At 41.6% G+C, this 57,671-nt stretch carries 48 protein-coding genes and 3 pseudogenes; 20 read left to right on the top strand and 31 right to left on the bottom strand.

Annotation, left to right across the window (positions count from 1 at the left end; all coding sequences use genetic code 11):
* Positions 1-117: 117 nt before the first annotated feature.
* Positions 118-207 carry a photosystem I reaction center subunit XII gene (gene psaM, locus V7L12_RS21685; RefSeq protein WP_040630342.1) on the bottom strand — a complete coding sequence of 30 codons (90 nt, stop codon included), beginning with the start codon at positions 205-207 and terminating at the stop codon, positions 118-120.
* Between the two features lie 200 nt (positions 208-407).
* Between psaM and V7L12_RS21680 the strand changes: the two genes are divergently transcribed.
* Positions 408-1,679, top strand: a complete 1,272-nt coding sequence (locus V7L12_RS21680) for an FGGY-family carbohydrate kinase (RefSeq protein ID WP_335087387.1) — start codon at positions 408-410, stop codon at positions 1,677-1,679.
* A gap of 162 nt (positions 1,680-1,841) precedes the next feature.
* Here the strand turns inward: V7L12_RS21680 and V7L12_RS21675 are convergent.
* The 3 genes and pseudogenes from V7L12_RS21675 to V7L12_RS21665 form a co-directional block, all read right to left on the bottom strand.
* A pseudogene (locus V7L12_RS21675) lies at positions 1,842-3,080 on the bottom strand (McrC family protein).
* A complete protein-coding gene (locus V7L12_RS21670; protein ID WP_335087385.1) occupies positions 3,071-4,114 on the bottom strand; it encodes an McrB family protein in 1,044 nt (347 codons plus the stop codon). The pseudogene V7L12_RS21675 and the gene V7L12_RS21670 overlap by 10 nt, the downstream one beginning before the upstream one ends.
* A gap of 78 nt (positions 4,115-4,192) precedes the next feature.
* A complete protein-coding gene (locus V7L12_RS21665; RefSeq protein ID WP_335087383.1) occupies positions 4,193-4,507 on the bottom strand; it encodes a hypothetical protein in 315 nt (104 codons plus the stop codon).
* A 273-nt stretch (positions 4,508-4,780) separates the two neighbouring features.
* Here V7L12_RS21665 and V7L12_RS21660 point away from each other — a divergent pair, with 273 nt between their 5' ends.
* Positions 4,781-5,521, top strand: coding sequence for a dienelactone hydrolase family protein (locus tag V7L12_RS21660; protein ID WP_335087381.1), 741 nt, complete (start codon positions 4,781-4,783; stop codon positions 5,519-5,521).
* 43 nt (positions 5,522-5,564) lie between these two features.
* On the opposite strand, the gene V7L12_RS21655 is transcribed toward V7L12_RS21660, so the two are convergent.
* Genes V7L12_RS21655 through V7L12_RS21640 form a run of 4 tightly spaced genes read right to left on the bottom strand, consistent with a single transcriptional unit; the run spans position 5,565 to position 9,413 of the window.
* Positions 5,565-6,521: an N-acetylglucosamine kinase gene (locus V7L12_RS21655; RefSeq protein ID WP_335087379.1), complete on the bottom strand. Its 957-nt coding sequence runs from the start codon at positions 6,519-6,521 to the stop codon at positions 5,565-5,567.
* A 14-nt stretch (positions 6,522-6,535) separates the two neighbouring features.
* Entirely contained in the window at positions 6,536-7,807 is a 1,272-nt protein-coding gene (locus tag V7L12_RS21650) for an MFS transporter (protein ID WP_335087377.1), read from the bottom strand.
* Positions 7,808-7,837: 30 nt separating this feature from the next.
* On the bottom strand, positions 7,838-9,100 hold the full coding sequence (locus V7L12_RS21645; protein WP_335087375.1) for a glutathionylspermidine synthase family protein: 1,263 nt from the start codon (positions 9,098-9,100) through the stop codon (positions 7,838-7,840).
* A gap of 7 nt (positions 9,101-9,107) precedes the next feature.
* Positions 9,108-9,413 (bottom strand): hypothetical protein, encoded by a 306-nt coding sequence (locus tag V7L12_RS21640; RefSeq protein ID WP_292787209.1) that lies wholly within the window; start codon positions 9,411-9,413, stop codon positions 9,108-9,110.
* Positions 9,414-9,603: 190 nt separating this feature from the next.
* Here V7L12_RS21640 and V7L12_RS21635 point away from each other — a divergent pair, with 190 nt between their 5' ends.
* The gene (locus V7L12_RS21635; RefSeq protein ID WP_335087373.1) at positions 9,604-12,588 is read left to right on the top strand and encodes a valine--tRNA ligase; all 2,985 of its coding nucleotides are present in this window, start codon (positions 9,604-9,606) and stop codon (positions 12,586-12,588) included.
* A 164-nt stretch (positions 12,589-12,752) separates the two neighbouring features.
* Positions 12,753-13,187, top strand: a complete 435-nt coding sequence (locus V7L12_RS21630; RefSeq protein WP_335087371.1) for a hypothetical protein — start codon at positions 12,753-12,755, stop codon at positions 13,185-13,187.
* A gap of 110 nt (positions 13,188-13,297) precedes the next feature.
* On the opposite strand, the gene V7L12_RS21625 is transcribed toward V7L12_RS21630, so the two are convergent.
* Positions 13,298-18,505: a beta strand repeat-containing protein gene (locus V7L12_RS21625; protein WP_335087369.1), complete on the bottom strand. Its 5,208-nt coding sequence runs from the start codon at positions 18,503-18,505 to the stop codon at positions 13,298-13,300.
* A gap of 65 nt (positions 18,506-18,570) precedes the next feature.
* On the bottom strand, positions 18,571-19,674 hold the full coding sequence (locus V7L12_RS21620) for a TIGR03032 family protein (RefSeq protein WP_335087367.1): 1,104 nt from the start codon (positions 19,672-19,674) through the stop codon (positions 18,571-18,573).
* A 904-nt stretch (positions 19,675-20,578) separates the two neighbouring features.
* On the opposite strand from V7L12_RS21620, the gene cysC reads away from it, so the two are divergent.
* A complete protein-coding gene (cysC, locus tag V7L12_RS21615; protein WP_334816561.1) occupies positions 20,579-21,151 on the top strand; it encodes an adenylyl-sulfate kinase in 573 nt (190 codons plus the stop codon).
* A gap of 31 nt (positions 21,152-21,182) precedes the next feature.
* Here cysC and V7L12_RS21610 read toward each other — a convergent pair whose 3' ends face one another.
* Complete coding sequence (locus tag V7L12_RS21610; protein ID WP_335087365.1) at positions 21,183-23,174, bottom strand: ABC1 kinase family protein; 1,992 nt, start codon at positions 23,172-23,174, stop codon at positions 21,183-21,185.
* A gap of 256 nt (positions 23,175-23,430) precedes the next feature.
* On the opposite strand from V7L12_RS21610, the gene recN reads away from it, so the two are divergent.
* The gene (gene recN / locus V7L12_RS21605) at positions 23,431-25,179 is read left to right on the top strand and encodes a DNA repair protein RecN (protein WP_335087407.1); all 1,749 of its coding nucleotides are present in this window, start codon (positions 23,431-23,433) and stop codon (positions 25,177-25,179) included.
* A 16-nt stretch (positions 25,180-25,195) separates the two neighbouring features.
* On the opposite strand, the gene V7L12_RS21600 is transcribed toward recN, so the two are convergent.
* Positions 25,196-25,393 carry a hypothetical protein gene (locus V7L12_RS21600; protein WP_334816565.1) on the bottom strand — a complete coding sequence of 66 codons (198 nt, stop codon included), beginning with the start codon at positions 25,391-25,393 and terminating at the stop codon, positions 25,196-25,198.
* A 430-nt stretch (positions 25,394-25,823) separates the two neighbouring features.
* Here V7L12_RS21600 and V7L12_RS21595 point away from each other — a divergent pair, with 430 nt between their 5' ends.
* The gene (locus V7L12_RS21595) at positions 25,824-26,255 is read left to right on the top strand and encodes a hypothetical protein (RefSeq protein WP_335087364.1); all 432 of its coding nucleotides are present in this window, start codon (positions 25,824-25,826) and stop codon (positions 26,253-26,255) included.
* A gap of 88 nt (positions 26,256-26,343) precedes the next feature.
* On the opposite strand, the gene V7L12_RS21590 is transcribed toward V7L12_RS21595, so the two are convergent.
* From V7L12_RS21590 to V7L12_RS21570, 5 genes are all read right to left on the bottom strand, one after another.
* Entirely contained in the window at positions 26,344-26,469 is a 126-nt protein-coding gene (locus V7L12_RS21590; protein WP_334816569.1) for a hypothetical protein, read from the bottom strand.
* A 67-nt stretch (positions 26,470-26,536) separates the two neighbouring features.
* Positions 26,537-27,805, bottom strand: coding sequence for an MFS transporter (locus V7L12_RS21585; RefSeq protein WP_335087362.1), 1,269 nt, complete (start codon positions 27,803-27,805; stop codon positions 26,537-26,539).
* A complete protein-coding gene (locus V7L12_RS21580) occupies positions 27,771-28,244 on the bottom strand; it encodes a MarR family winged helix-turn-helix transcriptional regulator (protein ID WP_229493734.1) in 474 nt (157 codons plus the stop codon). Before V7L12_RS21580 ends, V7L12_RS21585 begins: the two co-directional genes overlap by 35 nt.
* A 19-nt stretch (positions 28,245-28,263) precedes the next feature.
* A complete protein-coding gene (locus tag V7L12_RS21575; protein ID WP_335087360.1) occupies positions 28,264-29,118 on the bottom strand; it encodes an ABC transporter permease in 855 nt (284 codons plus the stop codon).
* Positions 29,075-29,926, bottom strand: a complete 852-nt coding sequence (locus tag V7L12_RS21570) for an ABC transporter ATP-binding protein (protein WP_335087358.1) — start codon at positions 29,924-29,926, stop codon at positions 29,075-29,077. The genes V7L12_RS21575 and V7L12_RS21570 overlap by 44 nt, the downstream gene beginning before the upstream one ends.
* 406 nt (positions 29,927-30,332) lie before the next feature.
* Between V7L12_RS21570 and V7L12_RS21565 the strand changes: the two genes are divergently transcribed.
* Entirely contained in the window at positions 30,333-30,809 is a 477-nt protein-coding gene (locus V7L12_RS21565) for a hypothetical protein (protein ID WP_335087356.1), read from the top strand.
* A 15-nt stretch (positions 30,810-30,824) separates the two neighbouring features.
* Here V7L12_RS21565 and V7L12_RS21560 read toward each other — a convergent pair whose 3' ends face one another.
* On the bottom strand, positions 30,825-30,953 hold the full coding sequence (locus V7L12_RS21560) for a hypothetical protein (protein WP_335087354.1): 129 nt from the start codon (positions 30,951-30,953) through the stop codon (positions 30,825-30,827).
* 13 nt (positions 30,954-30,966) lie between these two features.
* Here V7L12_RS21560 and V7L12_RS21555 point away from each other — a divergent pair, with 13 nt between their 5' ends.
* From V7L12_RS21555 to V7L12_RS21530, 6 genes are all read left to right on the top strand, one after another.
* Complete coding sequence (locus tag V7L12_RS21555; protein WP_335087352.1) at positions 30,967-31,413, top strand: hypothetical protein; 447 nt, start codon at positions 30,967-30,969, stop codon at positions 31,411-31,413.
* A gap of 14 nt (positions 31,414-31,427) precedes the next feature.
* Positions 31,428-31,787, top strand: a complete 360-nt coding sequence (locus V7L12_RS21550; protein ID WP_335087350.1) for a PIN domain-containing protein — start codon at positions 31,428-31,430, stop codon at positions 31,785-31,787.
* Positions 31,788-32,124: 337 nt separating this feature from the next.
* Positions 32,125-32,373: a DUF4926 domain-containing protein gene (locus tag V7L12_RS21545; protein ID WP_335087406.1), complete on the top strand. Its 249-nt coding sequence runs from the start codon at positions 32,125-32,127 to the stop codon at positions 32,371-32,373.
* Between the two features lie 105 nt (positions 32,374-32,478).
* The gene (locus tag V7L12_RS21540; protein WP_335087348.1) at positions 32,479-32,733 is read left to right on the top strand and encodes a hypothetical protein; all 255 of its coding nucleotides are present in this window, start codon (positions 32,479-32,481) and stop codon (positions 32,731-32,733) included.
* Between the two features lie 159 nt (positions 32,734-32,892).
* Entirely contained in the window at positions 32,893-33,153 is a 261-nt protein-coding gene (locus tag V7L12_RS21535; protein ID WP_335087347.1) for an AbrB/MazE/SpoVT family DNA-binding domain-containing protein, read from the top strand.
* On the top strand, positions 33,147-33,470 hold the full coding sequence (locus tag V7L12_RS21530) for a type II toxin-antitoxin system PemK/MazF family toxin (RefSeq protein ID WP_335087345.1): 324 nt from the start codon (positions 33,147-33,149) through the stop codon (positions 33,468-33,470). Before V7L12_RS21535 ends, V7L12_RS21530 begins: the two co-directional genes overlap by 7 nt.
* 163 nt (positions 33,471-33,633) lie before the next feature.
* Here the strand turns inward: V7L12_RS21530 and V7L12_RS21525 are convergent.
* Positions 33,634-34,175: pseudogene (locus tag V7L12_RS21525) on the bottom strand (protein-tyrosine phosphatase family protein).
* A gap of 525 nt (positions 34,176-34,700) precedes the next feature.
* Between V7L12_RS21525 and V7L12_RS21520 the strand changes: the two are divergent.
* Genes V7L12_RS21520 through V7L12_RS21510 form a run of 3 tightly spaced genes read left to right on the top strand, consistent with a single transcriptional unit; the run spans position 34,701 to position 35,797 of the window.
* Entirely contained in the window at positions 34,701-34,910 is a 210-nt protein-coding gene (locus tag V7L12_RS21520) for a DUF2997 domain-containing protein (RefSeq protein ID WP_012406943.1), read from the top strand.
* Positions 34,911-34,949: 39 nt separating this feature from the next.
* Positions 34,950-35,336: a DUF1257 domain-containing protein gene (locus tag V7L12_RS21515; RefSeq protein WP_012406942.1), complete on the top strand. Its 387-nt coding sequence runs from the start codon at positions 34,950-34,952 to the stop codon at positions 35,334-35,336.
* Positions 35,336-35,797: a ferredoxin gene (locus V7L12_RS21510; RefSeq protein ID WP_334816622.1), complete on the top strand. Its 462-nt coding sequence runs from the start codon at positions 35,336-35,338 to the stop codon at positions 35,795-35,797. The genes V7L12_RS21515 and V7L12_RS21510 overlap by 1 nt, the downstream gene beginning before the upstream one ends.
* Before the next feature lie 119 nt (positions 35,798-35,916).
* Here the strand turns inward: V7L12_RS21510 and V7L12_RS21505 are convergent, their stop codons facing one another.
* From V7L12_RS21505 to V7L12_RS21495, 3 genes are all read right to left on the bottom strand, one after another.
* On the bottom strand, positions 35,917-36,201 hold the full coding sequence (locus tag V7L12_RS21505; protein ID WP_335087343.1) for a YiaA/YiaB family inner membrane protein: 285 nt from the start codon (positions 36,199-36,201) through the stop codon (positions 35,917-35,919).
* Positions 36,202-36,454: 253 nt separating this feature from the next.
* Positions 36,455-38,056, bottom strand: a complete 1,602-nt coding sequence (locus V7L12_RS21500) for a DUF4335 domain-containing protein (RefSeq protein WP_335087404.1) — start codon at positions 38,054-38,056, stop codon at positions 36,455-36,457.
* 249 nt (positions 38,057-38,305) lie between these two features.
* Positions 38,306-38,911, bottom strand: coding sequence for a DUF3038 domain-containing protein (locus V7L12_RS21495; protein ID WP_334816628.1), 606 nt, complete (start codon positions 38,909-38,911; stop codon positions 38,306-38,308).
* 726 nt (positions 38,912-39,637) lie between these two features.
* On the opposite strand from V7L12_RS21495, the gene V7L12_RS21490 reads away from it, so the two are divergent.
* A complete protein-coding gene (locus V7L12_RS21490; RefSeq protein ID WP_335087341.1) occupies positions 39,638-40,615 on the top strand; it encodes a molybdate ABC transporter substrate-binding protein in 978 nt (325 codons plus the stop codon).
* A 19-nt stretch (positions 40,616-40,634) separates the two neighbouring features.
* Here the strand turns inward: V7L12_RS21490 and V7L12_RS21485 are convergent, their stop codons facing one another.
* The 5 genes from V7L12_RS21485 to V7L12_RS21465 form a co-directional block, all read right to left on the bottom strand.
* Positions 40,635-41,285 carry a Uma2 family endonuclease gene (locus V7L12_RS21485; protein ID WP_335087402.1) on the bottom strand — a complete coding sequence of 217 codons (651 nt, stop codon included), beginning with the start codon at positions 41,283-41,285 and terminating at the stop codon, positions 40,635-40,637.
* Positions 41,286-41,758: 473 nt separating this feature from the next.
* Positions 41,759-44,191 carry an endonuclease MutS2 gene (locus V7L12_RS21480; RefSeq protein ID WP_335087339.1) on the bottom strand — a complete coding sequence of 811 codons (2,433 nt, stop codon included), beginning with the start codon at positions 44,189-44,191 and terminating at the stop codon, positions 41,759-41,761.
* A gap of 196 nt (positions 44,192-44,387) precedes the next feature.
* Positions 44,388-44,684, bottom strand: coding sequence for a DUF2288 domain-containing protein (locus V7L12_RS21475; RefSeq protein ID WP_335087337.1), 297 nt, complete (start codon positions 44,682-44,684; stop codon positions 44,388-44,390).
* A gap of 84 nt (positions 44,685-44,768) precedes the next feature.
* Positions 44,769-45,806: an AI-2E family transporter gene (locus V7L12_RS21470; RefSeq protein ID WP_335087335.1), complete on the bottom strand. Its 1,038-nt coding sequence runs from the start codon at positions 45,804-45,806 to the stop codon at positions 44,769-44,771.
* A 224-nt stretch (positions 45,807-46,030) separates the two neighbouring features.
* Positions 46,031-46,669, bottom strand: a complete 639-nt coding sequence (locus V7L12_RS21465) for a lysophospholipid acyltransferase family protein (protein ID WP_335087333.1) — start codon at positions 46,667-46,669, stop codon at positions 46,031-46,033.
* Between the two features lie 134 nt (positions 46,670-46,803).
* Here V7L12_RS21465 and V7L12_RS21460 point away from each other — a divergent pair, with 134 nt between their 5' ends.
* A complete protein-coding gene (locus V7L12_RS21460) occupies positions 46,804-52,212 on the top strand; it encodes an ATP-binding sensor histidine kinase (RefSeq protein ID WP_335087332.1) in 5,409 nt (1,802 codons plus the stop codon).
* Positions 52,213-52,217: 5 nt separating this feature from the next.
* On the opposite strand, the gene fabD is transcribed toward V7L12_RS21460, so the two are convergent.
* The 4 genes from fabD to V7L12_RS21440 all read right to left on the bottom strand — a co-directional run bounded on the left by fabD (position 52,218) and on the right by V7L12_RS21440 (position 57,297).
* Positions 52,218-53,099 (bottom strand): ACP S-malonyltransferase, encoded by an 882-nt coding sequence (gene fabD, locus V7L12_RS21455; protein ID WP_335087330.1) that lies wholly within the window; start codon positions 53,097-53,099, stop codon positions 52,218-52,220.
* Positions 53,100-53,268: 169 nt separating this feature from the next.
* Positions 53,269-54,261 (bottom strand): beta-ketoacyl-ACP synthase 3, encoded by a 993-nt coding sequence (locus V7L12_RS21450; protein WP_335087328.1) that lies wholly within the window; start codon positions 54,259-54,261, stop codon positions 53,269-53,271.
* 258 nt (positions 54,262-54,519) lie between these two features.
* On the bottom strand, positions 54,520-55,542 hold the full coding sequence (plsX, locus tag V7L12_RS21445; RefSeq protein ID WP_334816648.1) for a phosphate acyltransferase PlsX: 1,023 nt from the start codon (positions 55,540-55,542) through the stop codon (positions 54,520-54,522).
* Between the two features lie 273 nt (positions 55,543-55,815).
* Entirely contained in the window at positions 55,816-57,297 is a 1,482-nt protein-coding gene (locus V7L12_RS21440; protein ID WP_335087326.1) for a leucyl aminopeptidase, read from the bottom strand.
* Positions 57,298-57,489: 192 nt separating this feature from the next.
* Between V7L12_RS21440 and V7L12_RS21435 the strand changes: the two are divergent.
* Positions 57,490-57,671, top strand: a pseudogene (locus V7L12_RS21435) (hypothetical protein); the annotation flags it as partial.

The following is a 57,671-nucleotide window of genomic DNA, read 5'->3' as shown; positions in this document are numbered from 1 at the left end:
ACCTGGCTTACGTAAGTGCAAGGTTTCTAGGTACTTATGACATAAAGTCATAAAGTCTGGAAATTGCACCCCGTACTGCCAGGATTATTAGCTTTTTAACTGTGTCACATTGGAGCGTTATTTGTAAAGTTCTGTGGCTAATCGCCAAGCTAGAACTCCTGGGATCAAGGCTACAACTAGAGCGATGTAGACTTGAGTATCTGAGATGGAAGACAACTGAGCGATGTACAGAGTATCTAAAATAGGCATGGCTGAAAACCTCCTAATCTGAATAGATTTTGAACAGTTCGTTTACTACTTTTCCTTGTTTTGCGAGAATTGGGGAATATGTTGTTACAAGATGCAACAAAAGCAGTTATTGGTCAGTAGTCCTTATTTATTCTCCATTAAAAAAATTTATAAAAATTATGAATTTATATCTGGGTATCGACTTCGGCACATCTGGCGGACGCGGTGTGTTGATTGACGAGGAAGCCTCTTGTATTCAGACAGAGGTGCGATATCCCTTCCATGACTCACCAAATGCCGTTACGCCAAAAATTTGGCAGGAGGCTTTGTTTGCGTTGCTGGAACAAATACCTGACCAATTGCGGCGAGAAATTAAAGCGATCGCAATCAATGGGACTTCTTCCACCGTTTTGCTGGTCGATGCTGCTGGCAACCCTATAGATGCACCATTGCTGTATAACGATGCGCGGGGATCATCTGTGCTAGAGCATTTGAGGAGTATAGCACCCCCCAATCATACCGTGTTGAGTGCCACCTCCAGCCTAGCCAAACTTTTGTGGATGAGGCAATTACCGTCTTTTAGTGAAGCTAGATATTTCCTGCATCAAGCAGATTGGCTGGCGTTTCTGCTGCATGGACAGTTGGGTATTAGCGATTACCATAATGCTTTAAAGCTGGGTTATGACGTAGAAGAGTTGAAATACCCAGAATGGCAAGAATTGCTGCAAATACCAATTCAGCTACCCAAAGTTTTACCTCCTGGGACTCCGATTGCCGAATTGCGTCCTGAAATTGCGGGTAAGTTCGGTTTACGCAGTGATTGTTTGGTATGTGCTGGTACAACCGATAGTATTGCCGCTTTTCTCGCCAGTGGCGCAAAATTACCTGGTGAAGCCGTAACTTCCCTTGGTTCAACGTTGGTACTAAAGTTGTTAAGTCGTACCCGTGTAGAAGATGCCAGATATGGAATTTACAGCCATCGATTGGGTGATTTGTGGCTGACTGGTGGTGCTTCTAATACTGGGGGTGCAGTACTAAAGCAATTTTTCACAAACACTGAGTTAGCAAGCCTTAGCCGTGAGATTGATGCATCAAAAGCTAGCGAGTTAGATTATTATCCACTGTTGAAGGTAGGCGATCGCTTTCCGATTAACGATCCCAATCTACCCCCACGATTGAAACCACGCCCAGATAATCCAGTGGAATTTTTGCATGGTTTGTTAGAAAGCATTGCCCGCATAGAAGCACGAGGGTATGAATTATTACAAAAAATGGGATCAGACAAATTGAGCCGTGTTTATACCACTGGCGGTGGTGCGGCGAATGACACTTGGACTGCGATTAGGGCGCGTAATTTGCAGGTTTCTGTAGTAGCGTCAGTGTACACAGAAGCAGCTTACGGAACGGCGCTGTTGGCGATGGGAGGCGGAAGTAAGGGTGAACAAGAGTAATTGTGTAACAATCTTTTCGTAGGTATTTCGTAAATCAGTATCTATCCTAGTGACAATCTACATATCTCGGCCGATACTGTGATTATTAGATACCGGACTATAGATTCCAGGTTCATGATCTGGGCAGCTATTCGGGGATGGATGCTTCGCAGCAAGCGAATGTCATCCATTCCCTTTACTAATTATTGGTGTGAGTTCTGAGCAGATTAGGAGAAAAAGGTTTTTTAAAAAGGTTTGACCTGCGCGATCAAGATTATCATCTAGGGAAAAGGTGAGGCTGCGGACTCGGATTTGATCGCTTTTTATATCTAGTGGCTGTGTTAAATCTTTGGGGTATATCAAAAAAGCTTGCTTGCATTTTGTTGTGTTGGCGTAGCTGATCATTTGATAAATATCTGTATTTCCTCGCTGTTCAGGGGCTTTATACTTTGTATCCAAAACTGCTATTGTTTTACCAGTAGTAGCATCACACAGTAATATATCTATACTGAAGTGCCTATTCTGACTAATTTATATTAGATGTTGCTGTTTGAAAAAATAGCCTTGCGGCGTGTTTTTCTTAAGCCATTCTGCAACAAAAAGTTCATATAAATGTGCCATATCAACGAGAAAGGGTAGGGCTTTATAATTTCCCCTTTCATGACTGGGACTACTATTTTCTAAAAAGAATTGACATAGATTATGTAATAGTTCATAGTCTGGATTGAGGCGATTATACTGTCTGGCGATACAATCTTCTGCGCTACAAGGTTGCAGCGTTACTAATCCTTGTAGAGCGTGATAAGCTTTTCGTACTGTTGGCGATACTCTTTCTGAACATAAAGTGCTACGACCAATGATATAAAGTGTCCATACCAAAATTTGATTTTCTTTAATATCAGCCGTATGTTCTTCGTAATCGCATTTAAGTTTAACATTCCACGGCTTTTGAATTAGCTGTCGCATATCTAGCCTTCCCCGCACATAAGAAAGCTGCTGTGTTTTAGGCAAGTAAGTACGATATAATCCTTTGCGGCATCGCTCTAAAACTTTATGGGATAATATCTGAGCCAGATTATTATAAAAGTCCTCTAGAGATTCACAATCCATCAGCCCTTCGAGAAAGCGAAAACCTTTTAAATTGTAGGCATATTCCAGCATTCCGAAGAGGTTTTGGATAGGCACTTTCGGATTTATTTTTAGATGCAATTCAGGAGTGACAGGAATGTAACCTACCCATCCTTTAGCTTTGAGTTTCCAATGTTCTTTCGTTTTATAGTTAGGAAATTCTATATCTACTTGTATTTTGTATTTTTCACATAACTCGACTCCGGCTGAATCGGATATTTCATCACGCTGAAATGATTTATTTTCGTATTCTATAAGTTCAATAATTTTTGGTTGTGCTGGGTTTATATCCATAGTTTATTTTTTATTTCATCCCAGCGAAACTGATCTACTTTTTCTAGCTGGTTAAAAAAATATTCTTCTAAATATGGTTCAATTTCCATGCGCCATATATCTTCTATATCTTCACGTAGGTTGTCTGTTAAAAAGAATGAAATACCAATTTCGTAATTTTTATCTGCGATCGCCTGATTTAATTGCTCTAAAATGTTAATTAATCCTTCTACTGTAAAACCTCTTTTTTGATGATAACTTCGCAGCACCTCATAGTTTGTGCGAAGTTCAATAAATGCAAAGCGGCGGCGTAACGCATGATCTATATTGGCGATAGACCTATCTGCTGTGTTCATTGTACCAATAATGCGGATATTTTTTGGGATACGAAAGTTGTTACCGCCAGCTAGTGGAATTTCTCTATCTCTGTACTCAAGTAAGTACATTAATTCACCAAAAACTTGTGCGAGATTAGCACGGTTTATTTCATCGATAATTAGAACACAAGTATCTTCACGAGACTCAGCTTTTTTACAAAATTCTAAAAATCTTCCTGGAAGCAGTGGATATGCTAATATTCCATTTTGGCTTTGAGGACGAATGCCTTGAATGAAATCTTCATAAGAATATGCTGGATGAAATTGCACCAGTTCTGAGAAACCGTCACCACAACCGATTAAGTATTGAGCAAGTTTTTCAGCAATATAAGTTTTTCCTGTTCCCGGTGAACCATATAAAATTGCTTGACATTTACGATTAATTGTGCGTATCCAACATTCTAAGTCTGCTTGTATATAGCCAATATCTTGAGCAAAGTTATTTAAGCTATAATTAGGATTATTGGGATTTATATATTTACTAATAGATGGTATTAGTTCATTAGATACTGCTAGCCATAAAAAAGGGAGATAATCTTGAAACCATTGATTAAAATCATCAATTAAATCTTTCCAAGAAGCGTTTAATATTTCATCTTTTTTCCAAAACAAGCTATTATCATCTACAAAGCACCAAACATGAAATACACGTATATTTTTCGCAACTATTTTGGACATTATTAGAGGGTTAATACCTTCAATAGCTTGGGCTAAAATTTCACCTATTTCATATATAAATTCTATTCTTATACCTAGCTATGTCATTTCTATATATAAAGTTGAAAATATATCTAAATACCTGTATAAGCGAGGCGTATTATAATAACTGAACGGTTCTTTTTTTACTTTTATTACTCCATGAAACTTATTACAAGCAATTTTGTTTGGTATTTGCTGATGTATTAAATTACAAAAATCATTAAATGGTTGTTCTACTTTTTCCCTAAAATCTTTGTGTTCTTGAGAGTTGTAAATATTATTACAGCTATTAAAATATGTTTCTTGGTAGTTTTTCATCAGTTCAAAAGAATTGAAATCAAAGAATTTATTTGATTTTTGGCTAATATCCATTATTTTGCATTTAAAAGATAATGTTTTCTCTTAACTCGCTACTATATCACTTGATGCTGCTGCCAAATTTACAACTGCTGCTAAAGCAGCTATATAGCCTGCTGTCGCTAAGGTAACAGGTGTATTGAGGCGATCACAACAAACTTTCACTGGGCATATTAAGCGATCGCAGTGATGGTAAAAGAACGCCAAATTGGGGGTTGAAAGTAACCGGATGCTGCGGCGCTACAGTGTAGAAGCTAATGACAGCAAGCGTAACACGGAGACAAAAAAGTGCAAATCACCAAGCGTAATATTGAATTAAGAGTAGATGGCAGCTTAATGCGTGTTTATGTTGCAGCTCCCAAAGCAGCAGGAAAATACCCTGGTATTGTCTTCTACAGTGATATTTATCAGTTAGGTGATCCAATGATTCGTCTAGCTAACTACTTAGCAGGATACGGCTATGTAGTAGCAGCCCCAGAAATTTTTCACCGAATTGAGCCAGTTGGTTTAGTAATTGAGCCAGACGATATTGGAAGGATGCGCGGTAATGACGATGCGCGTCGAACCTCCGTAGCTGATTATGATGCCGATTGCCTTGCTGTGATTGAATTTCTGAAAGGAGAGAGTGCGGTTTCTCCAAATCAAATAGGCACTCTAGGATTTTGTATTGGTGGACATTTAGCTTTCCGCGCCGCATTTCAAAGCGAAATTCGGGCTTGTGTCTGCTGTTACCCTACTGGTATTCCCAGTGGTAAACTGGGTAAAGAGGTAGCTGATACAATCCAGAGGGTAAGTGAAATCAAAGGCGAGATGCTAATGGTATTTGGTACTCTTGACCCTCATATACCAGAGAGCGATCGCCAAACCATAATAAAAGCAATTGAGAATGCTAACATACCTCACCAAGTTTTCTTGTATGAAGCAGAACATACATTCATGCGCGACGGTGGTTATCGTTATGATTCTAGTGCTACCACCGCAGCTTGGTCTGAAATAGTAACTTTCTTAGGGCGCATATTTGCAGACTGAAAACTCCTATTATTGCTTTCTTTATTTGAAAGTTAGTAGTCCGTTAATTTTGAGTTGTCTGCAATGCCAACAAACCAGCACCATAAGCAGGTTCATACCTTGGAAATATCACGTTTACTTCAGGAAACTTCTTAACAATTGATGCTGTAAATCTTTCATGGATCTTGCATCTACCGTGCCACACACTTCCTGTTGTGACTACTTCTAAAACTGAGTCAGCACTAAAAATTGCACCAATTACTGTAGATGTAGCTTTCACCAATTCTTTTACAACATCATCAATGATGATATTCGCTACTATATCACCTGATGCTGCTGCAAAATCTACAACTGGTGCTAAAGCAGCTATCTGTTTAACTTCCAATCCTCGCCGATATATTACTCCTATTAAATCTTCTATATTTTCCAAACCAAGATGCTGTTTAAAAGCTTCTAACAAACTTGTTGACATCTCACGTCCATCATAAGATTTTAATGCTGCATTCATACCTGCGATCGCAATTTTATAGGCACTACCTTCATCTCCTAAAATATACCCCCAGCCGCCGACTCGCTTGGTATGTCCCTGATGATTTCGCCCAAAAATTATCGAACCCGTACCTGCTGCAACCACAATTCCTACAGGCTGACCAATTCCACCAACTAAAGCAATTAAAGCATCGTTACAAATTACAATATTCGCTGGCTGTAATGCCCAAGTAATAGGCAATTTGTTATTCTGTAACTCTTTAACTAAACCTTTTACTACTTCGATATCTGCTGTACGACCTACACCCGCTAAACCCAGACATATTGCATCAATATTCACAGTATTTGTAATTATTGCTGCCTCAATCGCATTGTGAATTGCAGATTGAATAGATTGTAGAGTGGCTTCAATACCTATACTCTGATAATTAGATGGCCCTGCTTCACCACGACCTAGTAGTTGATGCAAATCATTCATTAGTATACAAACAGTCTTGCTACCGCCGCCATCTATTCCCAAAATATAACTCATGAGCGGTAATAATATTAATTATTCTGACGCTTTGTTTCTTCTTTTAAAGGTATAAAAAATAGAGCAATCATCCCAGGAATAGTTAGGAAACAAACCAAGATAAAAAATAATGGATAGCCAAATACTTTTTGCAGATAACCGCTAATTAAGCCTGGTAACATCATGCCTAAAGCCATAATCCCAGTAGATATGGCAAAATGAGAAGTTTTATATTCGCCTTGGCAAATATACATTAAATAAACACTAAAAGCTGTAAATCCAAAACCATATCCGAATTGCTCTAAGGAAACCAAAGGATACACTAATGTCAACGAAGGTTTCGTGTAAGCCATATACACATAAAATACATCAGGTAAATTCAAAGCTAAAGCCATAGGAAACAGGCACTTTTTTAATCCATATTTAGAAATTAGCAAGCCTCCTAAAATTCCTCCAAAAATCAGGGATATTACCCCAAATGTCCCGTAGACTAACCCGACATCTGATGTTGATAGCCCTAAGCCCCCTACTTCTAGTTTGTCCAATAAAAATAAAGAGGCTATCTTCACAAGCATTGCTTCACCAAGTCTGTATAGTAATATAAATGCTAAAATATTTATAATTTTATCCTGAGTAAAATATGAGCTAATGATTGGCCAAAAAGGTATATTTTCCTTAGCTTGTATTTGTCGTTGATTGTCTGATTCAGGTAAAGGTAAAATTAGGCGATGCGAAATAAACAAAATTGCTAAAATTAAAGATGAAAAGCCAATAGCTATAGTCCAGCTTAAAGGAATATTATTGAGAGATACTTCAAGCTGACCTGCTAAGACTACTAATATTCCAGAGCCAAAAATGACAGCCATTCTATAAAATAGTGAGCGAATGCCAACAAAAAAGGCTTGTTGTTCTGGAGATAAAGCCAGTAGATAAAAGCCATCTGTAGCAATGTCATAAGTTGCAGAAATAAATGCTCCTATTGTTAATGTTGCAAGTGAGATAAAAAAGAAATTTGGCAGTTGTAAGGATAAGGCTATCAAACCCAAACAAGCGAACATGGCAAATTGGGTATAAAGTATCCATTTACGTTTGGTAGAGTAAATATCAACGATTGGGGCCCAAAACATTTTGATGACCCAAGGTAGATAGAGAAAACTTGTCCATAAAGCGATTTGAGTATTATCTATTCCCAGCTTTTTGTAAAAGATTACGGAAACTGTGTTGATGATGACGTAAGGAATGCCGCAGGCAAAATATAGCGTGGGTATGTATGTCCAGGGGGAACGGCTGGTGGTTTGAGGTTTCATATTTGCCTCTAATTCTCAATGCTATTAAAATTAGCATCCAATAGGACACCAATAGGATAAATTATCTGTAATTTCCCCTTCAGAAAGGCGGATTCCTACACCTCCAGGTATAAACTTATCGCTACCATCGTTATATAGCCATGCTCCCCAAACCTGAGTCATTGACTTGCCATCAATTTCTAGTTTAGGAAACTCTAATAACTCTTGATACACATAATTCTGTTGTGTATACCAAGGGTCATTATTACTACTACGCACAGAGATATTTCCTAAACTAACTGCAAATCCTCCTTCACCTTCTCTTCCTAAAATAGGTTTGGCAAAGTATGAATTACCTATTGCTGTTGCACTCAGTGATGTTTTAGGGAAATATTCCCAGACTGTCCCAGCATCTTTGTCAGAAAAAAAGTCATATCCCAAATCTGTAATTAGGGCAAATACACTCTTTGGTTGCAGTGCAAAAGCAGAACCAAAGTTCACAATCACAATTTTATTCTCAAAAATTAGTTGCTCTAGAGCCGGCCATAATCTTTCACCTTTTTCATCAGTATCATGGATTAGCCATTCCACCGGATACCACATAAAGAGTATATCTATTGGTTTTTGTGTTCTCCGGTCAAATAGATACTCACCATCTTTGATGCCAAGGTATTCTAAGGGTAAAATGGCACTTTTAGATTCCAAATAATTGCTTAACCATCGCATAGTACCTAAATCTTCGGCATTGTTCAAAGCTGTAAATGCTACGCGACAATCTGTAACTGGTTTACCCAAAATTAATGCGGCTCTATTGACATGTTGATTGAGTGTTATTTTTAAAATTTTTTGAGCATCTAAATCTGGTTCTTGCAATCCAAAATGTTTGGCGACTTTTTTATTGCCGTCTGTACACTCAAACCAAAAGCTAGGAGTTTGGGGATTAGTTTCTACTACTTTTTTTATCCCCGTTTCTTGATTCCAGCACCAATCAAGACGCATACAAAATGGTGCGATAAAGTCATATTTAACTAACTTAATTGTAGCTTCAGGAAATCCATAATAAAGTAGTGTATCTTCATCAAGAGTACGAATAATTTTCCACGTTTGGGTTAAAATACTACCGACTAATTCCGATGCTTGCTGGATTTCTTGTATGGTCTGCGGTAAAACTTGATGGCAATAATAAAGAGCGTAAGGTGTTTCTTGGTCAGTTAAAGGTATACCTGTTCCTTCTTCAATCGGAGCAAAGTTGTACCAACCCATTTTCATCGACTGAAATAGACGCTTTCGTTGAGGACTGTTGAAAATATTCATAACTCTCTTATCCACCCGCATGACCACCGCGACCAAAACTACCAAAACCACTACGACCGTTGGAAGAACCGCTGGAAGTCCCGACCTCCGATGAATTACCATAACCGGATCTTCTAATGCTACTACCACCAGAGTAACCACTTGATCTGCCGCTACTATTAGATGAGGGAGAACAGTTATTGGCTTGTTGGTTTGGCGACGTTGTGGAGCTGCAATCTGACTGTCTTGCTTCTGGGGTTGTCGCACAAGAAGCAAGTAGCGATACAGTCATAACTAACACGATGAGTTGAAATAAACCTGGTTTCAATTTCATGAGTCTTTCTGAGCGAATATACAGATGTCAGCTACGGAGTTTATTCAAGATAACTACAAGGGTCAAAAATAGATTTCGCATTTTCAGATTTTTTAAGGGATATATCCACGATTTCGAGAATTGCTAAACAAACCCTCTCCAACCCTGTGGCAAAATTTATTAGAGTCCTTCCATAGTTAGTTTGCCCCGCATGACCGCAACTATTCCCAATCTCCCCAGTCTCTACGACCCTTTTTCCACTGAAGCCAAGTGGCAAAAATTCTGGGAAGACAACCAAGTTTACAAAGCTGACCCCAACAAAGGCGGCGAACCTTACTGCATCGTCATTCCGCCGCCGAATGTCACCGGTAGCTTACACATGGGTCACGCTTTTGAAAGTGCTTTAATTGATACCCTCGTGCGCTACCACCGGATGCAGGGGCGCAATACCCTGTGGCTACCCGGAACTGACCACGCCAGCATTGCTGTCCATAGTATGCTGGAAAAGCAACTCAAGACAGAGGGTAAGACTCGCTACGAATTGGGGCGCGAGAAGTTCCTAGAACGCGCTTGGGAATGGAAGGCGGAGTCTGAGGGAACTATTCTGAATCAGCTACGACGCTTGGGTGTCTCGGTGGACTGGTCACGGGAAAGGTTTACCCTGGATGAGGGTTTATCTAAAGCTGTTGTCGAGGCATTTACTCGCCTCTACGAGGAAGACTTAATTTATCGTGGTGAATATTTAGTTAACTGGTGTCCTGCTTCTCAGTCGGCTGTGTCTGATGTGGAAGTAGAAAATCAAGAGGTGAATGGAAATCTCTGGCACTTGCGCTATCCCCTCACGGATGGTTCCGGTTTTGTAGAGGTGGCGACAACTCGACCAGAAACGATGCTAGGCGATACGGCTGTAGCAGTTAATCCCAATGACGATCGCTACAAACATCTCATCGGCAAAACTGTAACTCTGCCAATTCTACAACGAGAAATTCCGATCATTGGCGATGAATTCGTTGATCCCACTTTCGGCACGGGTTGCGTGAAAATAACTCCCGCCCATGACCCGAACGATTTTGACATGGGTAAGCGTCATAATCTGCCGTTGATCAACATTATGAATAAAGACGGCACTCTCAACGCCAACGCTGGGGAGTTTCAAGGACAAGACCGCTTTGTTGCTAGAAAAAATGTGGTTTCTCGCCTAGAAGCAGATGGCTTTCTGGTGAAGATAGAAGATTATAAGCATACCGTTCCCTACAGCGATCGCGGTAAAGTACCCATTGAACCTCTCCTCTCGACTCAGTGGTTTGTCAAAATTCGCCCCCTAGCTGACAAAACTCTCGAATTCCTCGACCAGCAAAATTCTCCAGAGTTTGTCCCCCAACGCTGGACAAAGGTCTATCGTGATTGGCTAGTAAAACTCAATGATTGGTGTATCTCTCGCCAATTGTGGTGGGGACACCAAATTCCGGCTTGGTACGCTGTCAGTGAAACGAATGGGCAAATTACCGATAACACGCCGTTTGTGGTGGCGAAATCGGAAACTGAAGCTTGGGAGAAAGCTAAGGCGCAATTTGGCGAAAATGTCAAGCTCGAACAAGACCCAGATGTGCTAGATACTTGGTTTTCTTCTGGACTCTGGCCATTTTCGACTTTGGGCTGGCCAGAACAAACTCAGGATTTAGCAACTTACTACCCGACTACCACTTTGGTGACAGGCTTTGACATCATCTTTTTCTGGGTTGCCAGAATGACCATGATGGCTGGGCATTTTACGCAGCAAATGCCTTTCCAAACAGTTTACATCCACGGCTTGGTGCTGGATGAAAAAGGTCAGAAGATGTCAAAGACCAAAGGTAATGGCATTGACCCGCTGTTATTAATTGACAAATATGGTACTGATGCCCTGCGCTATACCCTAATTAGGGAAGTGGCTGGTGCAGGTCAAGATATCCGGTTGGAGTACGATCGCAAAAAGGATGAATCAGCATCGGTGGAGGCATCCCGCAACTTTACTAACAAGTTGTGGAATGCTGCCCGGTTTGTGATGATGAATTTGGATGGACAAACGCCGCAACAATTGGGGAACCCAGTAGCTATAGAATTGAGCGATCGCTGGATTATCTCGCGGTATCATCAAGTTGTCAAACAAACCACCAATTACATCGATAATTACGGTTTAGGCGAAGCAGCTAAGGGATTGTATGAATTCATTTGGGGTGATTTTTGCGACCAGTATATTGAACTGGTGAAATCTAGGCTGCAAACAGGTGCAGATCCCGCATCAAGGCGGGTAGCAGAGCAAACCCTCGCCTACGTGCTGGAAGGAATTTTGAAACTGCTTCATCCCTTTATGCCACATATTACCGAGGAAATTTGGCAAACTCTTACCCAACAATCAGCAGATTTACCACAAACTTTAGCATTACAAATCTATCCTCAGATAGATGCAAATCTAGTTGATAGAGCTTTAAAAGAACAGTTTGAATTGCTGATTGGTGCTATCCGCACAATTCGGAATTTGCGAGCTGAAGCGGATATTAAACCAGGCGTAAAAGTGACGGCGAATTTACAAACTGAAAGTCAGAAAGAGCGGGAAATTCTTACTGCTGGACAGTCTTATATTAAAGATTTGGCAAAGGTTGAGACTTTAACCATTACTGACAAACAACAAAACCAAACTGTTGCTATTAAAAGACCTCAAAGGGGTTTGAAGACAATTGGCTTAATTATTGTAGCGATTGTATTTGGTAGATTGGGTTTAGCTGTGGGGTATGCCATTGATGACACTCCCCTCGTCGGAACTTTCTTTGAACTAGTTGGTTTTGGTTACACAGCGTGGTTTGTTAGCCAAAATTTACTAACTGCTCAAGCGAGACTTAGGTTATGGAGACGCTTTTTCCCGCAGAGAGAATTAGAACAACCACAAAAACCAGAAAATGCGATCGCAGGTGTAATTGGTACAATACAAGTGCTAATTCCTCTAAGCGGTGTAGTAGATATTGAAGCTGTGCGTGCCAAGCTAGAGAAAAGCTTGAGTAAAGCTGAAGCAGAAGTTCAGTCCTTGAGTACCAGATTAAACAATCCTAGCTTTGTGGATAAAGCTAGAGCCGATGTAGTACAAGGGGCGCGGGAAGCCTTAGCAGAAGCAGAGAAACAAGCTGAAATTTTGCGCGATCGCCTTAAGGGGTTAATGTAGGCATCGCCTGCGTGGCTTAGGATAACTGTAATGGGTAATGGGAGTGTTAATAATTCACAATTACCCATTACCAATTAACAAGATCCAAATATCCATTCTGGCACTTATTTTTTTATTAAATTTTTTTTGAATTTTGAATTTTGAATTGGAGCGAAGCGACCCTCATGCTATATCTAGCCCAGGTGCGTAAAAACGATTTTTTAGACCAGCACCAGTTACGCTTATTGGCGCGTCAAGAAGCTGATAACTTGTGGGCGATAATTCCCGAAGAAGCTTTCATTCTGCTGGGAAAGGGAAAGATCATGAGTGAGAACTTGCTTGTTCTAGTTGAACTTTCTCCTACAGGCGATATTCAAAGAATAGAAGACGCCACTAACTGGGTACTGCATCTGGTAGAAAACTACCTCACCATCGGCATTACCCCAGAATTTTTGCAGCATGAGGCCGAGCGAGCAGAACATTGGCGACAATCCCTGACGTTGCAAAACCAAGACTTAGCAAGGCGTTCTTTAGAGTTGGAAGCCAGACGCGAACAAATTCAAGCCTTAGAAGAAAGCCTCAAACGCGAGAAAAACGGTTATTCCCAAGAGGAAAGTTAAAAGTTTGTAGTTGTGTTGCACTCAAATGTGTATTTTTGAGAGATTACCCAGCAAGAGTTGATCTGTCTCTTACTGGGTAATCTCTCGATGCTTGCGATAGTTAACTTTCGTTAGGCAATGACAGTAATATTTGCACTACTAAGCACTACGTGATTGGAGAACTGGGCAATTTGAACTTGTGCAGCCTTACCAATCCCATCTGCATCAAAGAAAAGATTACCCGTAGTTTGATCATAGATAAAGCGATCGCTTCCTGCGATCGCACTGGTACCAAGTCGAAACAAGCCCGAATCGAGCGTAGTATTTTGAGATTGAACCAGTCCAAATTCAGCCTTGGAAATCAAGATAGTATCCTCTCCAAGAGTAAAATCAGCGATCGTATCATACCCTCCAGTACGGCTACCAGTTAGGTTGAAGCTATCTTGTCCAGTTCCACCAGTCAATACATCTCGACCAACTCCACCAGCGATTAAATCGTCACCTGCACCACCGAACAAGGTGTCATTGCCTGAGTTACCAAAGAGGCTATCATTGCCATCTCCTCCTGTTAACGTGTTAGCAGCATTATTTCCCATCAGGATGTTATTGAGGATGTTACCAGTACCATTGATTGTCCCGGTTCCAGTCAGAGTCAAATTCTCCAGGTTATTTCCCAACACCCAATTCACCGAAGAATTGACAAAATCTATGCCTGCATCTAAGTCTTCAATAATACTATCGTTCAGGTTGTCTACAGTGTAAATATCATTGCCGACTCCACCATCAAGACTGTCAGTCCCTGCACCTCCATTCAAGGTGTCATCGCCTGCACCGCCTAACAAGGTGTCATTACCTGAGTTACCAAAGAGGCTATCATTGCCATCTCCTCCGCTCAAAATGTTAGCGCCAGTATTTCCAATCAGGATGTTATTAAGACTATTACCAGTACCATTGATTGCTTTGCTTCCAGTCAGGGTCAAGTTCTCCAGGTTATCTGCCAACACACAACTCACCGAAGACTTAACTAAATCTGTGCCTGCATTTAAGCCTTCGCTAATAACATCGTTCACGTTATCTACAATGTAAATGTCATTGCCGGCTCCACCAACAAGGCTATCAGATCCTAAACCTCCATCCAAGGTGTCATCACCTGCACCGCCAAACAAGGTGTCATTGCCTGCACCACCAATTAGGCTATCATTGCCATCTTCTCCGTTCAAGATGTTAGCGCCAGTATTTCCAATCAAGATGTTCTTAAGGCTGTTACCAGTACCATTAATTGCCCCACTTCCAGTCAGGGTCAAGTTCTCCAGGTTATTTCCCAACACCCAATTCACTGAAGACTTAACTAAATCTGTACCTGCATTTAAGCCTTCGATAATACTATCGTTCAGGTTGTCTACGATGTAAGTGTCATTACCCATTCCACCATTGAGACTATCAGCTCCCAAACCTCCATCTAAGGTATCATTGCCTGCACCACCCAACAAGGTGTCATTGCCTGAATCACCAAAGAGGTTATCGTTGCCATTTTCTCCACTCAAAATGTTAGCGCCAGTATTGCCAATCAAGATGTTCTTAAGGCTGTTACCAGTACCATTGATTGCCCCACTTCCAGTCAGGGTCAAGTTCTCCAGGTTATTTCCCAACACCCAACTCACCGAAGACTTAACTAAATCTGTGCCTGCATTTAAGCCTTCAGTAATCGAATCGCTCAGGTTGTCTACGATGTAAGTATCATTGCTTTTACCACCGATGAGACTGTCAGCTCCTGCACCACCATCTAAGGAATCATTTCCATCACCGCCATCAAGAGTGTCGTTATCACCTAGTCCTTGGAGCGTGTCATTGCCCTGTAATCCTGAGATGATATCCATATTCATCGTACCAGTCAGGGTGTCTGCACCTGAAGTGCCATTAATCGGAGGAGTGATTTGATTAATAGTCAAGTTGACAGTAGCAGTACTACTGCCTCCATGCCCATCACTTATGGTGTAAGTAAAGCCGTCAGAGCCATAATAGTTTTGGCCAGGCGTATAAGTGTAAGTACCGTTGTTGTTGTTAACTAAGCTTCCTTGGCTAGGTTGGGTGAAGCCAGTAATGCTCAATACGTCACTAACATCGACATCTATATCATTGCTTAACAGAGTAGTAGCGCTAATAATAACAGGTGTGTTTTTGTTTGTGGTGAAGCTGTCGTTAACGGCAACAGGAGCATCATTCACTACCGTAATATTAATATTCCGAGTAACAGCAGTACTATTAGCTGTACCATCATTAACTAGAAAGCTGACGGTACGAGGTGTAGTACTGGGGTTATCACTGCTGTTGGTATAAGTAATGGAACGCAGTGCAGTTTGATAATTAGCAACGGTGGCACTGCCAGTTAAGGTTAGAACGCCTGTACTGCTGTTGTAGCTGCCGGTAATCCCATTTTGGTTGATGAAGGCGAGAGTATCTTGAGCAGAGACAAAACCACTGGTAATGCTGACGGTGGCACTAGCCAGGTTGGCGGAGTCTACGTCGCTAATGGTGATACCTGAGTCGATAGCTGTAGTGGCGTTCTCAGTGTATGTCAGGGCAGAGTTGGTGACAGTAGCAACAGGTGCATCATTTACTGCCGTAATATTAATATTGCGGGTAACGGCACTACTATTAGCAGTCCCATCATTAACTAGAAAGCTGACGGTACGAGGTGTAGTGCTGGGGTTATCACTGCTGTTGGTATAAATAATGGAACGCAGTGCAGTTTGATAATTTGCAACAGTGGAACTGCCGGTTAAGGTTAAGACTCCTGTACTGCTGTTGTAGCTACCGATAATCCCATTTTGGTTGGTGAAGGCGAGGATGTCTTCAGCAGAGGTGAAACCACTGGTAATGCTGACAGTGGCACTAGCTAGGTTGGGGGAGTCTAAGTCGCTAACGGTGATACCTGAGTCTATTGCTGTAGTGGTGTTTTCAGTATATGCCAGGGCAGAACTGGTGGCAGTAGCAACAGGTGCATCATTTATTGCCGTAATATTAATATTGCGGGTAACGGCACTACTATTAGCAGTCCCATCATTAACTAGAAAGCTGACGGTACGAGGTGTAGTGCTGGGGTTATCACTGCTGTTGGTATAAATAATGGAACGCAGTGCAGTTTGATAATTTGCAACAGTGGAACTGCCGGTTAAGGTTAAGACTCCTGTACTGCTGTTGTAGCTACCGATAATCCCATTTTGGTTGGTGAAGGCGAGGATGTCTTCAGCAGAGGTGAAACCACTGGTAATGCTGACAGTGGCACTAGCTAGGTTGGGGGAGTCTAAGTCGCTAACGGTGATACCTGAGTCTATTGCTGTAGTGGTGTTTTCAGTATATGCCAAGGCAGAACTGGTGGCAGTAGCAACAGGGGCATCATTTATTGCCGTAATATTAATATCGCGGGTAATGGCAGTACTATTAGCAGCCCCATCATTAACTATAAAGCTGATGGTACGAGGTGTGAGACTAGGGTTATCACTGCTGTTGGTATAAGTAATGGAACGTAGTGCGGTTTGATAATTTGCAACGGTGGAACTGCCAGTTAAGGTTAAGACACCTGTGCTGCTGTTGTAGCTGCCAGTAATCCCATTTTGGTTGATGAAAGCAAGGCTATCTTGACCAAAAACGAAACCACTGCTAATGCTGATGGTTGCACTAGAGAGGTTGGCGGAGTCTGTATCACTGACGATGATGGCTGAGTCGATGGCTGTAGTCGCGTTCTCGGTGTATGCTATAGCAGAGTTGGTGGCAGTAGCAACGGGCGCATCATTCACCGCCGTAATATTGATATCGCGGGTAGTGGGAGTACTATCGGCAGTCCCATCATTAACTAGAAAGCTGGCGGTACGAGGTGTAGTAGTGGGGTTGTCGCTGCTGTTGGTATAAGTAATGGAACGCAGTGCAGTTTGATAGTCAGCAATGGTAGCACTACCGATTAAGGTTAAAACACCTGTGCTGCTGTTGTAGCTGCCGGTAATCCCATTTTGGTTGGTGAAGTTGAGGGTATCTTGACCAGAGACGAAACCACTAGTAATGCTGATGGTGGCACTAACTAGGTTGGTGGAGTCTGTATCGCTGACGGTGATGGCTGAGTCGATGGCTGTAGTGGCGTTCTCGGTATATCCCAAGGCAGAGGCAGAACCAGAGGTAATTGTCGGAGGAACCCCAATGTTGTTGTTATAGCGTTGGGCGTATATCCCATTGGCAAAGCCGTCTTGACTATAGCTTTGCCAGGAAATGACAAAGTTCCCATCTGTATCTATCGCTACTGTGGGGTTAACTTGATCGTAGTCCGTGTTGGTATTGACCTGAAATTCGCTCCCAATAGCTACTCCGGCACTGTTATAGCGTTGGGCATATATTTCTTTAGAAGACCTGTCCTGACCGTAGCTTTGCCAGGAAATGACAAAGTCCCCATCTGCATCTATCGCTACTGTGGGGTTAACTTGATCGTTGTCCTTGTTGGTATTAACTTTAAAGTTACTACCTTGTGCCACTCCGAGACTGTTGTAGCGTTGGGCATATATCTCAAAGCCATAGCCATCGATATAGTTATAGCTTTGCCAGGAAATGACAAAGTCCCCATCTGCATCTATCGCTACTGTGGAGTTAGTTTGATCGTAGTCGGTGTCGCTATTGACCTGAAATTCACCCCCTTGTGCCTGCCCAGCACGGTTGTAGCGTCGGGCATATATCCCATTGTCAGACCCGTCTTGATTAAAGCTAGTCCAGGAAATGACAAAGTCCCCATCTGCATCCATCGCTACTGTGGGGTTGTATTGAAAGCTGTCCGTGTAAGTATTGACCTGAAATTCGCCGCCTTGAGCTACCCCGGTATTGTTGTAGCATTGGGCATATATCCCATCCCCAGATCCGTCCTGACCACTGCTTTGCCAGGAAATGACAAAATTCCCAGTGGCATCCATCGCTATTGTGGGGTTAACTTGATCGTTGTTGGTGGAGGTATTGACCTGAAATTCGCCCCCAATAGCCACTCCAGAACTGTTGTAGCGTTGGGCATATATCCCAAAGCCAGACCCGTCTTGACCACTGGTTTGCCAGGAAATAACAAAGTCCCCTGTGGCATCGATCGCTACTGTGGAGTTAACTTGATTGCCGTTGGTGTTGGTATTGACTTGGAATTCTCCCCCAACAGCCACGCCAGCACTATTGTAGCGTTGAGCATACACCCCATAGCCAGACCCATCCTGACCATTGCTAGTCCAGGAAATGATGAAGTCCCCATCAGCATCCATTGCTACTGCGGGGTTAATTTGATTATTGTTGGTGTAAGTATTGACTTGGAATTCAGCCATAAAAAAACCTCTGAAAAAAACTAAAAATTTGATTTCAACAATTACGGTCTGATTAAACAGACTCCTTAGTCATTAGGAATCACCGCACTCGGTCGCAGCCAGTAGTTCAACTCTGGTGCTGTAAATGCTTGGCGGATTTCTTTTCGTTCCGAATTCAAAACCATCGGACGCTGCACACCAGCAAGAAACTGCACATCATAAAGTTCTTGACAGCCTGTCGTGAACTTCAGCATTCCCACGTGCTGCCCATTTCGCAAATCCACGACTGCGACGCCACAAAGCAACTTCTCAAACCGTTGGGTAATGGGCAACCCTCCGAAAATATGCCGTTCCCGAATCTGGCATAGTCCGACTAGGGCGTAATACCCCACGCAGCACAACCCCCGCAGAAATCCAGGGAGTACACAGACTACTTGTTTGTCTCCTGATTCTGGATGAATGCGCCATACTTCCCCAGCACCAGAGTTGAGTAACCACAAAAACCCGTCATGCCAAATTGGGGAATGGGGCATTGATAATCCATCTACAATAATTTCATTGCTCTCTACTTCCACCACGACTCCACCGTTGGCTTTACCTGGTCGCCATCCTCCAACGGTATCTGTCGCACCGAGGGCAGTTACATACTTGGGTTTGCCATCCACCATCGCTAAGCCATTCAGGTGACATCGGTCTTCTGGCACTACTTCAGAAATAAATTTGGGATGCCAGCGCGGTACAAAGCTAAAGTCTGGACTCAGGGCAGAAAGACACGAAAAGCGGGTGTTGACAACCCACAGCCCTTCTCTGCCAAATTCCAGGTCGTGAATATTAAGGTCGCCTGTGAAGTATGTCATCCGTGGCAAGTAAAGGGCATCGTAGCGTCCGGGCTGGTCTTCTAAAAACTCATAAGCTAATGTAGGGGCATTGGCTAATAAACAGACTTCGTGATGGGTAGCCAGTGCCAGTCGTGAACCATTCACTGCCAATCCCATTGGTTTGGAAAATTGGCGTAACAGCATGGTTATCTGTTGCCCATTCCAGCCTACTAGTGCTAGTTTTCCGGCTTGGTAGGTGGTGATGGCAACTGAACCTCCGGCTTGACTCAGCCAGGAGATAAATCCGTGATCGGCATCACATTGAATTAAGTTATTCTCTTCTGGGGCAGTAGTGGGAAAGGTAGCTAACATAAATTAGTTGAATTAAATTTCAAATTTTGTTGAGGAACTTTAGACTTAGTTAAATACAAAATATACTCAGTCGCTCTAGCTCTTAAAATTGAGCGGTAAATCACCAACTACGAACCCCGAAAATTATTGGCACAAACTACTAGTACAGCCCGGCGTAAATCCAGCTATCACCTCAATTAAGCAGACAAGTTGCTCTGAGCAACTGGTTAAAAGTGAACAAATTTATGCGAAAGTGTACTAGTGATTGATGTCATTAGTTTTGATGAGTTGTGAAAGTTTATAGTCAGGACTAAAACCCTTGAAATTGACTGATAAATCGCTGACTACGAACCTCTCAGAATTAATGACACAGACTACTAGGCGTGCCATCATTGTCAATAAACAAGCCTGTACCAGAAACAGCACGCACCTAAAGGAATCGCCCCCAGATAATGGGTCGTGCCGCCATAAAGCTGCACTGCATATAACTTTGCAGATATTTTGAACTTAGTTTTTTAGAATGTCCTAGTGGTAAATCTTATTTATTAATCTACTGTTATAATAAAGACTATTTTGTTGAAAAATAAACTGTATATATACTGAATGTAAAAATTAGTTAAAACTTCAATAATTTGAAAACTGGATCAGCAAGTTTTGTTACTATAGCGGCGAATTGCGTTGTTAGGGTTCAGAAAATACGTAAGGGTAACCCGTCCTATATATCGCCATCTTTTGTATTAAATATTTAGCCTAAGTACGTATAGTTATGCGATTCCTTGACTCGAAATCAGTAGAGGTAAAAGTAGCAAGGCTGACAGGGGCTGCCTTGTAATGGCTGAAATTCCTGCTAAAAAAGGATTATAAAAATCAAATTACTATTTGACCCACAATTACCTAAAAAAGCTTTTTTGGTGTGCCATTTAAAATGTACGACGAAAGTAGGATGAGACAACAAAAGTGTGGTGTGACAGTATGGTTCACTGGTCTGAGTGGTGCAGGTAAAACTACTATCTGTCAATTCGTGGAGAAGGAACTGCGGATACAGGGATACAGAGTTGAAGTTCTGGATGGTGATGCGGTACGTCAAAACCTATGCAAAGGATTGGGTTTCAGTAAAGAGGATCGAGTGGAGAATATTCGGCGCATTGGTTTTGTAGCTCAACTTCTTGCCAGAAATAATGTAATTGTATTGGTTTCAGCTATTTCGCCGTACCGCGAAATTCGGGAAGAAGTGCGCCAAAGTATTCGATTTTTCATTGAAGTTTACGTCAATGCATCATTAGCAGTTTGTGAACAGCGAGACGTCAAAGGGTTATATAAAAAAGCAAGAGCTGGGAAAATTAAGCACTTCACTGGTATTGATGATCCTTATGAAATACCACTCTGCCCTGAAGTTGAATGCAAAACTAACCAAGAAAGCGTTGCTGAAAGTGCAACTAAGGTCTTAGGAAAGCTAGAAGAGTTGGGTTATATAGTTGCTAGAATGAATGGTTTATGAGCTAAATAAAGTTTTTAACTCATAACTTTTACTAGGATGCCAATAATTGCCGAATTAACCTGGCTACAGCTTTCTGCGTGAAGCGGTTGGCAATTTGTTGACCTAAACGTTGTACATCTGAATTTACCAATAACTGGGCAATTTGGGATGCAAGTTGCACTGGGTCAAAGCCTCTTGTTTCTCGGAGAATACCTAATATATGTTTGATATGCTCCAAGGTTTGTTGTTGCTCAACTGTAGCCGCTGGAGTTTTATTAACTGCTGTCAATCCTACCCGTTCTCGCAACAAGGAGGTAAAGTTATGCAAAACATTTTTACCTAAAGCATCGAGTCCGTTAACAGATTCATCTACTAGCTTGTCACGAATAAAAGCACCGCGTTCAGATGACAGAAATTCTATCCCCTGATTCAGCACTAAATTAAAATCGTAGTCTTGACTATTACGCGCATTTTTTAACAAGTTTTCTAAGCGATTCCAGCGAAATCTGTTATCTTTAAATAACAAATCTTGCAATGATGCTCTTAATTGCGGTGCTGGGTCTGTTAACAGGCGTTTAGAAACGTAGGGATAAGCTTCGCTGAGAACTTTAAAGTTTGGATCTATATATATTGCAATACCTTCGAGCGTCACAAGGGAGCGAATAATTAAGGCGTAGTAGGGCGGTACGCGGAAAGGATACTCATACATCAAAGCTGATAGTTCATCGGTGATGCTTTTAATGTTGAGTTCGGCAACGCTGGCTCCTTGGGCATCAGCAAAAACTCTGGCAAAAGCTGGGATAATTGGTGTTAAATCGGTTTCTGGTGATAAGAAATCTAACTTCACGTAGTCTTTTGCTAATCCTTCAAAGTCGCGGTTGACAACGTGGACGATCGCTTCAATCAAACCATAACGCTGTGGTGGCTTAATCTCGCTCATCATCCCAAAGTCGAGATAAGCTAATTTGCCATCGGTTGTCGCTAACAAATTACCAGGGTGGGGATCGGCATGGAAAAATCCATGTTCTAGCAACTGGCGCAGGGAACACTGCACACCCACTTCAATTAAGTAACGAGCATCTATACCTTGGGCGCTAATTTCTTCTGTCTGGGTTAATTTGGTGCCGTTAATCCACTCCATCGTCAACACGCGACGATTGGTGTATTCCCAGTAAATTTTCGGTACGTATATGTCTTTTATGTGACCATATAACTCAAAAAATCGTTCGGCATTTTCACCCTCATGGATGTAGTCCATCTCTTCAAAGATGCGATCGCCTAATTCATCAAGAATCCCAACTAAGTCACTTCTTACCCGTTTAACCTTTTTCTGCACCCAAGCGGCGAGGTTACGCAAGATATACAAGTCAATGGTGATCCCCTCTCTTAAGTCGGGGCGTTGAACTTTAACAGCGACTTCTTCACCAGTTTTTAGCTTACCTTTATATACTTGCCCCAATGAAGCCGCAGCAATTGGCTGGGCAGAGAGTTCGGCGTAAACCTCTTCTGGAGGTGCGCCTAATTCTTCTTTGATAAACTGGTAAGCAATTTCGTTGGGGAAAGGCGGTAATTGGTCTTGTAGCTTAGTTAATTCTTCTAGGTATACGGGAGGAACTAGATCCGGTCTGGTGGATAAAGCTTGTCCAATTTTGATGTAAGCAGGCCCTAATTGGGTCAGCAATACTCGTAGCTGAGTGGCTCGGCGGCGGTCATTTTTGACGACAATTCCCCGTTTACTATCCGACCACAATCCAAAAGCAAAGGATAGAGTCGGCCCCAACACGGAAAAAATCCGCCGTAAAACTTGCACTTTTTTATTTTGGTAATGCGCCGCTATGCTCACGGGATCGTAGAGCGTCTCAGGTTGGGCTGTTGTCCTCACCTTTTGGGCTGCTAAGAGTTTTGGTGAGCGTACAACTAAACTTGATGTACCATCTTCTGGCACTACATCAATAACATCCAGTTCGTCGCCTCGGCGATTTGTGCCGTTGCGACTGTCCTCTTGAATCGGTCGGGAACTAGGGGGAAGTGTCTTAACAATCATGAAGAAGGCCACCAGTCAGAACGATCACATTAAGTATTGTAACAATATGTTTAGAAATTGGGAATTGGGAATGGGGCATTAGGGATTGGTTATTTTTTTTTCATCTCCCCCTGCCCCCTAGTAGTAATAGGTCTGCTACACTTAAACGGGCATACTAGTTCAATAGTAGTAGGTATTGCTAGTTGCTGAAAGATCATATTTATTGTCTTGTAAGTTAGAAGTATCTGGCATCTGCCCTTATGGAGAATTTGGCTTGATGTTGCTTTGCCTGCGAATTGAAAACTTTGCCCTCATTGACCAACTGGAATTGGAATTTGGCGCGGGACTAAATGTGTTAACAGGTGAAACCGGCGCGGGAAAATCGATTATCTTGGATGCCATTGATGCCGCTTTGGGCGGTAAAGTCTCTAGTAGAGTTATTCGCACGGGGACAAGTCGGGCGATGGTTGAAGCTACTTTCACTTCAAACGCCCCTCTAGCCGCTTGGTTGACTGAACAAGAAATAGATTTGCTTGATGAAAATTCTGTAGTTATTAGCCGAGAAATCACAGCCACTGCTAGTAATGTCCGCAGTCGATCGCGGGTGAATGGTGTGTTGGTAAATCGGCAGATCATGGTAGGAATGCGCGATCGCTTGGTGGAAATCACAGCCCAAGGTCAAACGGTACAAGTGGGACAATCTGCCCAAGTCCGCGACTGGCTAGATTTATATGGCGGCGACTCCTTGATGCAGCAACGTCATAAAGTTGCCACCAGCTTCAGTACTTACCAACAGGCGCATTTAGCACTAGAAAAACGCCGGACATCAGAACGGGAACGGTTGCAACAATTTGACTTGCTCACCTATCAAGTGCAGGAACTGGGAACAGCCAATCTCACTGAACCTGATGAATTGGAACAGTTAGGACAAGAACGGGAACGCCTAAATCACGTCGTCGATTTGCAACAGATGAGTTACAAAGTTTATCAGGCTTTGTATCAAAATGATAATGAAACCCCAGCCGCCGCAGATTTATTGGGAGACAGTGAGGCGACATTAAATGACATGGTGGAATACGATACCCAACTGCAATACCTGTTGGAATTGGTACGGGACGCGCAAGCTGCGGTAATGGAAGTGGGAAGGCAAATTAACGCTTATGGGGACGGTTTGGAAGCCGATCCGCAGCGGTTGGAAGAGGTGGAAGAACGAATTCAGGAGTTAAAGCAAATTTGCCGCAAGTATGGACCGACACTTACAGAAGCGATCGCCTATTACCAACGTATCCAAGCAGAATTAGCCCAACTCAACGACAGCGAACAATCTATCGAAAGTCTGGAACAGCAAGAAAAGGCGTGTTTTGAGAAACTCACCCAAGCAAGTAATCAGTTAACTCAATTGCGGAGTAAGGCGGCTGCTAATTTAGAATCACGTTTGATAGCTGAACTCAAGCCCCTAGCGATGGAAAAGGTGAAATTTTTGGTTGAAATATTACCAGCTTTCCCAACTGCGATGGGAGCAGACAAAATTACCTTTACATTTAGTTCCAATCCTGGAGAACCACTGCAACCTTTAACAGAAGTTGCCTCTGGTGGAGAAATGAGCCGTTTTTTACTAGCGCTGAAAGCTTGTTTTTCTCAGGTTGATGTTGCTGGAACTATGGTATTTGATGAAATTGATGTCGGGGTTTCGGGAAGGGTAGCCCAAGCGATCGCGGAAAAATTATACCAGCTAAGTCAACGCAACCAGGTGTTATGTGTTACGCATCAACCTTTAGTTGCGGCAATGGCCGATCGGCATTTTCGTGTAGATAAGCAAACTATTAATCAAGGCAAAGGTAAAAAATCTAACGATGACAGTGCCGAACAGCGTACCGTTGTCAGAGTTACTACCTTGGATAATTTAAACACCCGTCGGGAAGAACTAGCGCAGTTAGCTGGTGGTAAATCTGCAACTGATGCGATCGCTTTTGCCGAATCTCTGTTATTACAAGCTGCTAACCACCGTCAAAAAATTAAAAATTAAAGATAAATCTACGTTTTTAGTAATGACTTACCAAGATAACTCCAACAGCTTTAACCCCAGGTAAGGTGAAGAAATATCCACCACCAATGGGGCGAATATACTCCTCCAAAGGTTCTCTTTTCAAGCGATTTTGTACTGTCACAAACCCCTTCTTTAAATCAGCTTGAAAACAGACAAACGACAAATCCATGTCTAACTGTCCAGCTTTACCCATTTGTCAAGTGCAATTCATACCAATTTCAATGATCTTACCCTGCAAATTTCAGTAGTAAAATTATCTAAAAATTTGACATAAGCATCTAAAGATTTGGCACAAGCATCTAAAGATTTTTCATTGTAAGAATAAGTTAATTTTTTTATATTTGTTGGCATAACCAGCATTAATTGCAGGTTTATTTTAGTCAGTAAATTTCATAAAAACACTCTGTAATTCAGTAAGAGAAGCTCAAGATTAGTAATTATAAAAGCAAAAAAAGCTACAAAATAATACCATTTTAGATTTTGGATTGTAAACCGCTTAGGATATCTAAATTTTATCTATCCATCTGTCGCAATCATTTTTTAAATTGGTATAAGCTTAACTATGCTTTTTTAACATTTATTAATGAAGCAGAATTTATATCCTAATAGGAGGATTAACTCTAATGGCATCTGATTCAAATTCTGTTTTTGGTAATATCGTTAATGGTGGTGGTCAGGCTAGCAACCTCAGCGATCCTTTCGCACCTGGAGGTGCTTTTGGCATCCCAACGGCTGACAGCTTTGATTTGGATAAGTATGGTATTCCAAAAGAAGGCAGCTTCGATCCTGCTAAGTATGGTATCCCAACGGCTGACAGCTTCGATTTGGATAAGTATGGTATTCCAAAAGAAGGCAGCTTCGATCCTGCTAAGTATGGTATTCCAAAAGAAGGCAGCTTTAGTTTGGGTAGCTCTGGCATCCCAACGGCTGGCAGCTTCGATTCCGCTAGTTATGGAATTCCACAAGAAGGCAGCTTCGACTTTACTAAGTATGGAATTCCACAAGGAGGCAATATACCATTTGGTAATGGTGGTGGCGGTTTGCCAACTGCTTAGTGCCAGCATAACTTGAAGGGCGAATTGAAGTTATAAATTCTCCCAAAATTCTGGGTTTGTCTACCTTCTAATTACGCGATGTGCGTCGCTAAACAAAAATCCCACCTGATGCAAAAGCTAACATATCCTGATTGTTATCTCTTGCTGGGGTGGGATAAATATTATCTATGGAATAAATGGTAGTAGCTATTACTTCATCATCTGATACTACCATTTTTATTTTTACAGCAGTTTGCAAGTAACTGAGGTACAAAATGCAGGAATTAAAATCAGACAGAATTCTATTTATATTCCTGCAAAGCCCCTAACTTACGAATTCCTGGCCAAATCATGGCTGTAGCAATCACCACTACAATTGTGCCAATTCCACCACCCACAACGGAAATCACTGGGCCAAATAAAGCAGCAGTCAAGCCTGATTCAAAGCCCCCCAATTCATTAGAGGCACTAATAAACACGCTATTAATAGCAGCAACCCGACCACGCAAATGATCCGGCGTTCTGATTTGAACTAATGTATGGCGAATCACAACGCTAATACTATCTAGTGCGCCACCAAGGATCAGCATCAACATAGACAGCCAAAAGGAACGAGAAAGCCCAAAGATAATTGTTACAACCCCAAAGCCAACCACTGACCATAATAAGGCTGGCCCTGCTTTGCGTAACGGTGGTAAATACGCCAGGGTGATAGCCATAGTCAAAGCACCGATGGAGTGAGCTGCTTGTAAGTATCCCAATTCCACTGGCCCCACATGTAAAATATCTTTGGCAAAAATCGGGAGGAGCGCGATCGCACCACCCAACAATACAGCAAACATATCCAATGTAATCGCTGCTAAAATCAACTGATTCTGCCAAACAAATTTAGCACCGGCTGCAAGTGCTTTAAATGAAATTGGTTCGGTTGAGCGAATACTTTTTTGCTCTTTGATCGCCAGCGTTAAAATAAAACATAGCAACGCTGCGATCGCTGCTAATACATAAACTCCTGTAGCACTTCCTAACAGCGCAATCCCAAATCCTCCGAAGGCTGGGCCAATAACAGCAGCCAATTGAAAGCTACTACTATTCCAAGTAGCTGCATTGGTAAAGGCGCTGACAGGTATTAATTGCCACATCAGAGCATCACTGGCAGGTTTAAGAAATGCCCTCGCTACACCCGTTAATACCAAACAGGCGTAAATTAGAAAAATTGCACCTTGAGTATAGGAAAGTACCCCTAAAGCTAGGGAGCAGAGAGCTAGCAGCATTACCGAGAGTAACATGGTCACTTTGCGATCGCGGCGATCGGCAACATCTCCGGCAATTAAGGTGAGAACAATCATCGGCAAAACTTGCGCCAGTCCTACACCGCCTAAAGCGATCGCTGAGTTAGTCCGCTCATAGAGTTCCCAGCCAATCGCTACAGTTTGCATTTGCGATCCCACGAACAGCACTAGCCGTCCAATGGTAAATAGCCGATAGTCTCGAAACTTAAAGGCTGCAAAGGGATCGTGTTGTGCAACCTCTAAGTTATGGGGCTTTGAGTTCTGTTTTCTCGAAGACATTTTTTAGTAGAGTTAAGCCTTCTTCAATGTTGGAAATTTGGTCTTCTGTAAGACCTTTCAGCAAGTCGGTAATATGAGCGCGAGTTTGATCTTGGGATTGTTTGAGATGGTGTTTTCCATCTTCAGTTAAATTGAGCAGCACCCGCCGTCGCTCTTGAGGATGAGCAATCCGTTTCACAAAGTCGCGTTGTACCAAACGTTCAATGGTTGCTGATGCCGTGGCAGAGGTGACACCTAAATGTTCTGCCAGATCAGACAATGAAGCACCGGGATTCCGATTGATAAATGCTAGCGATCGCAATTGAGGTATAGATAAAAAAGCGGCACTATGGGCACGCATATCCGCTCGGATAAACCGCATCACTAATGGAACTGTTTCCATTACTCTAGCGGCACATTCTTCGGAAGTTGCACCTTGATTAGGTTTATCCAAGGTCATGGGCTTGTTGTTCTCCTAGTTACATGGCCACCCGTGGATAAAGCTTTCCACCAATGATGGCCAAAATTATTAATGTTAATAAGAGAATTGTACAATCCAGACCAAAGCCATAGATGCTAGTGCCGTTTAACAGCATGGTGCTGCGTAAGCCGTCAACCTCATAAGTCAGGGGATTTAAATGGGAAATGAACTTTAACCAACTGGGCATCAACGAGATCGGATATATGGCATTGCTAGCAAAAAATAACGGCATGGTTAACAATTGTCCAATACCCGTCATCCTTTCTCGGCTTTTCACCAAACAGCCAATAATTAATGAGAAAATACAAAATGTTCCTGCCCCCAGCATCACCAGCAGTAGCACTTGGAGAATAGCTAAGGGATGAAGATTTAGTTTGACACCTAATAAAAATGACAATCCGTAAATGAATATTACCTGAGATAAACACCGTACCCCACATGCTAGACCTTTGCCCAACACCATCGCTACACGGGGTGTAGGACTAGCTAAAAATTTATGTACAATCCCTAAATCTCGCTCCCAGATTAGCGTCATTCCACCACTGAAAATTGCCACAAACAAAATACTCTGAGCCAAGATGCCAGCAGAAATGAAGTCCAAATAGGGTAAGTTTCCTGTGGGAATCGCACGAGTGCGGGAGAAAACTTGCCCAAAGATTAGGAGCCATAAAGCTGGTTGCACAGCTCGAACTATTAAATCAGTGGGATCGTGGCGGAGTTTACGTATTTCTAATTCTGCGATCGCCAGGGTTTTCGTAACTAGCTCTTTAATTGCAGAGATCAAATTTACTCCGATAGTGGGTGGTGCTTTAACCCAACCGTTGAGCAGTATGTCTGGTTCTTGCTGTGTCACGGTAGTTCACTCCTGATGTTAACTGGTCGCCTGTATAGTGAATAAAGACATCATCCAAAGTTGCATTTGGGTTATCTAAAGAAGCTTTTAAGTCGCTTGGTGTACCTGTGGTAACGACTTCACCTTGCTGCATAATTGCCACTCGGTTACATAAGCTGTCTGCTTCTTCTAAAAAGTGGGTTGTTAAAAATATAGTTGTGCCGTAATCAACACAGAGTTGTAGTACAAGCTGCCATACTTGAGTTCGAGCGATGGGATCTAGTCCGACAGTCGGCTCATCAAGAAACAGAATTTGGGGTTGATGTAGAACTGATATGCCAATTTCCAGCTTGCGGATCATCCCACCAGAGTAGTTTCGTACCAAGCGTTTCGCCGCATCTTGCAAACCCATGTATTCTAGAATTTCATAGATGCGGCGATCGCGTCCTTTGGCAGGTATTCCATACAGCTTGGCGAAGATTAAGAGATTTTCGTAACCAGTTAGACTACCATCAGCAGACAGTGCTTGGGGTACATAGCCGATAGCCCGTCTCACAGGATTAGATTGACGAGCCACGTCATAGCCAGCTAAGGTTGCTTTCCCTGCACTGATAGGCAGTAAGGTTGTCAACATTTTAATAACTGTACTTTTCCCTGCGCCATTGGGGCCAAGCAGTCCAAACACTTCCCCCTGTTCCACAGATATGCTCAGGTTATTAACAGCAGTTAACTTCCCAAAACGGCGTGTGAGTCCCTGAGTTTCTAAAATCAACAGTTTTGGTTCGCTAGGAAGTTGCGATCGATTTATTTTTCCCGTCAGTATTGTCACAAGTTTGATGCACTTCTATTAATTAGTAAATCTAACTATTAGCTTCTCAATAGATTTGCCAGAAGTCAATAGACTTCTGGCATAAATTTGAATCAGAGTAAAAAGAAACTCACTAGAGTGGTGGCAAGGTTATTGATGGGCAAAGTATCACTGACAGCGATCGCAGTCTACTCAGCGCCCGCAAGTTCTTTGTCAATTTGTGGAGTTGAGTTAACAGCTTTCAGTATTTACCGTCTTGGCTGATTGCTATAAAAGTTAATTAGGGTTTATTTTTATGGGTTTTTACGTTGCAAGAGAGTTTTTTAACAGGCAATCTTGGCTGGTAACTTTAGTTTTAATCATAAAAATATATTTGTTCTAATTTGGGAACCCTAAGAATAATACTTGAGTACTCAACACGGTTTGTATGGCAATAAAGGATGTTCTCGCTGATTTCGAGGGAGATGATTTCGTCGCTCCCAGAATCATTCGTGCTGTTCGCAGTTTTAATGGTCAAGGTACTTCACTTTATTACTATATTGATGGTAAAGATTCTGATGGGCTTGTTGCTGGTCTAAAACTAGACTTCTTTAAAGAAGTTCGCTTTACTAACTTTAAGAAACATCATCCAACAGAGAAATATAAACCTTATTTTGATAAATTTATTTCTGGATGGTCTTGTAGCCACGATGATGTGTTGCAATGTTTTGCATCATCGAATTCAGTAGCAAAAGTGCAATTAGACAAGATGGCTAGACACTGGGAAATTCCTGTAGAGCGATTTCTCAATACTTTGTTACTTGCATATATGTTGTTGTGGGATGCTGAGGATGATGGCTGGCTTGATAGCTCTGATTGGGACGGCGGAGATTTCGGGGGTTCCTTGCCTTCACCAAAGCGATGAGTTGAGTGTTCTAGGTTATATGCTGCCGCTAACTTTTGCCGTTAGCTGTCTCATCATGGTTTGAAGCACTGCACCAGGATATAGAGGAAAGAGCGATCGCCCATAACCTATAATTAATATGCTGTTTAAAATAGTCAATGTCACAAGGATCTTAAAAATGGACGTTGAAAAACTTACTGACAAAACAATAGAGGTATCAGACATTACAGGTTGGAATAAAAATGGACAAAAACTTTTAGTATCAAAAATTAGATCAAGAGATATTCAAGAAGATATTAAATCAAAAGTAGAAGAAATTCTCAAGTTCGAGTATGAACATAATCAAGTCATAGTTCCTTATGCTATGACTGCTACCCCTGAAAACATTATTTTTTTTAAATGGGATGGTAAAAATCTAGAGACTCTCTACACTTTCCCAACTCACGAAGTTATGTCTGAATACGATTCAAAATTTGCAAGCAAGAGGATTTCTAAGTCTTATCTAGAAATATTAGTTGAGAGTTGGTTAAGAGATTTAGCATATAACTGGAAAACAGATAATCCTCCTAAATTACAAGAGTTAAAACAAATAGATTTTGTACAAAAGCTGGCAGATGCAGCATAAGGGTAGAAAAACTAGTGACTACACTTTATCTTGAAACTAACTTTTTCATTGGTTTCGCTAAAAACCAAGATCAAGATTCTGATGTTTTAATTTATCCTCAAATAAATGAGCAAATATCGCAAATTACAATTGTAATTCCTGCAATTTCTTGTATGGAATCTCTTTCTGTTCTAGAAGATGAACGCAGAAGAAGACATAGTTTTACAGAAAGGTTAGAGAGAGAAAGAAACGAACTGAAAGGAAATATCAATTCAGAATCTTCTGCGGAAATTTTGCGTTCTCTTCAAACCGCAAAAATTCATAATGAAGCAATGACTAATGATATTGAAAACCGCCTTTTTGGAGTTTTGAAATGGGCTGCTAATAATGTATAATTAATAAATTTATAATCATCTATACTTATTACTAGCCTTAATCAACAACTTATTCCTGATCCGACAGATAACTTAATTCTACATTGTATTCTTGCTCATGCCAAAACATCTTTAGATGATCATAAAGTTTTGTTAAGTGGAAATTCTAAAGACTTTGGTACAAAAGAGATTAAACAAATATTGGGTGAAGCAGGAATAAAAAAATATGTTGCAAGTACGCGAGACTTTTTAGGGTGGTTGCAGTCAATTTAATTATTAGAGTAGAGTTCGATCGCCTATGCTAATTTTGAGAGCGATCGCATCAAAAATTATTGAGAATATGGAAATCTCTAGGGAGATGAGTAAAAATACAATCAAGTTGCTGGATGCAGTAGCACTGACAGTTGATCTGCCTGAATACAACCTGTACCGTGGTCAAGTTGGCACAGTAGTAGAATTATTAGCTGGTGGTGCTGCTTTTGAAGTTGAATTTAGCGATCGCAATGGGCGCACATACGAATCTGTCGGTTTACGCCCGGAGAAAATTATGGTGTTACATTTTGAGCCAGCATCTCCTGATTCAGTAAGGCCAATAGTGACAGCATAAGTTGTTGTGCCTAGAGCGATGCCTACGGCTGGCTACGCCTACGCAGCTTTATCAGATATTCTGAAATAAAATCATATCTATAAACCTTCCACAAAATATCCGATTATGGCGATCATTGTTTCCCTTAGCCCAGAATTAGAAGCACGACTACGCGAGAAAGCTGCACAGCAAGGACAAGATGTTAGTTTCGTTGCAGCACAATTGCTAGAGGCTGTCCTAGAGTGGGAGGTGGAAGACTCAGAAGCAGCTATTAAGGGTATTCAGCAAGGATTAGAAGACTTTGAAGCGGGTAGATTCCATTCATTTGATGATTTTGCTGACGAGCAGCGTCGCAAGTATAATCTGCCAGCCGATTCATGAAATACCGCATTGAAATCTCTTTAAACATATACCAGCAAAGCGATCGCCTATGGTAATTTTGAGAGCAATCGCATTAAAAATTATTGAAAAATTGAGCACTTCTTGACAAAATTCCGATAAGTAATCACAATGTAATTACAATTCAGGACAAATATTCTTATGGGGACAGCAATTAGAACCCGTATTGTTAAAATCGGGAACTCTCAAGGTATCCGCATTCCTAAACTGCTGTTGGAACAAAGTGGTATTGGTGAAGAGGTGGAAATTGAAATTCAAGATTGTCACCTAATTGTCCGTGCTGCCTCTCTATCGCGTCAGGGATGGGAGGAAGCATTTGCAACAATGGCGAAGCAATACGACGATGCACTGCTCGATGATGCGGTAACTACAGAGTGGGAGCATCTAGAGTGGGAGTGGTAGTCAATCGATTTGATGTGTTTTTGGTTAACCTCAATCCAACCGTTGGCAGTGAGATTCAGAAGACAAGACCCTGTGTAGTAATTTCACCAGATGAGATGAATAAATATATTGCCACGGTTATTGTTGCTCCGATGACAACTAAAGGACAGTCTTATCCGACTCGTGTTGCTTGTGAGTTTCAGGGCAAGGATGGGCAAATCGTTCTGGATCAAATTCGTACAGTTGACAAAACTCGATTAGTCAAAAAGCTAGGTCAGATTGACTCTGATGAACAAAAAGCAGTTTTAGATACTTTAGCTGAAATGTTTGCTGAATAATATGCCTAATAATTCTATCAACCGGATGCTTATGAGATTCCACCGCAATGATTATACCAATTATCTATGAATGCGAATTATATAATATCTCTGGTTATCTTCAACATCTGGTTTCCACAGATTCACCTCGTCAATAGACTAATTAAACAGGATAATAGTAAACTTAAAATGTTTTATGCACTACGAGACGGCAATCATTCAGAAGCACGTTAAGTTCTTTTACAACTGTCAAGGGATTTCTACCTCTAAACATAGCTACGATCGCAGCTTCATAAGAATTTCTTCCTGTTCTTTTGACAGCATTGCAGCTTGATTTGATAATCCTCGGACACTAACTAGCCATGCCGCTAACACATGTCCAGTGCGTCCAATTCCACCAGAACAGTGTACAACGACTTTCTCATTTTGTTTATCGGCTTCTATTAAGAAAGGAAGTATTTTCTGTGTGAGGGTTTCTAAATCAGATAAATGGAAATCTGCAATTGGTGCCCAACAAACTAGCTGATTCCCAAATTCCTGTTTGTATATGTTTAGCAGATCAGAGTAAGAAGCTAGCTGTTGTTCAGCAAGAAGACAGCAAACACGCTTGATATCTTGGCGCTTCATGAATTCTATCCAATCCTGAACCTTCTTGTCAGTGTATCCAGGCCGCGCAGCACCAAAGACTATTTGTTCTTTCTCCCAAGCTGGGGCAAACTTATACATGTTTTAACTGTCTAGGTCGAGGTTGGTCAATCTCACCAATGGCAGAAAAAGGCGAACGCAGTTTAAAAATTCCTTTACACCCAATGCCAGCTGAAGTCACTAATGGCTACGTAAGTATACCCCACTATCTTGCTGTAGACCTGAGACTACGCTCTGGAAAATCCTAATATAATAAGCTAAATGGAATGCTAAGAATAAAGTTTTTCAATAAATTTTATATTTTTGTGAATTGCTTTGCTGGCTATACTACCTCTAATGCTTATTTTTAGGACTTTTGCAGCTTACTTCGCTAGCTCCAGTTTTTACCTTGACTAATCAATGAGGTTAAGAGAAACTAACTAAATACTGATGTGTGTGCTTATAATATTAATAAGTTTTGTAAAGATTCTGAGATATATATGTTGAAACATGGAACATTAGTTAACAAATGGCAAGTTTGTATCTAAATATGTTCCTACGGCTATATTTGTAGCCTTCTGCTAAGGCAGTACAATTTAAGCGTACTTATCCTGGTTGGCCAAAAGAATGGAGACATTAGAGTTCATAATTTATCCAGACGGTCGGGTACAAGAGAAAGTCACTGGCATTGTAGGTGCTTCTTGCGCTGAAGTTACAGCGGCAATAGAGGCACAGTTGGGGCAAGTACTTAATCATGAGCCAACCTCAGAATATTTCGCCGCGAAGGTGCAGCAATCTAATGTGGCGAATACACACACCACTTACAGCGATTGGTAAGTTTTCACAGTAGTTTAATGTTATTAATTCACAACCATCATGTCACACTTTAGCCAAATTAAGACTCAAATCCGTAACCTTGATTCTTTGAAAGATGCTTTGACTGAATTGGGCGTAGACTGGAAACCCGGCCCACGCGAAGTCCGTGGCTATCGCGGTCAAACCCATCCTGCAGAAGTTAGTATTGAGCAGGAAAATGGCTACGACATCGGTTTTAGATGGAATGGCAAAGAATATGAACTGGTGGCTGACTTGCAATATTGGCAGCAAGATTTATCTGTAGATGGATTTTTGCGCCAGGTAACACAGCGCTATGCTTATCAAACAGTCGTGAAAGAAACCGCTCGTGTTGGTTTTCAAGTCTCTGAACAACAAAAAAATGAAGATGGTTCAATTCGCCTGGTAGTACAGCGCTGGAGTGCGTAATGGCTGATTTTCTGCCGTCGCCGGAAGAACAAGAAGAGAACCGTTCCGGTTTGGAACCAGAATTAGGGGGTTTTTTACGGGATGCCCCAGAACGTTCTGGTTTGGAACCGGAATTGGGTGGTATGCTACGCCAAAATGGTGTTTATGTTGACGAAATCACCTGTATTGGTTGCAAGCATTGCGCTCATGTTGCGCGTAACACCTTTTACATTGAACCAGATTACGGGCGATCGCGCGTGGTTCGGCAAGATGGGGACGCTGAGGAAATTATCCAAGAAGCAATTGACACTTGTCCGGTTGATTGCATTCATTGGGTTGATTACACTGAACTGAGAAAGTTAGAAGAAGAACGTAAATATCAGGTAATTCCTTTAGTGGGTTATCCGGTAGAACAGGCAGTTGTTGCTAGCGAACGTCGGCGTAAAAAGCAAAAGTTGAAGACCAAAAAATCCCGTTATTAAGATAAAAACGTTAAATCAATTTAATAAAGGACTGGTATATCCAGTCCTTTTGTTTTTCGTCATATAGTTAATTTCTGATGCAGGGATAATTTTGAATTCCCTGTTAGGGCTAACTCCCTTCATTTGAAATTTAGAGGATCGTGTTGTGAAAGCAATTTTTCTACTTTTGCCTCGTCTAATCTAGCGGTTAATCTTCTAGTTTCGTGCAAGTCTCTAGTAGTTTTTGCCAAAGTAAAAGTTGAGCCAACAGAGAAAGCCATACCCATACCTATAAAGCCTTTCACCCAGCCATTTACGGGTAAGTTTACAATACCGAAGGTGGTCATAGAAATAGAAATCACAAAAGCTGCCCAAGTTTGAATAACCCAAGCTGCACTGTCTTTCTGGGTACCAATTGTTTGCATATTTCTTACCTTTGATAATTCGTAATTAAGAAGCGTAAGATTTAATCTGGGTTTCCAGACTTGTATCTATAGTTTAATTTTGAAGAATTGGTGTTAACAGTAATTATATTTATTGGTAGGTTTACTGGTATTAATAGTAAGACCAGTTTCATAACTGGACTTCAACAGATAAGCTCAAGAGAAATTGTAGTAAGTAGAAACTGGCACAAGATTTGTACCAGTTTTACAAGTGGCATTAAAAGGATGAGTTTACTTATTGATCTGGAAAGGTCTGTACCTTGCCATCAGGGCTGAGAACAACTCGAATTCTGACATTTTGTCCATTTTTATTGGCGGAAACAAAAGGTTTACCAACTTCAGGCATCCCAGCGTTATCAACGAATTCTCTTGCTGCCTTATTAAGGGGAAAAATTCGTTCAATTGCGCCGTCAACACCAACTATCAAACTGTACTCTAATGTTTGTCCCAGTCCAGTAGGTGGTTGCCAACGCTTTGTTAGGTATTCTCTAGCTTCTGCTACTTGAGGTGTGTCAAATAATGTGCCAGTAGCTACTTCTCTGGATGTGGGGTTTTTAGCTGTGTCCCCTAATTGATCGATAAATGGATTATTAGCAGCAGTTCTAGAGGAGGGAAGTTGTGAAGTAGGTTTTTCTCCAGGAGAAGATTGCTGTAAGGAACGGATTCTTTCGTCTAGCTGTTGTGAGGTTAGTGGGGAGGGTTGGGTTGGGCTATTGACACGATTATTATTGGGTATAGTGTCAAGAGATGGAGGCAGGACTGGTGAGATATTAGTTGGTAAGCTATTTGCGTTAGAAGATAGTCTGGGTGGCAAATTCCGCAGTTGAGGGATAGCACCGACTTGGGGACTTGACCCGGTTGGATTCTGTCCCAGATTTGGTAATATGGCAATTTCCTTGCCTGGGATTTTGCTGGATGGTGCAATCGCTCGATTACTAGGAAGGGTTGCAGTCGTCCCTTGAGGTATTGTCAATGTATTTGGTAGCGGTGGAGAGAAACTACTAGAACTAGGGGCTGTTAGAGGTGCTTGGGGTAAAGTGGATGTGGAAAGTGGAGGGGTAGAACCTAGCAAATTATTTGATGGAGGGGTTAGCCCAGGTTCAGGCGTGGGAAAGTTTAGTGAGGATGAAGGTTCTAGAGCAGTCTTTACTGCTGCTGAATCTGATGTTTTGGCTGTCTGCTGTTGCTTTTCTCTAATATTGTTAGCATATTGCCAAGTAACTGGTAAAAAACCTACACCTAATACTAATACTGCGGCAATAGGCGCCCAAGCAGGAAACCTCAGAGTCGAACCTGTGCTGTTGAGAGTTGGGAGTGCCATGACATCAGTTGAGTATTCATCTAAAGCACTTGCCAAATCAAATAGTTGCAGCAGACTGAGTTGAATTACGGGGCCAGATGAATAGTTGGCAAGAGAACCGAGAAATAAGTTGTGAGTTAAATAGCTGCTTGGTTCTAAGTGGATATTTGCCCCTGGAATCTGGGTATTAAAAGCATTTAATGTTTTTGTTGAGGACTTTAATTCCGGCTCACCCAGTGCTGTGCTTGACTCTTGGGTTCTGGAGAAACTGACCCAAAAGCTTTCTGGAGACTGTTGGAGAAATTGCTGTACATAGTTGGTGACAGCATCACATAAAGCTTCGAGTTGCTCGCGATCGCCCCGAATTGGAACTCTTTGTTCCTCTGGTAGTCGGGGATCGTCAAAACGTAGCTCAAAACTCAGATGTTTGAGGACAGTTTTCCCCATCCAACGAGACAGAGGTGAGCTTTGCGCGAATACTTCTAGCGTGCAAGTCGGTGGTGTGTAGCAACGAATAACTGAATTTGATAGAGGCATGACAGGAACTACAAAGAAGACTATATTGGGATTTTGCAAAAATTGAGCCAGTTGCTTGTAAAGAAAAGTTGGAACGCTGGATTCGTCCACTCAGAAATTTGTCAGGTTCCTTCCGTTGTGCAAACTGGCGTGCAAGGAGGAAGCATTGCTGATAGTGCATCGCCCAAGAGCTAATGACCATCAAAAGAGTTTCCTGACCTAGCAAACTTTTCAAAACGAATTTTGGTTGAAGAATTTCAAATCTAAAATTTAAAATTTTGTTGAACGGTCTATAAGTGCTAGCCAGAGACGGCGATGCCCACCAGGAGCGCTGTAAAAAAGTAAATCTACAAGCAGTTTTAGGGCCAGGTTGGTTAGTAAATCCGTTGAGATTTCCTCGTCCTCTTCCATCCGCTCTTGGTAGGTGTTGCAAAAAGCATCAATATAGTCTCCAAGTAAAGCAGCCTGGTGAGGTTCCCGGTTATTTTCTGCCATTTGTTCTAACAGACCGACAGCGCGGCGAATCAATTCCTGGTGCTGTTTGGCTAGATAGCAGATGATCAAAACAAGCGATCGCGCTTCTTCGACATCTAGCTTTTTTCGCCCTCCTTGACCTTTGCGTAGAGGATTTGATTGGCGCAATCGCCATAAAGCTACGCGGTCTGGCACTCTTGACTCTAAATTCAGATCGGTTGCCGCCGAAAGCATTGCCTCTGAACCAATCCCAGTTAAGGTTTCTAGCGCCAACAGCACCAAGTCTAATTGGGTTTTGATATTGTCCCATTGGACTGTGTTTGGGGCTGGAAGCTTGATTAAATCCTCCCACTGGGAATTTGGAGTGGCTGAGTTGGCGGCCGAGTGCATAACTTTTAGCATAGGTGATCGAGCTGATAGGTGATGTTGCTGTTACCCATTTTGAAACCAGACTCTTAAGAATCAAGCTTGGTTTCCCATAGCTATGAGCCAGAGGCTTCAGCTAGCTTTTTTGTATGTGGTAAACAGTAGGTATCTTTGTCCTACTCTAGATGAAAATTTATTTTCGACAAAGTAAAAAATTATCAATTCTAATTAAGGTTTACCCGACTTTCGCTGCTAGCTCCGTATCAGAGTATAAATAAACTATTGTTTTGAATGCTAACCGCTAGCGATTGCTAAGTAATTATGTAGAATACCTCCTAATTTGTTTGCGGTTTTAAATTTTGAAATTTCTTGATATTTATTACTTTGTCTTAATGTATACATAATTACTCTACAAATATTTTACCTGTTTGCTCAAGGCACTATTTGCTGCTGGACATTATCTGTGTGCAGCCTGTTATTTCAGTATAGGCTGGGCAACATCAGGACGATTGACGCCTCCATGAATAAAACTGATGACAAACTTAAAAATTTGATAAAGTCAGCGTTTGAAGATGTTGGGCGATTGATTTATTCCAACTTAGTTGGTACTATAACTCTAACTGCAAACCACGCACATATCAGAACTCATTTATAAAGTTAATGGGCAGAGGTAATACTTTAGATATTTACCAAAACCCATACTTCACTATCGGTTACAGATAATTCACTCAGTCGGAATAGCAACGCAATAATATAACAACTATGAAAAAGCATTTTTTTGCCTTTTCACTGATAGCTTGTGCTGTCGGTGTGACTTTGCCAACTCAGGCATTTGCAGTTAAGCTATACGGTGCTGGAAGTTTGCGCGATAGTCTCACAGAAGTAGCTGAATCTTTTGACGAAAAATATGGGATTCCAGTAGAAACGCGATTTGGCCCGTCAGGTTTAACACGAGAATTTATAGAACAAGAATTCTCCAAAACTGGAAAATCCGCAGATGTTTTTGCCAGTGCAGATATTGATAACCCTCAGACATTGTTTGAAGAAGATTTGAGTGAACCTGTAGTGAACTTCACTAGCAACCGCATGACTGCTGTTGTCAGATCGGGACTTGGTATCACATCAGATAATTTGTTGGACTTTTTGCTAAAACCCGACATCAAGTTGGGAACTTCGACGCCTATAGCAGATCCATCTGGTAACTATGCATGGGAGATATTTGACAAGTCCGATCGGGTTACACCTGGTAGCTCTAAAATTTTGAAGAATAAAGCTTTACAGTTAGTAGGTGGTAATCCTAATGCTCCTATAGTTCCTAACGGCAAAAATAATTTAGTCTACTTTCTAGAAGAAACAAAGCAGGCAGATATATTTTTAGCTTATTACACCAGTGGCAAGACTGCCCAAGCAACAGAAGGTGGTGAAAATCTGCAAATAGTAGAGCTACCCGACTATTTAGCAACGAAAGCTAATTATGGACTAACTACACTGAAAAATGCCGATCCTGATGGTGAAAAGTTGGCTGAATATATCCTGTCACAAAAAGGGCAAGAAATTTTAGCAAAGTATGAATTTAGCGCCCCCTCTACTTCTGTTCCCGAACATCAGGGTGCGGGTGGAATTTTACTGGCAGTAGGTGTAGCTTTTATCCTGAATAAAAAACAAGTATTGCTCAAAAAGCAATTGATCAAAATTGTTAACGGAGATGCAGAACAAGAGCGTCACAATCTTTTTGAGTAGCCATTTATGACAATTTCAACTAAATCTGGCTACTAATTTTCTGTCTTATCCACGCACGAAATGCTTTCATTGTCGCATTTCTGCCATTGCTTTTACTCTGCATCAAATATTCGGGAATCGCTTGGAAAATTGGGATATTGGGAAAAATAGAACTGGTATTTGATTCCATATATTTACCATCGAACAGCACGTTGATTTCCAACTTGCTTCCATTCCATCGCCACAGTTCCGGTACTCTCAAAGCTTGATAATTATTAAAACGAGTCCGGGAGGTAATATCAATTTCAATAGCCAAATCTGGAGGCGGGTCGGTTTCTAAATTGATTCTATCTTTGCCCCTAATTATAGCTTCATTTTGGATATAGAAACAATCGTCGGGTTCTACCCCAGCATCCATATTTTCCTTATCAAAAGTCGTAGAACCCAAACTCCAAAATTCCAGATCGAGTTCTTCTAATAATACTTTCAGCAAGTCGCCAATAATAACTTTAGCTACTTCATGCTCTGGTAATGGAGCCATTATTTCCAACACCCCTTGACTGTAACCTATGCGAGAACTGCGATTGTCTCCCAATTCCGCTAAAATGCGTTTGTATGCCGACCAGGAGACATCTTTAATCAACAACTGATGACCGGCTCTAACAATTAGTTGATTGAGTTCAAGTAACATCACAAATTTCCTTCTCTTGATTAATGGCAATACGCTTGGTGTTAGTGATATTTTTCTCCCAAAGATTCCCCTAAGATAATACGGTTTACTTAAGGCTTAAGTCTTTGTCAAAGTCAATTTTTTTAACGAACTGTCAAGGACGCAGAGAACGCAAAATAAGACAACGAATAAATGCTTAGGGGTTATTTTAATTAGCAATTGATTGTCAAGTTTTTGACTTTCCTAAACTGCATGAATATGGTGTTTTCTCATAAATCATTTAGGATTACTTCTGAGATATTTGCTGCACCTATATACTCAGCATAAACTCGGCTATTAGTAAAAAAGCTAAAAGCTGCAATGAAAGGTAAAATCTTGGTCTTCATACTGTTTTTATTCTGTAACTTCTGCTTCATCCTAACTTTGGGTGATGAAATATAGCAGTTCTCGTTTGAATGCAATTGAGAACCGCTATAGTTACATTTATTGCTACTTTATTTTATATGAGCAACGGTAACACCACTGCCGCCATCTGCTTGTTCTGCTGGTTCGTAGTTGTTCACTCTGGAATGGTGTTGCAAAAAGGCGTGAACTCCTTGTCGTAGTTTACCAGTGCCATAGCCGTGAATAATCCAGACTGGGCCTGTAGCTTCCGAGATGGCTTTATCTAAAATGTATTCGGCATCAGCCACCCGTTTACCACGCAAATCGATGGTATTTCGGGAAGTCCGAATTTCTGGGACATTTTGCGGTGGCGGGGTTACTGCTGCTGGGGCTGGTTTGGATTTGACTACTAGTTCGGCTTTTTGACCATCTAGAGATTCTACGTCTTCCAACTTCACAGTCATCTTCATTAGCCCAAAGCGAACGCTTAATTCGCCATCTTCATCAGGGGCGGTGATTACTTCCGCTGTCTGTCCCAGTTTGGGAACGCGGATGCGATCGCCTATTTTGGGCATAAACCCAACTTTTGGTTTTGCTGGCGTTACTGGCTGATATTGCTGGCCAATTTGATTCAAAGCATTAGTTGCTTGCTGGGCTTCTTGGGCCGTAGGCGTACCTTTCTGCAAGCGGCGGATAACTTGGGCAATTTCACCTTTTGCCTGAGCGATCGCTTGTTGCACTGCTACTTCCTGTGAAGCCCGCAAACTGCTTTCCCTTTCCTCCAAACTTGCGGCTTTTGCAGATACTTCTTTATATAAACGTTCCGCTTGCTGCAACAAAACTTGGGCTTCCGCAGCTTTGGTTTCTTGGCGGCGGCGTTGCGCTTCTAAGCCAGCAATTACCTGGTTAACTTCATCTGTGGCTTCTCCAACTTGGGTTTTTGCCTGTTGTACAACTTCTGGTTTTAATCCCAAGCGCAGGGCAATTGTCAGGGCGTTAGAACGTCCGGGGATGCCCCAGAGCAGACGGTAAGTAGGCGACAAAGTACTTTCGTCAAATTCTACAGAGGCATTTTCAAACCGATCGTCTTCGTATTTCAGGGCTTTTAGTTCGCCGAAGTGAGTGGTGGCGATTGTTAGCTGGGCATGGTTGGCGAGATATTGCAACAAGGCGATCGCTAAAGCACTACCTTCTACTGGATCGGTTCCGGCGCCGACTTCATCAAGTAAAACTAGGGAATTGGGCATGGGGCATAGGGCATTGGATTGTCCCCCATCTCCCTCATCTCCCTCATCCCCCTCATCCCCCAATGCTTCTAAAATCCGACTAATTCGGCGGATGTGTCCAGAGAATGTGGATAAACTTTGCTGTAAGGATTGTTCATCGCCAATATCTGCCAGTACTTTATCAAACCAAGGTATTTCTACTGGTTCGCGGGCGGGGACAAATAAACCCACTTTGGCCATTAATGCTGCTAACCCCAAAGTTTTTAAGGTTACAGTTTTACCGCCAGTATTAGGCCCCGTAATCGTTACTACCCGAATTTGCGGACTAATCAGCAAATTTACAGGAATTACTGGTTGCCCTTGTTCGTGCTGTTGTTGCCACACTAACAGAGGATGTCGTAAGTTCCGCAAGGTAATGATTTCCCTATCTTCTCGCTGGATAAATCGCGGCGGATTCGCTCCTAGCCAGAAACTATATCGCGATCTAGCGGTTGCCAAATCCAAAGTAGTAGCGATCGCTAACAACCTCTCTAAATCTGGTTTGACTGCGGCTACTTGTTCTGTCAAAATGCGGCGAATCGTTTCTTCTTCGGCTTGTTCTCTCCTGATAATCTGCCGCAGTTGGTTGCCTAGAGGTACTACTGAATTCGGTTCCACATACAGGGTGGCACCGCTGGTAGAGGTATCGTGGACTATACCGGGGATGGCATCTTTTTGGGGTGCTTTTACAGGGATAACAAAGCGATCGCTCCGTTGTGTAATCAGCTGTTCTTGAACTGCGCCGGATTTTGCCTGTAAGATATTTTGCAGCTTTTGAGTAATTTGGCTGCGTAATCGCCGCAAATCTGTGCGAATTTCTCCCAGTTTTTGACTCGCGCGGTCAGTTACCTGGGCCCGTTCATCAATACAGCGGTGAATTTCCTGTTCTAGTTCTGGATAAGTCCGCAAATCGGCAACCAAATCAGTCAATATCGGCAAATTTTCTTGATTGTCGATTACACGGCGCAAATTTCTGGCACCAGCGAGGGTGGTGGCGATCGCTAACAGTTCTTCCCCTGCCAAAACTCCACTGCGTTCTGCTCGTTCTAGGGAATCACCAATATCTTGAATTCCTTCAAATGACAGTCCCGTGGTCAGGCGACTTTCTAGTTGGTAGATTTCTTTGGTTTGCTCTAATAACTGTTCGCTTTGGGTCTGAGAATCAGGTATTTTCAGATGACGCGCAGCTGTCGCCCCCAGCTTAGTTGCCGCAAAGGTAGCAAGGTGCTGGCAAAGGCGATGCCATTCTAATAATTCTAAGGTTTCAGATTGGATCAAGGTTTCAACATCTAATCTGAAATTATGGTAACAATTCTAGCTCCTAGATGGATAAATCTTAAAGGAGAAAATTTTGCTTTAATTCAATCAGCCAGCTAGTCCGTGGCAATAGCCAAGTAGTAAGTGGCACATTAAACTATCTTTTCTGAGAAAAAACCCCGATACTAACTGCCATCGAAAACAACACAGAAACGAATTAGGCAGCAACTATTTCTTGGGCTAGAACGTAAGGCTGAACGATGAGAGTATTAAATCGCTTACTGCGATGGCCATTCCATTCTCCCACCTGTACTGGTGTGGGTTTGGTAATCAATTGTTTATCAATCCACTGTTCCACTGATGGAATGTTATCACTGGCGATCGCTACTCCAACATCCACCAAGTCTAGCTCAAGCGCCACCAAAATTACTGCATCTCGTTGTACATGAGGAATTAACCATTCCCACTCTGCCTCATCCAAAATTTCTGTTAATTCCGCTCTTAAATCCGACATTATTTCCCAATGTTTATTTGTAAATGGCTATTTTTACATTATTCACTAGTTCCGAGTTCCTGACAAATGACCAATGACAAATGACTAAACTTCAGATTTCATTTCATCAATTTCAAATAAAGATACAATTACTCCAGCGATAGGAATAGATATAAAAACACCTAATAATCCTGCAACTCTAGCCCCTACTAGTAAAGCAAAAAACACCACTACAGGATTCAGATTTAGCGCACCTTGCATAATTCTGGGCGCAATTAAGTTATCTTGTATCTGCTGGAGGACGATACAAGCTATTAATACTTTCACTGCTAACCAAACACCTTGAGACAACACAAATAGAGTAACTGTGCTTACTCCTAATGTCGCACCTATGCCAGGAATGATATCAACAATTCCGACTATTATTGACAATATCAAAGCAAAAGGCACTTTTAATATTAAAAAAACCAGGAACGTCGAAATTGTTAAAAATGCGCTTAATAGCAACTGACCTCTAAAAAATCCTAAAAAAGACTTTCTGATTATATTTGTAAATCTATTACGGCGCTGTTTTGGTACTATTTTTAAAATAAAATTCCACAGTTTATCTCCATCTAATAGCATGAAAAAAGCTACAACGGCAATTAGGACAAAAGTTACAAAGTTCGTCATAAACCCTTGTAAAATAGCTAAACTAGTCACAAGAGTTGATACAGCTTGATTCCGCAATTGTTCTTCAATAAAACTTAAATCTATCTGTAAATTACGGTTACGCAAAAATCCTTCTAATCCCTCTAATAAAGGTACTAAAGAATTTACAAATGCAGTGATACTATTAATTAATTGTTGTCCTTGAGATAAAACCGTTAAGCTCACAGTAATTATCAGACCGCCTATAATCACAATACTGAGCAAGAAAACGACACCAACAGCCATACCGTGGGGCAAAAAACGCCGCAGCCCTTGTACAGGATAACTGAGTAAAAAAGCTAAAATTGCCGCAAATGTAAAAATAACAATGACCGATTCAAAATAAGCTAAAAGTTGTACAATTGCCCAGCCAGAAGCAACTAAAAGCAAAAAGCGAACTAATGCCAGATTATTTAATCGCTCCCAAAAATTCTTGGCTTCAAAGCCGCTCATAATAATTCGTAATACTCGCCAAAGGCGAGAAGCAAGCTACGTAATTCGTAATGAAGACCAAAAAAGGCTAATTGTGTAGGGTGAGATAGTTACCCACCCAACAAGATTGATAATTTATTTGTTGTAAATCCCTTAGCTAATTGCTAGAGTGAATTGATTTTAAGATTAGATCAACCTAATAGCGATCGCTACCTCCCTAAAGCATATATCTGAGCTTGTCTAACTCATCTTCCTAAATCATGCATCTCGTTTATTACTGTGGCACACTTTTGTGTCAAACCTTCCAATTCCTCTTTATTACTGGAACTAGGAGCATCAATCAAGTTACCAATTCTGACAGTTATGGGAACTGCGCTAGGTAGGGACGCTCCTTTTTGTAAAATCCCTTCACTACCCCAGACACTCACCGGCAATATTGGGGCTTTTGCTTTCGCCGCCAGCAGCAATGCGCCTCTTTTGGGGTCTGTAATTCGACCATCTGGGGTGCGAGTACCTTGCAAGAAAACACCGACAGCCCAACCTTTATCGAGATATTCTAGGGCAGAACGGATGGCATTGCGATCGGTATTTCCCCGACTCACTGGGTAAGCACCATACAATTTAATCGCTTGCGCCAAAATGGGAATATTAAATAACTCTTCCTTAGCCATGTATGCCACTGGACGACGTACACAATTAGAGACAATCGGCGGATCAAAGTAACTAGCGTGATTACTTACTACTAATAGAGGCCCTGATTGGGGGACATTTTCCGCACCATAAATCTGGCCCCGAAAGTAAGCGTGAAGCATGGGGCTGACGACTGACCATTTAAAGGCGTGGTAAAGTGCCAGACTGATCAACGGTTCGCGGTTTTTGTCCACAGAAGATAATACAAATCAAACTGAATTTAGCATAAGCGATCGCAACACCCAGATCAAACGCAAAAAAGCTATAGATATGAATTACTTCACCCATCTGGGAACACTAAATCTAGAAATCTTTATAATTTAGCAGTATGTTTATCACTACAGTCAGTATTCCTGGATACAAGATTAGCGAACAAATCTACAACGGTTCTCGAACCCTGGTTTATCGCGGTTATCGAGAAACTGATCAAAAACCTGTAGTGATTAAATTGCTGAAAAATCCTTATCCGAGTTTCAGCGAACTCTTATCGTTTCGTAATCAGTACACCATAGCTAAAAATCTCAACTCACCTCTAATCATCCAAACCTACAGCTTGGAACCGTATCAAAATGGCTATGCGTTGGTAATGGAAGATTTTGGCGGGATTTCTCTTAAAGATTATTTCACCTCTGAGCAGACGCGACATATCACTTTTCTACAAGAGTTTTTAGGAATTGCGATCGCACTGTGCAATACCTTAGATATACTCTACTGCGAAAGGATTATTCATAAAGATATCAAACCCGCCAATATTTTAATTAATCCAGAAACTCAACAGGTTAAGCTGATTGACTTTAGTATTGCATCTTTACTGCCACGGGAAACTCAAACGCTCATCAGTCCCAATGTGTTAGAAGGGACACTCGCTTATATTTCTCCAGAACAAACAGGAAGAATGAATCGCGGGATTGACTACCGAACTGATTTTTATTCTTTAGGTGTAACTTTCTACGAGTTGCTTACAGGTGAATTACCCTTTCAATCCAACGATCCGATGGAGTTGGTACATTGTCATATTGCAAAACTTCCACTATCCCTGCGGGAAGTCAAAAGTGAAGAGATTCCACAAGCGTTGTCTGATATTGTGATAAAATTGATGGCGAAAAATGCTGAAGAACGCTATCAGAGTGCATTAGGACTGAAATTTGATTTAGAAAAATGTTTACATCAGCTAAAAGAAACTGGCATAATTGATAACTTTGAAATTGCCCAAAGTGATATGTGCGATCGCTTTATTATTACCGACAAATTATATGGACGAGAAGCCGAAATAACCGCCCTCCTTGAAGCATTTGAAAGAGTTAGCAAAGGTGCAACTGAAATGATTCTGGTAGCTGGTTCTTCAGGCATTGGTAAAACTGCCGTTGTTAACGAAGTTCATAAACCGATTGTGCGCCAACGCGGTTATTTTATCAAAGGGAAATATGACCAATTTCAACGGAATGTTCCCTTGATCGCCTTTGTACAAGCATTCCGAAATTTAATGTGTCAATTGTTAACAGAAAGTGATGCTCAAATTCAGCAATGGAAAAGTAAAATTTTAGAAGCTTTAGGTGAAAATGGACAAGTAATTATTGAAGTAATTCCCGAATTAGAAAGAATTATTGGTAAACAAACGCCAGCCATAGAATTATCAGGAACCGCATCACAAAATAGATTTAATTTATTATTTCAAAAATTCACTCAAGTTTTTACTAGCGTTAAACATCCATTAGTAATATTTTTAGATGATTTGCAGTGGGTTGATTTGGCATCACTGAAATTAATGCAGTTATTAATAGCTGATACCAAATATCTTTTATTAATTGGTGCTTATCGAGATAATGAAGTCAACCCAGTACATCCATTGATATTGACTGTCAGTGAGATGCAAAAAACAGCAGCAACTATTAATACAATTACTTTAGCGCCATTAAGTCAAGGGGATGTGAATCAATTAATTGCTGCAACGCTTAAATGTTCAGAAGATTTAGCATTACCAATTTCACAGATAGTCTATCAAAAAACTTCTGGTAATCCATTTTTTGATACTCAATTTATTAAATCATTATACCAGGATGGGCTAATTAAATTTGACTTTACAGAGGGCTGCTGGCAATGTGATATCACACAAATTAATCAGCAAGCAGTCACAAATGATGTAGTTGAATTCATGGTATTGCAATTGAGAAAGCTATCACAACCAACTCAAGATGTTTTGAAATTAGCTGCTTGTATTGGAAATCAGTTTGATTTGAAAACATTGTCAGTTGTTTCAGAACAATCGCAAGTAGAAACTGCAACTAATTTGTGGAATGCATTGCATGAAGGTTTAATTTTACCTACTAGTGAAGTATATAAATTTTATCTTGGTGAGGAAAATCAAGCTATTGTTGAAGAAAGTTCTGAAATTGTTAACTATAAATTTTTACACGATCGCGTCCAAGAAGCTGCATACTCTCTTATCCCTGAAGAACAGAAAAAAGCTACCCATCTGCAAATAGGCAAACTATTACTTCAAAATACACCTGAAATCCAAAAAGAAGAAAAACTTTTTGAAATTGTTAATCAGTTAAATATTGCATTAATACTGATTATTGATCCGATTCAACGAGAAAAACTCGTTAAATTGAATTTAAAAGCAGGTAGGAAAGCACAATTGGCAACTGCTTATACATTAGCAGTTGAATATTTAACAATAGGTTTAGAACTTTTACCTCATGAGAGTTGGTATAGCCAGTACGAGCTAACACTATTACTCTATCAATCCATTACAGAAGTACTTTGTCTTAGTGGTAACTTTGAACGCATGGAAAGCTATGCAACTGTCGTTATACAACAAGCAAAAACCCTCCTCGAACAAATTCCTATCTACAATGTCAAAATTCAAGCTTACATGGCACAGGCACAGCACAAGAATGCTTTGCAAATTGCACTGACTGTTCTTCAATCAATAGGAGTGGAACTGCCTCAACAAGTCAATCAAACTGATATTGAGTGTGAACTGGAACAAACAAAACGTTTTTTGGCAGATAAACCAGCGATAGATTTACTAGAACTGCCAAAAATGACTGACGAGAATATTCTGGCAGCAATGCAAATTTTGTCGAGTATTATGTCAGCGGCCTATCAAGCAAATCCTGCATTGTTTCGAATAATTATCTTTAAACAAGTTCAACTGTCAATCCTCTATGGTAATGCTCCAGAATCTACCTATGCTTATGCTAGCTACGGACTTATACTCTGCGGTGTTCTAGGAGAAATTGATACAGGATATGAATTTGGGGAAATGGCATTAGTGTTGGTTGACCGTTTAAATGCTTTTAAGCTGAAGTCAAAAACTCTATTTGCAGTGAATTGTTTTATTCGACATTGGAAATCGCCTGTTAAAGACACTTTAAATCCTCTTTTGCAAGCCTATACGAGTGGTTTAGAAACTGGAGATATTGAATATGCTGTGATGTCTGCCTATGTTTTTGGCAGATATGCTTATTTGAGTGGTCATGGATTAGAGGAATTAGCGCAAGCTATGGGAAACTATGGCACAATTATGCATCAGTTTAAGCAAACCACCTATTTTAATTTCAATAGCATCTATTATCAATCAGTTTTGAATTTGTTGGGAATGTCAGATAAACCTTGTTTTTTAATTGGCGAAATTTATGATGAAGTCACAATGTTACCTCTGCATCAAGCTGCCAATCAAACTAGTATTATTTGTCAGCTTCATTTTTGTAAACTACTATTATGTTATCTCTTTGGCAACTATCAAGAAGCATTAAAAAATGCAGGTGTTGTAGAGAAATATTTAACCAGTGTGACTGGATTAGTGCTAATTCCAACCTTTTATTTTTATGAATCTTTGACTAATTTAGCCTTATATAAAGACTGCTCAATAACTGAGCAAAAATTAATTATTGAGCGAGTAATGGAAGCTCATAAGAAGCTAAAAAAATGGGCAGAGAGTGCGCCACAGAATTATGCACACAAATATAACTTGGTAGAAGCTGAAAGCTTTCGGATATTAGGACAAAAAACTGAAGCAATAGAATTATACGATCGCGCCATTTCTCTTGCTCAAGAAAACGGCTACATCCAAGAAGAAGGACTGAGCAACGAACTCGCAGCCAAATTCTACCTCGACTGGGGTAAAGAAAAAGTCGCCCAAGCATATATGCAAGAAGCATACTACTGCTATGCTCGCTGGGGAGCAAAAGCCAAAACTGATGACTTAGAAAAACGCTATCCTAAACTGCTCCAACCCATTCTGCAACACCAACGAATCAACTTCAACCCCTTAGAAACTATTGCCTTGCATGGAACTTCCTCATCACCTCACACTTCGACTGTGGGCAGTACTGGTATTTCCAATGTTCTGGATTTTACCTCTGTCCTCAAAGCCGCTCAAGCTATCTCCAGTTCTCTGGAAATAGATCAACTCATTACCAGTCTGACTCGGATTATCTTAGAAAACTCTGGCGCGAAAAAATCTGTACTAATTCTTCCTCAAGAAGATACTTGGCAAGTTAGGGCAATTACCTTTATTAATCATGGATTAAATTCTCATATTGACATACAAACCATTATTAATTCACAAGCACTCGATACTTGTCAAGATATTCCCACAACAATTATCAATTACGTCAAAAATACCCAACAAACAGTTGTGATTGATAACTTGCAAACAGATATTCCTGGTGTAATTGGAGAATATATGTACCGAATAAAACCCCAGAGTGTATTATGTACACCGATTATTAATCAAGGACATTTAGTAGGGATTATTTACTTAGAAAATAAACTGATTCCAGGAGTGTTTACCAGCGATCGCCTCAGCGTTATTAATCTCCTTTCTTCTCAAGCGGCAATATCTCTAGAAAATGCTCAACTTTATCAACAAGCCGGGCAAGCATTAGAAGACTTACAACAAGCCCAATTACAAGTTGTCCAAAGTGAGAAAATGTCTGCATTGGGTAATTTAGTTGCTGGGGTAGCTCATGAAATGAATAATCCTTTGGGCTTTATTTCTGCTAGCCTTCAACAGGCTAAACCCAGCCTTGCAGATATTGTTGAACACTTAAAACTCTATCAAGAAAGTTTCCCCAATCCAGGTGATGAAATTATCGACCATGCCCAACAAATTGACTTGAATTATAGCTTAGAAGACTTACCCAAGATTATTGATTCAATGGTGATGGCGTGCGATCGCCTGAAAAATATCAGCACTAGTCTCCGCACTTTTTCCCGTGCTGATAAGGATTACAAAGTACCGTTTAATATCCATGAAGGTATCGATAGTACGATTTTAATTCTCAAACATCGCCTGAAAGCTAATGAACAACGTCCAGCAATTGAGGTAATAACTGAGTATAGTAATTTACCTAAAATCCATTGTTTTCCTGGACAATTGAATCAGGTATTTATGAATATTTTGGCAAATGCTATTGATGCGTTAGAAGAATCGAATATGGGGCGAAGCTTTGAAGAAATAAAGACCAATCTCAACCAAATTATAATTAAAACCTCAGTAGAAAACGAAGGTGTAAAAATTGCTATTGCTGATAATGCAAATGGGATGACTTCTGAGGTCAAACAGAAGATTTTTGATCATTTATTTACTACGAAAGGCGTGGGTAAAGGCACGGGATTAGGATTAGCGATCGCTCGTCAAATCGTCGAAGAAACCCACAACGGTAAATTGAGTTTTAACTCTGTTCTGGGTAAGGGTACAGAATTTGTAATTGAAATTAATTTATAAAGGAATTAAACAGGTAAATCAGTAGCCCTCTGGATATTTTGTAAAATTAAATCAGGGCTATTACGTTTAATCAAGCCAGTTAATACTTTACCAGGACCAATTTCCATTACTCGCTCGATACCGTTAGCTGGTAATTGCAGACAAATTTCTCGCCATCTTACAGAACCAGTCATTTGTTTATTCAGGCGTTGCTTTAAAATCTCGGCATCAATAGAGGGAATTGGTTCTACATTAGACAGCACTGGCACAATCGCGGGTTGGAATTCCACAGATTCTAAAATGTCTTGGAATTCCGCTGCTACTGGTGCTATTAAATGTGAATGAAATGCTCCAGAAACTTTTAGGGGAACTGCACGCTTTGCTTTAACTTGAGTCATCACCGCTTGTACAGCCTCAGTCGTACCTGAAATTACCACCTGAGCCGAACTATTATCATTTGCTATTACCACATCAGGCGTTTGGGAAATGACTTTTTCTAACTGTTCGCGGTCAAAGTTCATCAAAGCTGCCATCATACCATTAACGGAACTATCCATAAGTTCTGCACGACGCTTCACCAGATATAAACCAGCCGACCACTCAAAGACACCCGCTATATAAAGAGCAGTATATTCTCCCAAACTGTGACCAGCAACTAAATCTGGCTGGTGTCCTCGCTCTCGAAGCAGGTCAGCAAGAATGCTTTCGACCACATAAAGACTTGGCTGAGTATACAGCGTCTGTGATAACTTCTCTTCTTGAGTTTGACAAATTTCAGTTACAGACCAGCCCAAAATATCCTCAGCTTTGGCAAGCTTGTCTTTAGCAGACGGTATATCTAATAATTCCATTCCCATCCCCAGCGTTTGGGAACCTTGTCCGGGAAACACCCATGCAGTTTTTGTCATTTGTCAATAGTCAATAGTCAGTGGTCATTGGTCATTTGTCACTTGTACTGAGCGTAGTCGAAGTATTGGTCATTAGTGAATAACAAAGGACAAATGACTAATGACATAGACGCGCCAGCGGCTACTCTTCGAGTTCTCCAACGGAGTACCCGCAGGGTAGGACAATATATTATCTTCCCCATTGAAAGATTGCCGCGCCCCAGGTAAGACCGGCACCAAAGCCGGATGTAGCAACGATGTCATTGGGTTTAATTTTACCTTGTCGTACTGCTTCATCTAAAGCTAAGGGGATGGAAGCAGCTGAGGTATTGCCATAGTGGGCGAGATTACTGATAACTTTATGTTCTGGGATATTCAGGCGTTGAGCAACGGCATCGATAATCCGCTGATTGGCTTGATGCAATATCAGCCAATCTATCTGGTCAACGCTGATGTTGGCTTGAAACAAGGCTTTATCAATTATTTCTGGCACTTTTTGGACAGCAAAGCGGTAGACTTCTTTGCCGTTCATCGTAATCGGTTGGTAAGTGCCTTTGGTGATATTTATATCAGTCAGCAGTTCTTGGGAAGTACCTGCATAAGCAAGGTTGAGGTAATGGTTTTGAGTACCATCACTTTTAAGTGCAAATCCTAATAAGCGATCGCTTTTGGCAGCTTGTAATACAACTGCCCCGGCACCATCACCAAATAATATACAAGTCCGCCGATCTTCCCAATCTACCCAGCGAGAGAGGATATCTGCTCCTATCAACAGTACGTTTCTATAGACACCGGTTCTAATGTATTGGGCTGCTGTAACCAAACCAAACACAAAGCCGGAGCAGGCAGCGGTCAAGTCAAAGGCTACTGCGTTGGTGGCTCCCAATTGCGCCTGTACATGACAAGCACTACCAAACAAATCATCAGGGGTGGAAGTCGCCAGCAGAATCAGGTCTAGGTCTTCTGCTTTAATTCCTGAAGCGGCGATCGCCTGACTGCTGGCGGCAGTAGCGAGTACACTCAAGGACTCAGATGGCAGAGCTAATCGACGTTGACGAATTCCCGTTCTTGTAGCGATCCACTCATCTGATGTTTCAACTAGTTCACTCAATGTCTGGTTGTGTAGGGAAGTTGCTGGTACTGCCGAGCCGCTTCCAATAATTGCTACGCCTAAGTTTTGCACTCCTAATCTCCCAAGCTATCAGCTTTTTGTCCTTTGTGAGCCAGTGCGGTCTTAGGGGTTTCCCCCATGAGCAACTGGCGAACCCGCAGGGTCTTTTGTCCTTTGTCCCTTGTCAGTTGTCAGTTGTCCTTTGTCCCTTGTCAGTTGTCCTTTACAAATGACCAATACTTCGACTACGCTCAGTACAAGTGACTAATGACCAATGACTAATGACCAATACTTCGACTACGCTCAGTACAAGTGACTAATGACCAATGACTAACCGCTCTCGCGCTCTAGGATATATTGGGACTGAATTCGTTGTATCACCTGATTGTCAACAGCTTCTTTTGCCATGCGAATTGCATTAAAAATTGAAGGTGCTTGGGAGCTACCGTGACCGATAAAACAGACTCCTGCCACGCCTAGCAGTAAAGCACCACCATGTTCTGCGTGATCCATTCGCTGCTTAATCCGCTTCAAGTTGGGTTTTAAGAGTGCTGAACCGATTTGACCGTGCAATCCTTGGGGTAATTCTTCCCGCAGAATTTGTAGAATCACTTCTCCGACGGCTTCGGCAAATTTTAACAATACATTGCCTACAAAGCCATCGCAGACAATCACATCAAAGCGACCGGAAAGCACATCACGCCCTTCAGCATTGCCAATAAAATTAATTTGGGAATTTTCGCGTAGCAGTTGGTGGGCGCGGACGGCTGCATCATTTCCCTTAGAGTCTTCTTCACCGATATTCAGCAAACCCACCTTCGGTTCAGCTGTACCCAAGACATACTGACTGTAAGCCGATCCCATAACGCCAAACTGCTCTAAAAACTTGGGGCGACAATCTACATTTGCGCCAACATCAAGTACTAGCACTGGCTTACCAGCAATAATTGTCGGAAAAACTGTCCCGATGGCTGGGCGATCAATTCCTGGCAATCTTCCTAAGCGGAGCAAAGCTGATGCCATAGCGGCTCCAGAGTGACCCGCAGAAAATACGGCATCTGCCTTTTGCTGCTTGACTAAATCCATCGCCACATTTATAGAAGCCTTGCGTTTGCGTCTAACTGCATTTAAAGGCTCCTCATCCATAGCGATCGCTTCTTCAGCATTCACGATCTCTACCTGCCCTAAATTTGTTTTTGATGGCAAGGCAGCTTCTATTTGTTGGGGATCGCCAACCAAAAATATATCTACACCCAATTCTTCTCTTGCTCGCAATGCGCCAGCAACGATTTCACCGGGTGCATGATCCCCTCCCATTGCGTCAATTGCGATCCGTACACGAGTCGATCCCATTGCTCACAGCTTCTAGAAACCTTACAAATTTTACCAGATGGCTTTGTCGAAAAAGCTTAATTTTCTGACCGCCAAATTAATTCTGTTACTATTGCAACAATTTTTGCTGGCAAGCTCAAGATAGCACGAATTGTTCTGGAGTAGGGAGTAGGGCATTGAGCATTGGGGAGCCACTGCGGTCTTGGGGTCTCCCCAAGTGGAGCAGGTGGCGTCATTGGGCATTAATTATTCTCTCCTGCTCCTCTGCTCCTCTGCTCCCTTGTCCCCTACTCCTTATTCCTCGCTTTCCAGCACCCAATCAACTAACGTCCGAACGCCGTAACCAGTTGCCCCTGCCCCGTTGTAGCCATTTTCTTTATCTGTCCACACTGGGCCAGCAATATCTATGTGCGCCCAAGGGGTTTGTTTAACGAATTCCTTGAGGAAAAGGGCAGCAGTAATTGCACCACCCGGACGCGGGCCTGTATTTTTCATGTCCGCAATACCAGACTTTAACCCTTCAAAATATTTTTCTTCCATTGGCATCCGCCAAATCTTTTCCCCTGAAGTTTGGGCAGCTTTTTCAATCTGGGAGGCTACAGCATCATCGGGAGTGTACAAACCAGCAATATCGTCACCCAAGGCAATGATGTTGGCACCAGTCAGTGTGGCTAAATCAACGATCGCATTTAACCCCAATTTGTCGGCATATACCAAGGCATCTGCTAAGGTTAAACGTCCTTCAGCGTCGGTGTTGTTCACTTCGATTGTTTTGCCGTTTGATGCTGTGAGAATATCTCCAGGGTGCATGGCGTGACCGCTAATCATGTTTTCAGCTACTGCCGAGATAAAGTGAACCTCAACATCTGGCTTAATTTGAGCAATTGCTTTTGCTGCGCCTAAAGTAGCAGCTGCACCGCCCATATCCATTTTCATGGTTTCGATCCCACTACCAGCACCTTTAATGTTGAGTCCTCCAGAATCGAAGGTTACACCTTTACCAATAATTGCTAGTTTCTTTTTGGGTGTACCTTCTGGCTTGTAAGTCAGGTGAATGAATTTAGGTGGCAACTCGGAACCTTGCGATACTCCCAAAAAAGCGCCCATACCCAGCTTTTCACAGTCTTCTTTTTCCAGAATTTCTACTTGTAAACCGTACTCCTTCGCGATCGCTTGAGCAGTTTCTGCCATAGTAATTGGTGTTACCGCGTTGGCTGGCGCTGCCACTAACTGCCGTGCCAAATTTACCCCGGAAACGATTTGATTGGCGCGGGTGATGGCAGCTTCTTGTCCACCGAAACCTAGTAAATCTACGGTTTCGATTTGTGATCCTTTCTCTTCTGGTTCTGATTTAAAGCGAATATCTTGGTAAAGCGCTAATTCCACACCTTCTGCGATCGCTTGGGCACTCGCGGCGGGATCGTTGTTCCACAATGGAAAGCTAAATCCGAGAATTTTGCTTTTTTGCTTTTTTCCTACCCTGGCTACAGCCGCAGCAGCACGGCGCAGAGTATCTAGTTTTAGTGCCTCTGGTTTTCCTAAACCTACCAAAATCAATTTCCGCACTGGGCTACCAGCATTCACACGGGTAAAAATAGTGCTATTGGCTTTACCTTTAAATTCTTCTTCAGTAATCAGTTCTTTTAAGACCCCAGAAAACTTTTGATCTAAAGTTGCCAGTTCTCCAGTTAACTCTATTGCATCTTCAAATAATCCAATTGCCAAACTATCGCCTGCCCACTCTAGTAAAGGCTTATCACTAGGTTGAATTTTCATTTTGGGATTTTGTGTAAATATTCCTTCTTGTACCAGTATTGCTCAAAATTCTGGTTTCATGGTAAGGGGAGCCGGGATTGGGCATAGGGAATTGGGGATTGGGCATGGGGCATTGGGCATTGGGCATGGGGGAGCAGGGGTCAGTAAGTATAAGTTAACGAATTAGTATAAATAGCACTCGTTAACGAGTCTTTGATCCTCGTCAATCCACCTCAGAACTCCGTTAACGAGTCTTTAATCCTCGTCAATCCACCTCAGAACTCCGTTAACGAGTCTTTGATCCTCGTCAATCCACCTCAGAACTCCGTTAACGAGTCTTTGATCCTCGTCAATCCACCTCAGAACTCCGTTAACGAGTCTTTGATCCTCGTCAA

It is taken from the genome of Nostoc sp., from assembly GCF_036918245.1.
Lineage (GTDB): Bacteria > Cyanobacteriota > Cyanobacteriia > Cyanobacteriales > Nostocaceae > Nostoc.
Note: the sequence above shows the minus strand (reverse complement) of the source record. Positions and strands in the feature narration are given on the sequence as shown.

What these genes read in the sequence shown, in the direction of transcription:
- V7L12_RS21680 (WP_335087387.1), top strand. Translation starts at nt 408, where the DNA reads ATGAATTTATATCTGGGTATCGACTTCGGCACATCTGGCGGACGCGGT.
- V7L12_RS21670 (WP_335087385.1), bottom strand. Translation starts at nt 4,114, where the DNA reads ATGTCCAAAATAGTTGCGAAAAATATACGTGTATTTCATGTTTGGTGC.
- V7L12_RS21665 (WP_335087383.1), bottom strand. Translation starts at nt 4,507, where the DNA reads ATGGATATTAGCCAAAAATCAAATAAATTCTTTGATTTCAATTCTTTT.
- V7L12_RS21655 (WP_335087379.1), bottom strand. Translation starts at nt 6,521, where the DNA reads ATGAGTTATATTTTGGGAATAGATGGCGGCGGTAGCAAGACTGTTTGT.
- V7L12_RS21650 (WP_335087377.1), bottom strand. Translation starts at nt 7,807, where the DNA reads ATGAAACCTCAAACCACCAGCCGTTCCCCCTGGACATACATACCCACG.
- V7L12_RS21645 (WP_335087375.1), bottom strand. Translation starts at nt 9,100, where the DNA reads ATGAATATTTTCAACAGTCCTCAACGAAAGCGTCTATTTCAGTCGATG.
- V7L12_RS21640 (WP_292787209.1), bottom strand. Translation starts at nt 9,413, where the DNA reads ATGAAATTGAAACCAGGTTTATTTCAACTCATCGTGTTAGTTATGACT.
- V7L12_RS21635 (WP_335087373.1), top strand. Translation starts at nt 9,604, where the DNA reads ATGACCGCAACTATTCCCAATCTCCCCAGTCTCTACGACCCTTTTTCC.
- V7L12_RS21630 (WP_335087371.1), top strand. Translation starts at nt 12,753, where the DNA reads ATGCTATATCTAGCCCAGGTGCGTAAAAACGATTTTTTAGACCAGCAC.
- V7L12_RS21625 (WP_335087369.1), bottom strand. Translation starts at nt 18,505, where the DNA reads ATGGCTGAATTCCAAGTCAATACTTACACCAACAATAATCAAATTAAC.
- V7L12_RS21620 (WP_335087367.1), bottom strand. Translation starts at nt 19,674, where the DNA reads ATGTTAGCTACCTTTCCCACTACTGCCCCAGAAGAGAATAACTTAATT.
- cysC (WP_334816561.1), top strand. Translation starts at nt 20,579, where the DNA reads ATGTACGACGAAAGTAGGATGAGACAACAAAAGTGTGGTGTGACAGTA.
- V7L12_RS21610 (WP_335087365.1), bottom strand. Translation starts at nt 23,174, where the DNA reads ATGATTGTTAAGACACTTCCCCCTAGTTCCCGACCGATTCAAGAGGAC.
- recN (WP_335087407.1), top strand. Translation starts at nt 23,431, where the DNA reads ATGTTGCTTTGCCTGCGAATTGAAAACTTTGCCCTCATTGACCAACTG.
- V7L12_RS21600 (WP_334816565.1), bottom strand. Translation starts at nt 25,393, where the DNA reads ATGGGTAAAGCTGGACAGTTAGACATGGATTTGTCGTTTGTCTGTTTT.
- V7L12_RS21595 (WP_335087364.1), top strand. Translation starts at nt 25,824, where the DNA reads ATGGCATCTGATTCAAATTCTGTTTTTGGTAATATCGTTAATGGTGGT.
- V7L12_RS21590 (WP_334816569.1), bottom strand. Translation starts at nt 26,469, where the DNA reads ATGGTAGTATCAGATGATGAAGTAATAGCTACTACCATTTATTCCATA.
- V7L12_RS21585 (WP_335087362.1), bottom strand. Translation starts at nt 27,805, where the DNA reads ATGTCTTCGAGAAAACAGAACTCAAAGCCCCATAACTTAGAGGTTGCA.
- V7L12_RS21580 (WP_229493734.1), bottom strand. Translation starts at nt 28,244, where the DNA reads ATGACCTTGGATAAACCTAATCAAGGTGCAACTTCCGAAGAATGTGCC.
- V7L12_RS21565 (WP_335087356.1), top strand. Translation starts at nt 30,333, where the DNA reads ATGGCAATAAAGGATGTTCTCGCTGATTTCGAGGGAGATGATTTCGTC.
- V7L12_RS21555 (WP_335087352.1), top strand. Translation starts at nt 30,967, where the DNA reads ATGGACGTTGAAAAACTTACTGACAAAACAATAGAGGTATCAGACATT.
- V7L12_RS21545 (WP_335087406.1), top strand. Translation starts at nt 32,125, where the DNA reads ATGAGTAAAAATACAATCAAGTTGCTGGATGCAGTAGCACTGACAGTT.
- V7L12_RS21540 (WP_335087348.1), top strand. Translation starts at nt 32,479, where the DNA reads ATGGCGATCATTGTTTCCCTTAGCCCAGAATTAGAAGCACGACTACGC.
- V7L12_RS21535 (WP_335087347.1), top strand. Translation starts at nt 32,893, where the DNA reads ATGGGGACAGCAATTAGAACCCGTATTGTTAAAATCGGGAACTCTCAA.
- V7L12_RS21520 (WP_012406943.1), top strand. Translation starts at nt 34,701, where the DNA reads ATGGAGACATTAGAGTTCATAATTTATCCAGACGGTCGGGTACAAGAG.
- V7L12_RS21515 (WP_012406942.1), top strand. Translation starts at nt 34,950, where the DNA reads ATGTCACACTTTAGCCAAATTAAGACTCAAATCCGTAACCTTGATTCT.
- V7L12_RS21510 (WP_334816622.1), top strand. Translation starts at nt 35,336, where the DNA reads ATGGCTGATTTTCTGCCGTCGCCGGAAGAACAAGAAGAGAACCGTTCC.
- V7L12_RS21505 (WP_335087343.1), bottom strand. Translation starts at nt 36,201, where the DNA reads ATGCAAACAATTGGTACCCAGAAAGACAGTGCAGCTTGGGTTATTCAA.
- V7L12_RS21500 (WP_335087404.1), bottom strand. Translation starts at nt 38,056, where the DNA reads ATGCCTCTATCAAATTCAGTTATTCGTTGCTACACACCACCGACTTGC.
- V7L12_RS21495 (WP_334816628.1), bottom strand. Translation starts at nt 38,911, where the DNA reads ATGCTAAAAGTTATGCACTCGGCCGCCAACTCAGCCACTCCAAATTCC.
- V7L12_RS21490 (WP_335087341.1), top strand. Translation starts at nt 39,638, where the DNA reads ATGAAAAAGCATTTTTTTGCCTTTTCACTGATAGCTTGTGCTGTCGGT.
- V7L12_RS21485 (WP_335087402.1), bottom strand. Translation starts at nt 41,285, where the DNA reads ATGTTACTTGAACTCAATCAACTAATTGTTAGAGCCGGTCATCAGTTG.
- V7L12_RS21475 (WP_335087337.1), bottom strand. Translation starts at nt 44,684, where the DNA reads ATGTCGGATTTAAGAGCGGAATTAACAGAAATTTTGGATGAGGCAGAG.
- V7L12_RS21470 (WP_335087335.1), bottom strand. Translation starts at nt 45,806, where the DNA reads ATGAGCGGCTTTGAAGCCAAGAATTTTTGGGAGCGATTAAATAATCTG.
- V7L12_RS21460 (WP_335087332.1), top strand. Translation starts at nt 46,804, where the DNA reads ATGTTTATCACTACAGTCAGTATTCCTGGATACAAGATTAGCGAACAA.
- fabD (WP_335087330.1), bottom strand. Translation starts at nt 53,099, where the DNA reads ATGACAAAAACTGCATGGGTGTTTCCCGGACAAGGTTCCCAAACGCTG.
- plsX (WP_334816648.1), bottom strand. Translation starts at nt 55,542, where the DNA reads ATGGGATCGACTCGTGTACGGATCGCAATTGACGCAATGGGAGGGGAT.
- V7L12_RS21440 (WP_335087326.1), bottom strand. Translation starts at nt 57,297, where the DNA reads ATGAAAATTCAACCTAGTGATAAGCCTTTACTAGAGTGGGCAGGCGAT.